The sequence below is a fragment of the Kitasatospora sp. NPDC036755 genome (assembly GCF_040636595.1).
In the GTDB taxonomy this organism is placed as follows: domain Bacteria; phylum Actinomycetota; class Actinomycetes; order Streptomycetales; family Streptomycetaceae; genus Kitasatospora.
In genome coordinates this window covers 1-41190 of the sequence record NZ_JBEZUT010000032.1, presented here as the reverse complement: position 1 = coordinate 41190, position 41190 = coordinate 1, and the positions used below count along the sequence as shown (strand labels likewise).

General features: G+C 72.6%; 38 protein-coding genes and 1 pseudogene. 8 read left to right on the top strand and 31 right to left on the bottom strand.

Annotated features, from left to right (window positions below):
• From AB0E96_RS07705 to arc, 18 genes are all read right to left on the bottom strand, one after another.
• On the bottom strand, positions 1-1046 hold a 1046-nt coding region (locus AB0E96_RS07705; RefSeq protein ID WP_359819866.1), incomplete at its 3' end, for an FAD/NAD(P)-binding oxidoreductase.
• Positions 1027-1344, bottom strand: coding sequence for a (2Fe-2S)-binding protein (locus AB0E96_RS07700; RefSeq protein ID WP_359819864.1), 318 nt, complete (start codon positions 1342-1344; stop codon positions 1027-1029). The genes AB0E96_RS07700 and AB0E96_RS07705, both read right to left, overlap by 20 nt.
• Before the next feature lie 67 nt (positions 1345-1411).
• Positions 1412-2572, bottom strand: coding sequence for an FAD-dependent oxidoreductase (locus tag AB0E96_RS07695; protein WP_359819862.1), 1161 nt, complete (start codon positions 2570-2572; stop codon positions 1412-1414).
• Positions 2573-2731: 159 nt separating this feature from the next.
• On the bottom strand, positions 2732-3628 hold the full coding sequence (gene tatC, locus AB0E96_RS07690) for a twin-arginine translocase subunit TatC (protein WP_359819859.1): 897 nt from the start codon (positions 3626-3628) through the stop codon (positions 2732-2734).
• Between the two features lie 163 nt (positions 3629-3791).
• Positions 3792-4091: a Sec-independent protein translocase subunit TatA gene (tatA, locus tag AB0E96_RS07685; protein ID WP_359819856.1), complete on the bottom strand. Its 300-nt coding sequence runs from the start codon at positions 4089-4091 to the stop codon at positions 3792-3794.
• A 191-nt stretch (positions 4092-4282) separates the two neighbouring features.
• Positions 4283-4510: a hypothetical protein gene (locus tag AB0E96_RS07680; protein WP_359819853.1), complete on the bottom strand. Its 228-nt coding sequence runs from the start codon at positions 4508-4510 to the stop codon at positions 4283-4285.
• A 21-nt stretch (positions 4511-4531) separates the two neighbouring features.
• Positions 4532-4762, bottom strand: coding sequence for a hypothetical protein (locus AB0E96_RS07675; protein WP_030055598.1), 231 nt, complete (start codon positions 4760-4762; stop codon positions 4532-4534).
• Between the two features lie 3 nt (positions 4763-4765).
• Positions 4766-5722 carry a WYL domain-containing protein gene (locus tag AB0E96_RS07670; RefSeq protein ID WP_049652005.1) on the bottom strand — a complete coding sequence of 319 codons (957 nt, stop codon included), beginning with the start codon at positions 5720-5722 and terminating at the stop codon, positions 4766-4768.
• 73 nt (positions 5723-5795) lie between these two features.
• Entirely contained in the window at positions 5796-6770 is a 975-nt protein-coding gene (locus tag AB0E96_RS07665) for a WYL domain-containing protein (protein WP_359819850.1), read from the bottom strand.
• A 199-nt stretch (positions 6771-6969) separates the two neighbouring features.
• Positions 6970-7353, bottom strand: a complete 384-nt coding sequence (locus tag AB0E96_RS07660) for an FKBP-type peptidyl-prolyl cis-trans isomerase (RefSeq protein ID WP_359819848.1) — start codon at positions 7351-7353, stop codon at positions 6970-6972.
• Between the two features lie 159 nt (positions 7354-7512).
• Positions 7513-8826 carry an FKBP-type peptidyl-prolyl cis-trans isomerase gene (locus tag AB0E96_RS07655; protein ID WP_359819846.1) on the bottom strand — a complete coding sequence of 438 codons (1314 nt, stop codon included), beginning with the start codon at positions 8824-8826 and terminating at the stop codon, positions 7513-7515.
• 213 nt (positions 8827-9039) lie between these two features.
• Positions 9040-10029 (bottom strand): FKBP-type peptidyl-prolyl cis-trans isomerase, encoded by a 990-nt coding sequence (locus AB0E96_RS07650; RefSeq protein WP_359819844.1) that lies wholly within the window; start codon positions 10027-10029, stop codon positions 9040-9042.
• 138 nt (positions 10030-10167) lie between these two features.
• Positions 10168-11529 (bottom strand): Pup--protein ligase, encoded by a 1362-nt coding sequence (pafA, locus tag AB0E96_RS07645; protein ID WP_359819842.1) that lies wholly within the window; start codon positions 11527-11529, stop codon positions 10168-10170.
• A 120-nt stretch (positions 11530-11649) separates the two neighbouring features.
• Complete coding sequence (gene prcA / locus AB0E96_RS07640; protein WP_359819840.1) at positions 11650-12405, bottom strand: proteasome subunit alpha; 756 nt, start codon at positions 12403-12405, stop codon at positions 11650-11652.
• A gap of 31 nt (positions 12406-12436) precedes the next feature.
• Positions 12437-13279 (bottom strand): proteasome subunit beta, encoded by an 843-nt coding sequence (gene prcB / locus AB0E96_RS07635; protein ID WP_359819837.1) that lies wholly within the window; start codon positions 13277-13279, stop codon positions 12437-12439.
• A gap of 161 nt (positions 13280-13440) precedes the next feature.
• Positions 13441-13659 (bottom strand): ubiquitin-like protein Pup, encoded by a 219-nt coding sequence (locus AB0E96_RS07630; protein ID WP_188299085.1) that lies wholly within the window; start codon positions 13657-13659, stop codon positions 13441-13443.
• 174 nt (positions 13660-13833) lie between these two features.
• Positions 13834-15345, bottom strand: a complete 1512-nt coding sequence (gene dop, locus AB0E96_RS07625; RefSeq protein ID WP_359819835.1) for a depupylase/deamidase Dop — start codon at positions 15343-15345, stop codon at positions 13834-13836.
• Between the two features lie 228 nt (positions 15346-15573).
• Positions 15574-17340: a proteasome ATPase gene (arc, locus tag AB0E96_RS07620; RefSeq protein WP_359819833.1), complete on the bottom strand. Its 1767-nt coding sequence runs from the start codon at positions 17338-17340 to the stop codon at positions 15574-15576.
• A 286-nt stretch (positions 17341-17626) separates the two neighbouring features.
• On the opposite strand from arc, the gene AB0E96_RS07615 reads away from it, so the two are divergent.
• Positions 17627-17932, top strand: coding sequence for a ferredoxin (locus AB0E96_RS07615; RefSeq protein WP_316520352.1), 306 nt, complete (start codon positions 17627-17629; stop codon positions 17930-17932).
• A gap of 22 nt (positions 17933-17954) precedes the next feature.
• Here AB0E96_RS07615 and AB0E96_RS07610 read toward each other — a convergent pair whose 3' ends face one another.
• The 3 genes from AB0E96_RS07610 to AB0E96_RS07600 form a co-directional block, all read right to left on the bottom strand.
• On the bottom strand, positions 17955-18569 hold the full coding sequence (locus AB0E96_RS07610; RefSeq protein WP_359819831.1) for a hypothetical protein: 615 nt from the start codon (positions 18567-18569) through the stop codon (positions 17955-17957).
• Positions 18570-18698: 129 nt separating this feature from the next.
• Positions 18699-19658, bottom strand: a complete 960-nt coding sequence (locus AB0E96_RS07605) for a tRNA (adenine-N1)-methyltransferase (RefSeq protein ID WP_359819829.1) — start codon at positions 19656-19658, stop codon at positions 18699-18701.
• A 57-nt stretch (positions 19659-19715) separates the two neighbouring features.
• A complete protein-coding gene (locus AB0E96_RS07600; protein WP_359819826.1) occupies positions 19716-20927 on the bottom strand; it encodes a site-2 protease family protein in 1212 nt (403 codons plus the stop codon).
• A gap of 166 nt (positions 20928-21093) precedes the next feature.
• Between AB0E96_RS07600 and AB0E96_RS07595 the strand changes: the two genes are divergently transcribed.
• On the top strand, positions 21094-21999 hold the full coding sequence (locus tag AB0E96_RS07595; protein ID WP_359819823.1) for a RecB family exonuclease: 906 nt from the start codon (positions 21094-21096) through the stop codon (positions 21997-21999).
• On the top strand, positions 22000-22671 hold the full coding sequence (locus AB0E96_RS07590; RefSeq protein ID WP_188299078.1) for a response regulator transcription factor: 672 nt from the start codon (positions 22000-22002) through the stop codon (positions 22669-22671).
• Between the two features lie 97 nt (positions 22672-22768).
• Here the strand turns inward: AB0E96_RS07590 and AB0E96_RS07585 are convergent, their stop codons facing one another.
• The 3 genes from AB0E96_RS07585 to metH form a co-directional block, all read right to left on the bottom strand.
• The gene (locus AB0E96_RS07585; protein WP_359819821.1) at positions 22769-24373 is read right to left on the bottom strand and encodes an ABC transporter substrate-binding protein; all 1605 of its coding nucleotides are present in this window, start codon (positions 24371-24373) and stop codon (positions 22769-22771) included.
• A 221-nt stretch (positions 24374-24594) separates the two neighbouring features.
• Entirely contained in the window at positions 24595-25299 is a 705-nt protein-coding gene (locus AB0E96_RS07580; RefSeq protein WP_359819819.1) for an HAD family phosphatase, read from the bottom strand.
• Positions 25300-25439: 140 nt separating this feature from the next.
• Complete coding sequence (metH, locus tag AB0E96_RS07575) at positions 25440-28952, bottom strand: methionine synthase (protein ID WP_359819816.1); 3513 nt, start codon at positions 28950-28952, stop codon at positions 25440-25442.
• Positions 28953-29095: 143 nt separating this feature from the next.
• On the opposite strand from metH, the gene AB0E96_RS07570 reads away from it, so the two are divergent.
• Positions 29096-30190 carry a hypothetical protein gene (locus AB0E96_RS07570; RefSeq protein WP_359819814.1) on the top strand — a complete coding sequence of 365 codons (1095 nt, stop codon included), beginning with the start codon at positions 29096-29098 and terminating at the stop codon, positions 30188-30190.
• Positions 30191-30542: 352 nt separating this feature from the next.
• Entirely contained in the window at positions 30543-31499 is a 957-nt protein-coding gene (locus AB0E96_RS07565) for a PAC2 family protein (RefSeq protein ID WP_359819812.1), read from the top strand.
• A gap of 101 nt (positions 31500-31600) precedes the next feature.
• Here AB0E96_RS07565 and mshC read toward each other — a convergent pair whose 3' ends face one another.
• The 6 genes from mshC to AB0E96_RS07535 form a co-directional block, all read right to left on the bottom strand.
• A complete protein-coding gene (gene mshC / locus AB0E96_RS07560) occupies positions 31601-32830 on the bottom strand; it encodes a cysteine--1-D-myo-inosityl 2-amino-2-deoxy-alpha-D-glucopyranoside ligase (protein WP_359819809.1) in 1230 nt (409 codons plus the stop codon).
• A gap of 230 nt (positions 32831-33060) precedes the next feature.
• Positions 33061-33897, bottom strand: a complete 837-nt coding sequence (locus AB0E96_RS07555; RefSeq protein ID WP_359819806.1) for a carbohydrate-binding protein — start codon at positions 33895-33897, stop codon at positions 33061-33063.
• A gap of 122 nt (positions 33898-34019) precedes the next feature.
• On the bottom strand, positions 34020-34949 hold the full coding sequence (locus tag AB0E96_RS07550) for an AraC family transcriptional regulator (protein WP_359819803.1): 930 nt from the start codon (positions 34947-34949) through the stop codon (positions 34020-34022).
• 146 nt (positions 34950-35095) lie between these two features.
• On the bottom strand, positions 35096-35893 hold the full coding sequence (locus AB0E96_RS07545) for an SCO1664 family protein (protein ID WP_359819868.1): 798 nt from the start codon (positions 35891-35893) through the stop codon (positions 35096-35098).
• A gap of 44 nt (positions 35894-35937) precedes the next feature.
• Positions 35938-36504 carry a DUF3090 domain-containing protein gene (locus tag AB0E96_RS07540; protein ID WP_359819800.1) on the bottom strand — a complete coding sequence of 189 codons (567 nt, stop codon included), beginning with the start codon at positions 36502-36504 and terminating at the stop codon, positions 35938-35940.
• 197 nt (positions 36505-36701) lie between these two features.
• Positions 36702-37394 carry an MSMEG_4193 family putative phosphomutase gene (locus tag AB0E96_RS07535; protein ID WP_359819797.1) on the bottom strand — a complete coding sequence of 231 codons (693 nt, stop codon included), beginning with the start codon at positions 37392-37394 and terminating at the stop codon, positions 36702-36704.
• 137 nt (positions 37395-37531) lie between these two features.
• Here AB0E96_RS07535 and AB0E96_RS07530 point away from each other — a divergent pair, with 137 nt between their 5' ends.
• A complete protein-coding gene (locus AB0E96_RS07530) occupies positions 37532-38512 on the top strand; it encodes a magnesium and cobalt transport protein CorA (protein WP_359819794.1) in 981 nt (326 codons plus the stop codon).
• Between the two features lie 66 nt (positions 38513-38578).
• Here AB0E96_RS07530 and AB0E96_RS07525 read toward each other — a convergent pair whose 3' ends face one another.
• A complete protein-coding gene (locus AB0E96_RS07525; RefSeq protein ID WP_359819792.1) occupies positions 38579-39625 on the bottom strand; it encodes an LLM class F420-dependent oxidoreductase in 1047 nt (348 codons plus the stop codon).
• Between the two features lie 239 nt (positions 39626-39864).
• On the opposite strand from AB0E96_RS07525, the gene AB0E96_RS07520 reads away from it, so the two are divergent.
• Positions 39865-40845, top strand: a complete 981-nt coding sequence (locus AB0E96_RS07520) for an aldo/keto reductase (protein WP_359819789.1) — start codon at positions 39865-39867, stop codon at positions 40843-40845.
• 58 nt (positions 40846-40903) lie between these two features.
• Positions 40904-41190: pseudogene (locus AB0E96_RS07515) on the top strand (2-oxoglutarate dehydrogenase, E2 component, dihydrolipoamide succinyltransferase); the annotation flags it as partial.

The window sequence follows — 41190 nt, the reverse complement described above, 5'->3', positions numbered from 1 at the left end:
GCCAGCTCGCCCTCGGCGAGCGCGAGGTCGGCGCCACCGACACCGTTGGTCTCCCCCGCCGACCAGAGGCCGGGCACGCTGGTGCGCAGCCGGGCGTCGACCTCCAGCGCGACCGCGCCGTCCGGCCCGGTCGCGGTCCGCGCGCCCAGCTCGGTGGCCAGGTCGATCTGCGGCAGCAGGCCGTGGCCGACGGCGAGCGCGTCGCAGTCGATCCGCCGCCCGGTGCCGGGCACCGGCCGCCAGTCGGCGTCCAGCCGGGCCACCGTGACACCGGTGACCCGGTCCGTCCCGTGCGCCTCGACCACCGCGCTGCGCGGGCGCAGCCGCACGCCGTGCCGCAGCAGCGCGCCGCCGTGTCCGGCGCCCTCGACCAGCTTCCCGGGGACGCCCGCCAGCACGCCGGGGCGCCGCGCGTACCCGAGGTAGGCGGTGGCCTCGACCACGGCGGGCACCTCGGCCCCGGCGGTGACCAGCGAGGAGGCCGCCGCGAGCAGCAGCGGGCCGCTGCCCGCCACCACGATCCGCTTCCCGGGCAGCACCAGCCCGGCCTTGAGCATGGCCTGGGCGCCGCCCGCGGTGACCACCCCGGGCAGGGTCCAGCCGGGGAACGGCAGCTGCCGCTCGTACGCGCCGGTGGCGAGCAGCACCGACCGGGACCGGACGGTGGCCCGGTCGGTGCTCTCCGGCCCGCGGGTGACGTGCACCGCGAAGCCGTCCCCGACGCGCTCCAGCGCCCACACCTGGTGCCCGGCCCGGAAGGCGGCCCGCCCGGCGCGTTCGTGCGCGTCGAGCCGGTCGGCCAGGGCCGTGTAGGCGGACCAGTGGTGGTGCAGCCGGTCCGGCCGGGCCGCACCCAGGCCGGGCGCCGGGTGGCGGTAGTACTGCCCGCCGGTGCTCCGCCCGCCGTCCAGCAGGGCGCAGCTCAGCCCGAGGTCGGCGGCGGTGACGGCGGCGGCCAGCCCGGCCGGGCCGGCGCCGACCACGACGAGGTCGAAGGTCTCGGAAGCCCCGGTGGTCCCGGAGGTCTCAGACGGCGAGGTCGGCACGGCCGTGGCCCTCCTGGGTGGTGACGGTGGTGCCGGGCTCGGCGGGCAGCAGGCAGGTGCGCTGGTTGGGGCGGCCGTCCACGGTGGCGAGGCAGTCGAAGCAGGCGCCGATCCCGCAGAACGCCCCGCGCGGCCTGCCGGCGACCCTGGTGGTGCGCCAGGCGAGCACGCCGTCGGCCCAGAGCGCGGCGGCGATCGACTGGCCGGGCAGCGCGGGGACGGGCCGCCCGTCGAACTCGATGTGGTGGGCGGGGCCGGGCTCGGCCTCGACCAGCCGGGCGGGGGTGCGGCGGCGCATCGTCGGCTTCTCCAATCCAGAACGTGGTCTCAGGGGGTCGCGGGCGGTCGCCCGGGCGGCGGGGCCGTCACTCGGCCGGGAAGCGGTCCGCCCGGAACGGCGCGAGGTCCAGCTCCGGCTGCTTGCCGGTGAGCTGCTCGCTGATCAGCAGCCCGGTCGCCGGGGCCAGCCCGATGCCGGCCCCCTCGTGCCCGCAGGCGTGGTACAGCCCGGGCACCCGGGGGTCCGCGCCGATGGCCGGCAGGTGGTCGGGCAGGTACGGGCGGAAGCCCCGGTAGGTGCGCATCACGGTGACGTCGGCGAGCACCGGGAAGAGTTCGGCGGCCTGGGCGGCGAGCCGGCGCAGCACCTCCTGGGAGAGCGTGCGGTCGAAGCCGACCCGCTCCCGGCTGGCGCCGATCAGCACCGGGCCGCCCGGGGTGCCCTCGATCACGGCGGAGGTCTCCAGCCCGGCCGATCCGCTGGCCACGTTGGCCACGTAGTCGGCGGCGTAGACCTTGTGCCGGACGACCCTCGGCAGCGGCTCGGTGACCAGCACGAAGCCGCGCCGGGGCAGCACGGGCAGGTGCACCCCGGCCAGGGCGGCCAGTTCGCCGCCCCAGGTGCCGGCCGCGTTCACCACGGCGCCGGCGGCCAGGCTCCGGCGGTCGGTCCGCACGCCGCGCACGGCGCCGTCCGGGCCCCGGTCGACGGCGGTGACGCTCTCCCCGGTGATCAGCTCGGCGCCCATCCGGCGGGCCTCGCGCAGCAGGTGGGCGGCGGCGAGGGCGGGCTGGACCTGGGCGTCCTGCGGGTAGTGGAAGCCGCCGGCCAGGCCCTCGGCCAGATGCGGCTCCAGCTCGCGCAGCCGCTCGCCGGGCACTTCCTCGGCCTCGACCCCGACGGTCCGCTGCCCGGCGGCGAAGGCCCGCAGGGCGTCCTGCCCGGCGGCGGTGGAGGCGACCACCACGCCGCCCTTGGGCTCGTACTCGATCGCCGGGCCGAGCCGCTCGGCGAGTTCGCGCCAGAGCCGGGTGCTGAGCAGGGCGAGGTCGAGTTCGGGGCCGGGCTCCTTGTCGGAGACCAGCAGGTTGCCCTCGCCCGCGCCGGTGGTGCCGCCGGCCACCGGCCCGCGGTCCACCACGGTGACGGCGAGGCCGGCGCGGGCGGCGTAGTAGGCGCAGGCGGCGCCGACCACACCGGCGCCGACCACGACGACGTCCAGGGGAGGTCTCTCGTTCTTCAGCACGTCAGTAATATGTCACATGCCATGCGACCTGCCAAGACCGTCCCCCGAAACCCGGCGAGCCCCGACCAGCGGAAAGGGCCGCAACGCCGGGGAGCCCCGGCCCACCGCTCGGCAGAGCGGCGGACCGGGGCTCCCTCGGGACCCACCGGTTCGGCCGGATCAGGTGATGTCGTCCATCTCCTCGCGGCGGGACGCCGGCACCGGTGCGGCACCGGCCGTCGGCGCCGCCGAGGCGCTCACCGACTCCGCGCCCTCGACCCGCTGCACCGAGAGGTCCAGGTGCGAGGCCTCCTCGTCGTCCAGCCCGGCGTCCGGGTTGCGGCGGGCCTTGCGCTTGTCGTTGAAGATCGCGATCCCCACCGCGATGAAGTACAGCGCCCAGATCGGCGCGGCCAGCGCCAGCATGCTCAGCGGGTCGGCACTCGGCGTGGCGAAGGCCGCGAACACCGTGATGCCCATGACCATGCCGCGCCACCAGCCCAGCAGCCGCTTCCCGGTGACCACGCCGACCATGTTCAGCATCACCAGCAGCAGCGGGAACTCGAAGGCCAGGCCGAAGACCAGCACCATCCGGGTGGCGATGTCGAAGTAGTCCTCGGGCGGAAGGATCGGCGTGGTGTCGTTCGGGGTGAACGAGAGCAGCACGTCGACCGTGGTCGGCAGCACCAGGATGGCCACGGCCACACCGGCCAGGAAGAGCGGCGTCCCGCAGATCAGGAAGACGACCGTGTACTTCTTCTCGTGCTTGTGCAGGCCCGGCGCCACGAAGGCCCAGACCTGGTAGAGCCAGATCGGCACCGTCCCGACCACGCCCGCCGTCAGGGCGACCTTGAGCATCCAGGTGAAACCGGCGGTCAGACCGATGTTGGAGACCTGGGCGCACTTGCCGTGGTAGTGCTTGGCCAGCTCCAGGGTTTCGCACCGCGGCAGCGGCTGCAGCAGGAAGTCCTCGATCTGCTTGTGGTAGATCGCCGCCACGATGGTGATCAGCACGATCGCCAGGACCGACTTGACCACGCGGTTGCGCAGTTCCCGCAGGTGGTCGGCGAGGGCCATCCGCCCCTCAGGATCCTTTGACGCCTTCGGCGCCTTGGAGAGCTTGCTCAACCCCGGTCCTCAACTCGTGCGTCGGGGCCCGCCGGTCGGCGGGCCTCCGTGGTCGCGCGCGCCCCGCGCGTCGGGTGCGCGGCGCGCGCCAGGTGCCTCACGTGCGCCGCGCTCAGTGCGGGCGGTCGCCGTCGGGCGCGGAGGCCCCGGCGGCGGGCTCGTTCACCGGACGGGCCGTGGCCGACGCCCCCGGAGCGGACTGGATGGTCCGGCCCGCGGCACCGTCGACCGGGGCCGCGGCGGGCCGGGCCGGCTGCTCGGACTCGCCGTCCGAACGCATCGCCTTGGCCTCGCTCTTGAGGATCCGCATCGACTTTCCCAGCGAGCGCGCCAGGTCCGGGAGCCGCTTGGCTCCGAACAGCACGATGGCGAGAACCACGATCACCACGATCGCGGTCATCGAGATGCGCATGCGCGACCACCTTCAGTCATGGCGGCCCGACGGGCCGTCCGCTGCGGATGGTAACCGCTGCGGATGACGCCACGACGACGGCCGCCCGAACAGGACAGCGGCCCCCGGTACACGGTTCAGGAGCCATCTGAGAGCGTAACCCGACCCCACCCGCGCGCAGCAGCCCCCGTACCGTCCCGGACCCGACCGTGCTAGGCCACCGGGACGGCCCGCTCCCCGGCCGGGGCGTTCGCGTCCGGGGCGTTCGCGGCCGGCATCGCCTCCGCCAGGTCCCCGGCGGCCGCGGCCAGCGCCCGCGAGGCCGCGTCCACGCCCTTGGCCAGCGCCCGCACGTCCAGCCAGAGCCGGATCGCGAGGACCCCGAGGACCAGCAGGCCCGCGGTGGCGAGCAGGACGGCGGCGACGAGCATCCAGGACATGCGCCCCAGCCTATACGCGTACTACCCCTCGGCCGGGACGAGCCGCATGGTGCGCACCCCGGCCCCGGTGAGCGCCTCGACGATCTTCTCCCCGGCCGGCTTGCGCACCGCCGCCCCGCACCGCGGGCAGCCGAAGCTGTAGTGCGCCTGGGCAGGGGTGCGACCGAGGGTCAGGCGGAACTCCTCGGCCGGGAGCTCCACCTTCTCCCGGCACTCGGAGCAGTACACCTTGAATCTGGTCCCGGGTTCCACCGCTCAGACCCGCCCCTCCCCGTAGGCGGCCAGCGCCTCCCGCGCGGCCGAGCGCGCCTGCTCGGCCAGTTCGGGCGGCGAGACGATCCGGCCGTCCCGGCCCAGCCGCAGCGCCAGCGGGCGCAGCTGGGAGGGGTCGGCGCTGCGCAGGGTGATCCGCAGCCCGCCGTCGGGCAGTTCCTCGGCCCGGTCGTGGGTGTAGTACTCGGCCACCCAGCGCCCGCCGGAGGAGACCTCGACGACCACCTCGGGGTCGTCCGCCGCCGGGTTGACCAGCCCGCCGCTGAGGTCGCGCGGCTCGCGCCGGGGCGGGTCGGCCGGGACGTCCAAGACGCGGATCTCGGCGACCCGGTCGAGCCGGAACATCCGGTGGTCCTCGGAGGTGCGGCACCAGGCCTCGAGGTAGGTGTGGCCCTCGGTGAGCAGCCGGATCGGGTCGACCTCGCGCTCGGTCATCCCGCCGCGCCCGTGCGAGTAGTAGCGCAGCCAGAGCCGGCGGCCCTCGCTGAGCGCGCGGTCGATGTCGGCGAAGACGTGGCTCTCCGCCTCGAAGGTCACGCCGACCCGGGCGCTGCCCTCGGCGCTCTCCCCCGCCGCGTTCTCGATCTTGGCGACGGCCCGGGTGAGCGCCTCGCGGTCCCCGGCCCGCAGGCCCGGCAGCCCGGCCACCGCGCGGGCGGCCACCAGCAGCGCGGTCGCCTCGTCGGCGGCCAGCCGCAGCGGCTGGGCCACGTCGTCGACGTTGTGCCACCAGATCCGCTCGCCGTCGGTGTCGATGTCGAGCAGGTCGCCGCCGCGGAAGCTGGTGCCGCACATCGGCAGCACGTTGAGGTCCGCGATCAGCTCGCGCTCGCTGATCCCGAACGCCCGGGCCACCTCGGCGACCTCGGCCCCGGGCCGCTCGCGCAGGTAGGTGACCAGCGACAGCATCCGCCTGGTCTGGTCGATCGCGTTGCTCATGCGTCCACCTCACTGGACTCTGCGGGCGCCGCGCACAGCGCGTGCCCTCCGGTGGTCCGCTCGCCGCGCCCGCTCACGCCTGCTCTCCCTCGGTACCCGCGACCGCCCGCAGCCGGTCGACCACATCAGCCCGCAGCTCCTCCGGCCCGAGCACCAGCACGTCCGGCCCGAACTCGGCCAGGTCCGCGCCCAGCCCGTTGCCGTACGGGATCTCCAGCTCGTCCCAGGCCTCGTCCACCCGGGTGCTGCTCAGCGCCTTGGTGCGCAGCGGGAAGCCGGCGCCCCGGCGGACCCGGACGGTCGCGGTGGCGGTGGCGCCCTCCCCCGCGAACTTCGCCACGGTGGCCCGGACGTCCACGTGCTCGGGCACGGTGCCGAGGAAGGCCCCGGACCTCGCCTTCACCCTGCCGGTGATCCGGCTCAGCCGGAACACCCGGGCGTCGCCCCGGTCGCGGTCGTACCCGGCCAGGTACCAGTGCCCGCGCCAGCACTCCAGCGCCCACGGCTCGACGCTGCGCTGCTCGACGGCGGCGGCGCCGGCCTTGCGGTACTCGAAGGTGACCGGACGGCGGTCCCGGGCGGCGGTGAGCAGTGGCTCGAACGCGGCCTCCCGGGCGGGGATGCGCGGCTCCAGGGCGGTGCGGCCCTCGGCCTCGGCGAACGGCACCCCGGCCGCGCGCAGCTTCTGCAGGGCGCCGCTGGCCGCACCGGACATCTTGGCCTGCTGCCAGACCCGGGCGGCCAGGGTCAGCGCGGCCGCCTCCTCGGCGTCCAGGGCGATCTCGGGCAGCCGGTTGCGGTCGGCCCGGGCCAGGTAGCCGAGCTCTCCGTCCAGGGTGCTCTCGTCGACGTCGATCACCAGCCCGAGCTCGCGCAGGTCGTCCTTGTCCCGCTCGAACATCCGGTTGAAGGCGTCCTCGCTGCTGGCCTGCCAGGCCTCGCGGTACGCCTCGATGGACTCCCGCAGCTCCTTCTTGGAGAGCGGACGTCTGGTGTTCATCAGGCACAGGGCGAGATTCATCAGCCGCTCTGCCTTGGCGATCGCCATCGCTGACCCTTCCGGTGTGCCGCGCCGTGCGCGGGGTGCGCCAACCGGGCGATCACCACCCGGCGGGACCGACCGTACCGGTAGCGGTACGCACGGCAAAAGCGGCCTCCCGCGGGCGGTGCCCCCGGGGTGCCGGTCGGGCCCGGACACGCCCGTGGGCCGGGCCCCCGGAGGGGTCCGGCCCACGGTCACGGCAGGCTCAGACGGCCAGCAGGTCGACCACGAAGATCAGGGTCGAGTGCGGCGGGATCGCCGAGGTCGGCGACTGGGCACCGTAGGCCAGGTGCGACGGGATGGTCAGCTCGCGGCGGCCGCCGACCTTCATGCCCTCGACGCCCTGGTCCCAGCCCTTGATGACGCGGCCGCCGCCCAGCGGGAAGCGGAACTCGTTGGGGCTCCGGTTCCAGCTCGCGTCGAACTCCTCGCCGGTCTCGAAGGTCACGCCGACGTAGCGGACGCTGACGTTCTGGCCACGCTTGGCCTCCGCGCCGTCACCGACGACGATGTCGCGGATCTGCAGCTCCGTCGGGGCGTCGCCGATCGGGAAGTCGATCTCGGGCTTCTCGTTGAGGTTGACGCTCACAGTCCCTCTTCTCACATTCGCTTGCATTCACGACCAAGCGGCGGGCGTCCGCACCCGGTCCGTTCCCGGACCACCGTACGGGCGCCCGCCGCCCGTCCGGGTCCGGCCACGCGGCCGGACCCGAAGGTCACACGTCGACCATTGTCACCCGAAAGTGGATCAGCCCTGACCCGCGTCCAGAATGTCCACCACGAAGACCAGCGTCGCGCCGGGCGGGATGTCGCCCTGGCCCTTGTCGCCGTAGCCCAGCGAGGCGGGGATCACCAGCTCGACCCGGCTGCCGACAGTCTGGCCCTCCAGGCCCTGGTCCCAGCCCTGGATGACCTGGCCGCCGCCGACCGGGAAGCTGAACGCCTGGCCCTTGCTGAGCGAGGAGTCGAACACCTTGCCGCTGGAGAACAGCGCGCCGGTGTACTGGACGACGACCTTCTCGCCCTTCTCGACCTTCGGCCCGGTGCCCTTGATCAGCACGTGCGACTTCAGCTCGGTCGGGTCCTTGGCCCCGGCCACCGGGGTGATCTCGGCCGGCTTCTTGCCGTTGTCCTTGACCTGCGGGAAGTCCGCGGGCGGCGGGGTGACGGTGCCGCTCACCACGGAGTCGGGCGCGTTGGCGTTGCGGATGTCGATCACGAACACCAGGTCGTCCTTGGCGCCGATCGACATGTCGGCCTTGCCCTGCTCGCCGAATGCGGCGGCCGGCGGGGCCACCACCAGCAGCCGGCTGCCGGCCTTCTTGCCGACCACGGCCTGGTCCAGCGCCGGGATCAGCGCGTCGGTGCCGGCCTGGAAGATCTGCGGCTTCCCGTTGTCGTCGTACGAGCTCGGGATGTCCTTGCCGGTGTTCCAGTCCTTGGCGGTGTAGTCCACCGAGGTCCAGGAGTTCTTCTCCACCTTGGCGCCGGTGCCCTCGGTGAGCACCTTGACCACGAAGGAGCCGTCGGAGGCCTCGCCCGGGATCTGGATCTCGGCCTTCTTGCCGAAGTCCCCGGCGACCGTCGGCAGCACCTTGGCGCTGTCCTTGATCGGCGGCACCGGCGCGGCGGTCGGCGTGGGCGGCGCGGACTTGGTCGCGTCCGCCTGGGCCGCGGTGCCGTCCTTGGAGCCGTCCTTGTTCACCATGTAGAGCGTGACACCGCTGCCGACCAGCAGCAGGGCGATCACCGTGCCGAGGATCACTCCCAGCTTGCCGACGCCGGGCGGGTTCTCGTCGTACCCGGCCTCCGAGGTGTCGCTCTTGCGCACGTTGGAGGCGAAGATCTGCGGGGCGTCGTCCGTCTTGGTCCCGCCCGCGGCGCGCTGCGCCTCGCCGGGCTGCGCCCAGCCGGCCTGCTGCGCCAGGATCGCCGGGGGGACGACGATCGACTCGCGGTCCCCGCCGACCGGACCGCCGGGGCGGGAGGCGGCCGGGTCGCCCGCAGAACCGTCGTTCGCCGCGGTGCCGGCCCCGCCCGGGCTCGGCGTCTTCTCAGTCATGACTCCCCATCCATCTCGCCACGAGGTCTTCCAGGTCTGCTCCGGCGTGGGCACGCCGGCCTGCGGTCGCACCGCCCGCCCGGACCTCGGCGCCGGGCGGCGCCTGCCACAGTGCGTGGGCAGTATGACAGCTCAGGATGAGGGCGGACGCTTCGTTGTACGAGCGTCCGCCCAAGCGTACGGAATCCCCCCGGCCAGTTCATAGGGCGTGTCTCAGACCGCTTCGAGAATGTCGATCACGAAGACCAGGGTCGAGTTCGCGGGCACCGAGCCCTGCGCCTTGTCCTGGTAACCGAGCGACGGCGGCACCACGAGCAGGACGCGGCTGCCCACGTTCTGCCCGACCAGGCCCTTGTCCCAGCCCTCGATCACGCTGCCGGTGCCGATCTGCACCGCCTGCGCCCCGCCGTGCGTCCAGGAGGCGTCGAACTGCTGGCCGTTGGCCCACAGCACCCCGGTGTACTGCACCACCAGGGTCTGCCCGCTCTTGACCTGCTTGCCCTCGCCCTTGATCAGCACCGCCTGCTGGAGGTCGGTGGGCGCGGCCTGCCCGGCCGGGAGGGTGATCGTCGCCGGCGCCTTGCCGTTGTCCTTGACCTGCGGCATCGTCGCGGCCGGCTCGGTCATGGTCCCGGTCAGCGTGGAGTCCGGCGGCAGGCTCTCCATGATGTCCAGCACGAACACCACGGTGTCGCCCTTGTTGACGCCCAGCTGGCCGGAGCCCTGCTCGCCGAAGGCGGCGGCCGGCGGGGCCACCACCAGCAGCCGGGTGCCGACCTTCTTGCCGATCACGCTCTGGTCCAGCGCGGGCACCAGCTGCCCGCTGCCGGCCTGGTAGAGCTGCGGCTTGCCGTTGGCGTCGTACGAGCTGGGCAGGTCCTTGCCGGTGGTCCAGTCCTTGGCGGTGTAGTTGACCGTCACCCAGTCGCCCTTGTTGACGGTGGCCCGCTCGCCCTCGCTGACCGTGTTCACCACGAACTGTCCGCTGGGCTGCTGCCCCTCGGGGATGGTGATGGTGGCCTTGCTGCCGAATCCGCCACCCGAAAGAGTGGGCATCGGTGACGCCTCGCCGACCGGCGCGGGCACCGTCGGGGCGGCGCTCGCCGGGGAGGGCGACGCCGGGCCGGCCGCCTTGGGCGAGCTGCTGCAGGCGACGGCCAGCAGCAGCGGCAGGGTGAGAAGCAAACCGGCGGTGCGGCGCACGGTGGTCCTAACTGTCGGTCGAAGTCGGCTCTCCTGACTCGACGGACAGCGTATGCCCGGCACGCGTCCGGCCCCGGTAGGCACCACCGGGGCCGGCTCCAGCGTGTTGATCTTGGCGCGTCGCCCGCGCGCCCCGGGCTACATCCCCGCGATCAGCTTCTCCACCCTCTCGTCGACCGAGCGGAACGGGTCCTTGCACAGCACCGTGCGCTGCGCCTGGTCGTTCAGCTTCAGGTGCACCCAGTCCACCGTGAAGTCCCGGCGCTGCTCCTGCGCCCGGCGGATGAAGTCCCCGCGCAGCCGGGCCCGGGTGGTCTGCGGCGGGATCGACTTGGCCTCGAAGGTCTTGAGGTCGGTGGTCACCCGCTGCGCCTGGCCCTTGCCCTGGAGCAGGTAGAACAGCCCGCGGCGGCGGTGGATGTCGTGGTACGCGAGGTCGATCTGGGCGACCCGCGGGTTGGACATGCTCATCTGGTGCTTCTCGCGGTAGCGCTCGATGAGCTTGTACTTCATGATCCAGTCGATCTCCTGGGCCACCCCGTCCAGCCGCTCGGAGCGGACGGCCTCCAGGGTGCGGCCCCAGAGGTCGAGCACCCGGCCGACGGTGCCGGTGTTGATGCCCTTGCGGTCCGCGAACTCCAGCGCCTTGGTGTAGTACTCCTCCTGGATGTCCAGCGCGCTGGCCTCCCGGCCGTTGGCGAGCCGCACCTGGTGGGTGCCGGTGAGGTCGTGGCTGACCTCGCGGATCGCCCGGATCGGGTTCTCCAGGGTGAGGTCGCGCATCACCACGCCGGCCTCGATCAGCCGCAGCACCAGGTCGGTGGCGCCGACCTTGAGCAGCGTCGTGGTCTCCGACATGTTGGAGTCGCCGACGATCACGTGCAGCCGGCGGTACCGCTCGGCGTCCGCGTGCGGCTCGTCCCGGGTGTTGATGATGGGGCGCGAGCGGGTGGTGGCGGAGCTGACGCCCTCCCAGATGTGCTCGGCCCGCTGGCTGACGCAGTACACCGCGCCGCGCGGGGTCTGGAGCACCTTGCCGGCGCCGCAGATCAGCTGGCGGGTGACCAGGAAGGGGATCAGCACGTCCGCCAGCCGGGAGAACTCGCCGTGCCGGGCCACCAGGTAGTTCTCGTGGCAGCCGTAGGAGTTGCCGGCCGAGTCGGTGTTGTTCTTGAAGAGGTAGACGTCCCCCGCGATGCCCTCCTCGTGCAGCCGCCGCTCGGCGTCCACCAGGAGCCCCTCGAGGATGCGCTCCCCGGCCTTGTCGTGGGTCACCAGCTCGACGACGTCGTCGCACTCGGGGGTGGCGTACTCGGGGTGGGAGCCGACGTCGAGGTACAGGCGGGCGCCGTTGCGCAGGAAGACGTTGCTGCTGCGCCCCCAGGAGACGACCCGGCGGAACAGGTACCGCGCCACCTCGTCCGGCGACAGCCGTCGCTGCCCGCGGAACGTGCAGGTCACGCCGTACTCGTTCTCCAGCCCGAAGATCCGGCGGTCCATGAGCACTCCATTCTTGTCGGAGCTGTCCGAAACCGCCTCCACGACGACTGGGCCGCCGCAGGGGCACGGGAGTCCCGCACGGCGGCGGCAGGGCCGCCGCACGGGACTCCGCAGGAACTGCTACACCGGCGTACCGTCCGCCGGATCGTCCTCGTCGTCCGCCTCGGCGGACTGGTCCCCGTCGAGCAGCCGGCCCAGCTGGTTGCCCAGGATCCGCTTGAACTTGCGCTGCTGGAACCGCTGGCGGTCGAGGACCGCCACCTCCAGCTGTTCCGGTGTGAGGCTGCGCGGGCTGCCGCCGTTGGGGTCGCGGGCGAGCGAGTCCACCGCGACCTTCACCGCCTCGGTGAGGCTCAACCCGGCCCGGTGGCGCTGGCCCAGGTAGTTGCCGATCGAGTCGGCGTTGCCGCCGACCACCACGTAGTTCTTCTCGTCGACGACCGAGCCGTCCGGGGTGAGCCGGTAGATCTGGTCGTTGTCGGGGGTGCGGCCGACCTCGGCCACGATCAGCTCGACCTCGTACGGCTTCTCGCCGACCGAGGAGAAGATCGTGCCCAGGGTCTGGGCGTACACGTTGGCCAGGCCCCGGGCCGTGACGTCGGCCCGGTCGTAGGAGTAGCCGCGCAGGTCGGCGTAGCGGACGCCGCCGATGCGCAGGTTCTCGAACTCGTTGTAGCGGCCGACCGCCGCGAAGGCGATCTTGTCGTAGATCTCGGAGACCTTGTGGAGCGCCCTGGAGGTGTTCTCCGCGACGAAGACGATGCCGTCGGCGTAGGTGAGCACGACCACGCTGCGGCCGCGCGCGATGCCCTTGCGGGCGTACTCCGCGCGGTCCGCCATGGCCTGCTGGGGGGAGACGTAGAACGGTGTCGACACCGGCGGTCGTCCCTTTCCTGTGAGGTGGAAGCTAGATCAGCGGGGCCTGCGGGCCGTTGGGCCGGGCCAGGCGCTCGTCGGTGATGGCGACGGCGACTTCCGTGACCTCCGCCTCGGTGAGCCGGCGGAAGCCGTCCTCGGTGATCAGCGAGACGATCGGGAAGATCTTGCGGGCGAGGTCCGGGCCGCCGGTGGCGGAGTCGTCGTCCGCCGCGTCGTACAGCGCCTGGACGACCATGGTGACGGCCTGGTCGGCCGTCAGGTCCTCGCGGAAGAGCTTCTTCATCGAGCCGCGGGCGAAGACCGAGCCCGAGCCGGTGGCGGTGAAGCCCCGCTCCTCGGAGCGCCCGCCGGTGACGTCGTAGTTGAAGATCCGGCCGCGGCCGAGGTCCAGGTCGTAGCCGGCGAACAGCGGCACCACCGCGAGGCCCTGCATCGCCATGCCGAGGTTGCCCCGGATCATGGTGGTGAGCCGGTTGGCCTTGCCCTCCAGGGAGAGGGTGGTGCCCTCGATCTTCTCGTAGTGCTCCAGCTCCAGTTGGAACAGCCGGACCATCTCGATCGCGAGGCCCGCGGTGCCGGCGATGCCGACCGCGCTGAACTCGTCGGCCGGGAAGACCTTCTCCATGTCGCGCTGGGCGATCACGTTGCCCATCGTCGCCCGCCGGTCACCCGCGATCACCACGCCGCCGTCGAAGATCGCGGCCACGATCGTGGTCCCGTGCGGGGCCTCGACCATGACGCCCTCGGGGAGCCCGCGGCGGCCCGGGAGCAGCTCCGGCTGGTGGTCGGCGAGGAAGTCGATGAACGACGACGACCCCGGGGTCAGGAAGGCAGCCGGTAGACGCCCGGTGCCACGAGTGTTGGCTTCCACACGATTCCTTCCAGGTAGCTTGAAGCGCGCGCTGCCCGCACCCTACCCGCCCGACGATCACTGTCCACGGGTGGAGGGGCCGGTGCCGGACGGCCGGGCGGTGCTCGCCGCCCGGCCGCCCCGAACGGTCGCGACCGTGAATTCGGAATACCGGTGCCGGGCTATTGCCCGCCCTTCTGGACGAATCCCCGCACGAAATCCTCGGCATTCGACTCGAGGACCTCGTCGATTTCGTCCAGCACCGCGTCGACGTCGTCGCTCAGCTTTTCCTGGCGCTCCTTGAGGTCGTCGGAATTCTGGCTTTCCGCGGCCTGCTCCTCGACCTCCTCGGAGGAACGGTTCGCCCGCTGCTGGCCGCCGCCGGTGTCCTTGCTCGCCATTTCCCTCACCCCGCTCGATTCGTCTGGCACGGTTCGGTCGCTGCTTGCTGCACCGACCCTATACACAAGGTGCGACTGCCGCTCCCGGTTTGCCGGTGGCGCTTCCTGTCCAACACCCGCTGCCACCCCGGATGATTCCCATTCGGCGGACGTTCACCCATGGTGATCGAAAAGTTACCCGCCGGACAGCACGCGCAGCAGGTCCTCGGCCGTGCGGCAGCGGTCCAGCAGCTCCTTGACGTGGTTGCGGGTGCCCCGCAGCGGCTCCAGGGTGGGAACGCGCTGCAACGAGTCCCGGCCCGGCAGGTCGAAGATCACCGAGTCCCAGGAGGCCGCCGCGACGTGCTCCGCGTACTGCTCCAGGCAGCGCCCGCGGAAGTACGCCCTGGTGTCCTCCGGCGGCTTGGTGACGGCCCGCTCGACCTCGTCCTCGGTGAGCAGCCGCTCGAACCTCCCGCGGGCCACCAGGCGGTTGTAGAGGCCCTTCTCGGGGCGCACGTCGCTGTACTGGAGGTCGACCAGGTGCAGCCGCGGGTTGTCCCACTCCAGGGCGTCCCGGCTGCGGTAGCCCTCCAGGATCTCCCGCTTGGCGATCCAGTCCAGCTGCCTGGAGAGCGACATCGGGTCGCGCTCCAGGCGGCCCAGGACGTCCTCCCAGCGCGCGAGCACGTCCACCGTCTGCTCGTCCGCGTCGGTGCCGAAGCGGTCCTCGACGTACTTGCGGGCCAGCTCGAAGTACTCCAGCTGGAGCTGGACGGCGGTGAGCCGGCGCCCGTTGCGCAGGGTGATCAGGTGCTTGAGCGTCGGGTCGTGGGAGACCCGGTGCAGGGTGCGCACCGGCTGGTCCACGGCGAGGTCGGCGGCGATGAACGAGTCCTCGATCATCGACAGGACCAGCGAGGTGGTGCCCAGCTTGAGGTAGGTGGAGATCTCGGAGAGGTTGGCGTCCCCGATGATCACGTGCAGCCGGCGGTACTTCTCGGCATCGGCGTGCGGTTCGTCCCGGGTGTTGATGATCGGGCGCTTGAGCGTCGTCTCCAGGCCCACCTCGACCTCGAAGTAGTCGGCCCGCTGGCTGATCTGGAAGCCGTGCGCCGAGCCGTCCTGGCCGATGCCGACCCGGCCGGCGCCGGTGACCACCTGGCGGGAGACGAAGAACGGGGTGAGGTGGCGGACGATGTCGGCGAACGGCGTCGCCCGCTTCATCAGGTAGTTCTCGTGGGTGCCGTAGGAGGCGCCCTTGTTGTCGGTGTTGTTCTTGTACAGGTGGATGTTCTGCCCGTTGGGCAGTTCCAGCGCGCGTTGCGCCGCGGCCGCCATGATCCGCTCGCCGGCCTTGTCCCAGAGCACGGCGTCGCGCGGGTTGGTCACCTCGGGCGAGCTGTACTCGGGGTGCGCGTGGTCCACGTAGAACCGGGCCCCGTTGGTGAGGATGACGTTGGCGAGGCCGATGTCCTCGTCGGTGAGCTGGCTGGCGTCCGCGACCTCGCGGGCCAGGTCGAACCCCCGTGCGTCGCGCAGCGGATTCTCCTCCTCGAAGTCCCAGCGGGCCCGCCGTGCCCGGTGCATCGCCGCCGCGTACGCGTTGACGATCTGGGACGAGGTGAGCATGGCGTTGGCGTTGGGGTGCCCGGGCACGGAGATCCCGTACTCGGTCTCGATGCCCATCACGCGCCGTACGGTCATGCGGCCCTCCTTGCCCGGTGCGCCGCCCCCGACGGGCGGAGCACTCTGACGTACCGCCGAACAACACCGACGCCGGGCCTCTGCCCGCGCACGGTGGGTCGAGCCTAGAACCCGGCCCCGAGCGGCGGGCCCGGAGACGCGCCGTCCGGCTGCGGGGCCGCGAGGCGCCACAGCCGGACGGGGTGCGTACAGCTCCGGGGACCGCTGCCGGCCCGGACAACCGCGTGCTTACAGGTACTGCCCCGTGTTGGCGACAGTGTCGATCGAGCGGCCGGACTCGGCGCCCTGCTTGCCGGTGACCAGCGTGCGGATGAAGACGATCCGCTCGCCCTTCTTGCCGGAGATGCGGGCCCAGTCGTCCGGGTTGGTGGTGTTCGGGAGGTCCTCGTTCTCCTTGAACTCGTCCACGCAGGCGGCGAGCAGGTGGGAGACGCGCAGGCCCCGCTGACCGTGGTCGAGGAAGTCCTTGATGGCCATCTTCTTCGCGCGGTCGACGATGTTCTGGATCATCGCGCCGGAGTTGAAGTCCTTGAAGTACAGGACCTCCTTGTCACCGTTGGCGTAGGTGACCTCCAGGAAGCGGTTCTCCTCCGTCTCGGAGTACATCCGCTCCACCACCGACTGGATCATCGCGGCCACCGTGGTCTCCACGGAGCCGTCGTGCTCCTTGAGGTCGTCCGGGTGGAACGGCAGCGAGTCCTTGAGGTACTTGGAGAAGATGTCCTTCGCGGCCTCGGCGTCCGGGCGCTCGATCTTGATCTTGACGTCCAGGCGGCCGGGCCGCAGGATCGCCGGGTCGATCATGTCCTCGCGGTTCGAGGCGCCGATGACGATGACGTTCTCCAGGCCCTCCACGCCGTCGATCTCGGCGAGCAGCTGCGGGACGATGGTGTTCTCCACGTCCGAGCTGACGCCGGAGCCGCGGGTGCGGAACAGCGACTCCATCTCGTCGAAGAAGACGATGACGGGCGTGCCCTCGCCCGCCTTCTCCCGGGCCCGCTGGAAGACCAGGCGGATCTGGCGCTCGGTCTCGCCCACGTACTTGTTGAGCAGCTCCGGGCCCTTGATGTTGAGGAAGTAGCTCTTCCCCTGGGGGCGGCCGGTGACCTCGGCGACCTTCTTGGCCAGCGAGTTGGCGACCGCCTTGGCGATCAGCGTCTTGCCGCAGCCGGGCGGGCCGTAGAGCAGCACGCCCTTGGGCGGGCGCAGCTCGTACTCCTTGAAGAGGTCGGCGTGCAGGTAGGGCAGCTCGACCGCGTCGCGGATCAGCTCGATCTGGTTGCTCAGGCCGCCGATCTGGCGGTAGTCGATGTCCGGGACCTCCTCGAGGACCAGCTCCTCGACCTCGGCCTTCGGCACGACCTCGAAGACGTAGCCGGAGCGGGGCTCCAGCAGCAGCGCGTCCCCGGCCCGGATGGTCAGCCCGCGCAGCGGCTCGGCGAGGCGGACCACGCGCTCCTCGTCGGTGTGCCCCAGGACCAGGGCGCGCTCGCCGTCCTCCAGGAGCTCCTTGAGGGTGACGATCTCACCGATGTTCTCGAAGGCCATCGCGTCCACGATGTTGAGGGCCTCGTTGAGCATCACTTCCTGGCCGCGCCGCACCTCGTCGAGGGCGACGTTGGGGCTGACGTTCACGCGGAGCTTGCGCCCCCCGGTGAAGATGTCCGCGGTGCCGTCCTCGTTCGCGTCGAGGAAGGTGCCGAAGCCGGCCGGGGGCTGTGCGAGCCGGTCCACTTCCTCCTTGAGGGCCACGATCTGGTCGCGGGCCTCGCGCAGGGTGGAGGCGAGCCGTTCGTTCTGGGCGGTCACGCCCGCCAGGTTGGTCTGGAGCTCGACGATCCGCTCTTCGAGGATCCTCGAATTGCGCGGCGAGTCGGCGAGCTTGCGGCGCAACACGGCGATTTCCTGCTCAAGGTACGAGACCTGAGCGGCCTCGTCGGAACCACGAGCGGGCCTGCCGGTGCTGCGGTTGTAGTCGTCATCGTGGGCTGCCACGGTCCTCACCTCCTCCGGGGAGCTGGACGCTTCCAGACCCTACCTGGGACCAGGGGTCCGTAAACCCCTAGATCAAGAAAGATGGAACGGGCGTGTCCGATCTTCGCCCCAGCGCGCTTCCCCTCTGCTAAGGGGGATACCCACCGCGCACCACCCAAAGCGGGCCAGATGTATCGTCGACCGAAGTGATATCCGATCGCGACCACAAGTCGAGGTCCGATCGTTGTACGAATGGCGGGATTGCTCCAGGAATAGGGGCGACCCGGGACAGAAACGGCAGGGGACCATGTCGGTGACCGAGCAGACGGCGGCAGCGGCCGAGGCGCTGGAGGTGTGGATCGACCAGGATCTGTGCACCGGCGACGGCATCTGCGCGCAGTACGCACCCGAGGTCTTCGAGCTCGACATCGACGGGCTGGCCTACGTGAAGGGACCGGACGACGAGCTGCGCCAGCAGCCCGGGGAGACGGCCCCGGTGCCGCTGACGATCCTTCAGGACGTGGTGGACTCGGCGAAGGAGTGCCCCGGCGACTGCATCCACGTGCGCCGGGTCGCCGACCGGGTCGAGGTCTACGGGCCGGACGCCGAGTAGGCGACGCGGGGCGGTCGGTCCGTCACACGGCGGAGACCGGGGCGGCGGTCTGGGAGCGTTCCCAGCCGCCGCCCCTGTGCGTCCAGGTGAGGTCGATCGAGATGTCGGGGCGGAAGCGCGGCACGTCCTCGCTCGAATACCCCTGCGCGTGGCCGGTGATGGCGCCGTCCGAGCGCACCGCGATCCGGCTCACGGTGAGGTTCTCGCGCTCGGGGAGCAGGGTGGCCACCACCTCGGGCCGCCCGCCCGTACCGAAGCCGAGCAGGTAGACGGCGTCCGGCGGGGTGCCGGTCTCGGTGGCGCAGTGCGCGGCGACCACCGTGGCGGCCCGCCCGTCGCCGAGCAGCGCGGAGGCGCTGAGCGCCGTCCTGACCGGGAACGGGCCGCAGTCGAGCGGGAGTTGGACCTGCGCCGGGTCGGGGCCCGCGCTCGCCGCGAGGGAGGTGACCGCGGGGTGGACGGACACCGGGGTGCCGGTCGCCGGGGAGGCGGCGAGCGCCGCCCCCACCACCGCGCCGCAGCCGGCCAGGGCGACGGCCCAGTGCCAGGGGGCGGTGCGCGCGTGCCCGGGCCCGGTGCGGCCCCGCGGTGTCTGCTGTCCGGCCTGCGCCGTCGTCGTCCCGACCGCGGTCTCCACCAGGCGTCCCCTCCAGGGCTCCGGCCACCAAAGCGTGAGCGAGCATCGTCCCACACCGGGATCGGCGCAATGCCGAAGGGGTGGCCGCGAGCGACGTGCTCGCGGCCACCCCTTCTCGGTGGTTCCGGCTCAGCCCAGGTCGGGCTGGTCCGTCTCCTGGGCGCGGGCGGCCTTGCGGGCGGCGGCACGGTCCTGGAGGGAGGGCTCGGGCGCCCCGTTGTCGTAGTCCTCGCCGTACGCGCCCTTGGCCGGGCGGCGGCGGCGCAGCGGCGGCTCCACGCCGTCCGCCAGGCGGCGGGCGGTGAGCAGGAAGCCGGTGTGCCCGATCATCCGGTGGTCCGGGCGGACGGCCAGGCCCTCCAGGTGCCAGGTGCGGACCATGGTCTCCCAGGCCTGCGGCTCGGTGAAGGTGCCGTGCTCGCGCAGCGCCTCGACGGTCTTGGACATCTGCGTGGTGGTGGCCACGTAGCAGCAGATGAGGCCGCCGGGGACGAGCGCCTTGGAGGCGACGTCCAGGCACTCCCAGGGGGCCAGCATGTCGAGGATGACGCGGTCGACGTCGGTCTCGACCAGGTTGTCCTGGAGGTCGCCGACGGTGAGCTTCCACGCCGGGTGCGGGCCGCCGAAGTAGCGCTCGACGTTCCCCTGGGCGATGTCGGCGAAGTCCTGCCGGCGCTCGTAGGAGGCGAGCAGGCCCTGCTCCCCCACGGCGCGCAGCAGGTACGTGCTGAGCGCGCCCGAGCCGACACCGGCCTCGACCACGCGGGCACCCGCGAAGATGTCGGCCATCGCCAGGATCTGACCCGCGTCCTTGGGGTAGATCACGGCGGCGCCGCGCGGCATGGACAGGACGTAGTCGGGGAGCAGGGGGCGCAGCGCGAGGTACGGGACGTTCCCCGTGGTGCGCACGACCGTGCCCTCGGGAGCGCCGATCAGCTCGTCGTGCGGGAACGCACCCTTGTGGGTGTGGAACTGGTTCCCGGCCTGGAGCGTGAACGTGTAGTGGCGACCCTTGGGGTCGGTCAGCTGGACCTGGTCCCCGACCTGGAAGGGCCCGCGTCTGCGGGCGGCACCGGTCGGTTCGGACATGCCGACAATCCTAAGGGAAGCGGACCGGCTCGCAGGACACGGGTGATCGGCGGGCGGTCAGCGGCCGGTCAGGGCCGCGGTCAGCCGCTGCTCGATGTCGCTGAGCGCGGCGACGCCGAACACCCGGCCGTCCGACTCGACGACCAGGTACTCCCCCGCCGGGGTGGCCTGGACGGCCCGCAGCAGGTCCTCGCCGCCGAGGTCGGCGTCCAGCCGCAGCCCGGGTTCGAGGTCCCGGGCGAGCGGGCCGACGGCCACCCAGGGGCGGCGGTGCTCGGGCACCGAGCGGACGGCGGACTCGCGCACCAGGGCGATCGGCTCGCCCCGGCCGTCCACCACGATCACCGCGCCGGCCTGGGCCTCGCGGGCGCGGCGCAGCGCCTCGCCGAGCGGGGTGTCGGCGGTGACCTCGACGGCCCGCCGGGCCACCTCGCGCAGCCGCAGGCCGGGCAGCACCTCCTTGAGCCGGGCGTTGCGCAGGCTGCCGGTGGCGCCGTTCCAGATGATCGCGGCGAGCACCGCGGCCAGCACGGCGTCCACCAGGGTGTCGGTGGTGGTGCGCTCGATCCCGCGGGCGGCGCTCAGCAGCGGCAGGCCGATGAGCACGGCGACGGCGAGCCCCCGGCCGACCCAGGCGGCGGCCACGGTGCCGGCCATCGGCTTGCCGGTGATCGCCCAGACGACCGCGCGCAGCATCCGGCCGCCGTCCAGCGGCAGCCCGGGCAGCAGGTTGAAGGCGGCGACCACCAGGTTGGAGACCATCAGGCCGGTGAGCAGCACCCCGGGCACGGTGGACAGCTCCACCGCCCGCACCGCGAGGTAGAACACGCCGCCCAGCAGCAGCGAGAGCAGCGGGCCGACGAAGGCCAGCCAGAACTCCCGCCAGGGGCTCTCCGCCTCGTTCTCGATCTCGGAGACCCCGCCGAAGAACTGGAGCTGGATCCGCCGTACCCCGAGCTTGTAGCGCAGCGCGACCAGGGTGTGGGCGAGCTCGTGCACCAGGACGGAGGCGTAGAAGGCGACCGCGAAGGAGAACGCGACCAGGTAGCGGGCGCCGCCCAGGTCGGGCAGCACGTCGCCCAGCTGCCCGCCGAACACCCAGGTGATCAGTGCGGCGATGACGAACCAGGAGGGGGTCACGTAGATGGGCACGCCGAAGGGCCGGCCCATCAGGATGCCGCCGCGGCGCTCGGGCGGCGGCGGCGCCGGACGCCCGCCGCCCGCCCGCGGTGGCTGGTCGGAGGGCTGCTGCCCCCTGCTGTCGCTCACCGTGATCCCTTCGGTCGTCTCCCCCGTCGTGCCCGGTGCGCCCACGCTACGTGATCGTGGCCCTCCCGCGCCGCGCGGCCCTCCTGCTGCCTTCATACCCACTCGTCGGCCGCTCCGGCAGCACCGTGGCAGCGGGATGACGGCGAAGGGCAATAGGGTCGTGGTCATGCAGCACACCGAGACCACCAGTGCCGCCGGGCGTCCGGCGGCACCCCCGACCGGGCTCTCCCCGTCCCGAGCGGGGGACTTCCTCACCTGTCCCCTGCTGTACCGGCTGCGGGTGATCGACCGGCTGCCCGAGCCGCCGAGCTCGGCGGCGACCCGGGGCACCCTGGTGCACGCGGTGCTGGAGCGGCTGTTCGACAGCCCGGCGGCCGAGCGGACGCCGGAGCGGGCGCTGGGCCTGCTGCGCCCGCAGTGGGAGCGGCTGCTGGGCGAGCGCCCGGAGCTGGGCTCGCTCTTCCCGGACGACCCGGACGGCGCGGCGCTGACCCGCTGGCTGGCGGACGCCGAGAAGCTGGTCGGCCAGTGGTTCCGGCTGGAGGACCCGACCCGGCTGCACCCGGTGGAGCGGGAGCTCTACGTGGAGACGGCCCTGGACTCGGGGCTGCTGCTGCGCGGCTACATCGACCGGGTGGACGTCGCCCCGACCGGCGAGGTCCGGCTGGTCGACTACAAGACCGGCCGCGCGCCCTCGCGGGACTTCGAGGGCAAGGCGATGTTCCAGATGAAGTTCTACGCCCTGGTGGTGTGGCGCTGGAAGGGCGTGATCCCCAAGCGCCTCCAGCTGGTCTACCTCGGCGGCGGCGGGGACGTGGTCAGCTACGACCCGGACCAGGCGGACCTGCTCGCCGTGGAGCGCAAGCTCCAGGCACTGTGGGAGCGGATCGGCCAGGCGGTGGCCACCGGGGACTTCCCGGCCACCCGCAACCGCCTCTGCGACTGGTGCGACCATCAGGCCAGCTGCCCGGAGTTCGGCGGCACCCCGCCGCCGTACCCGCTGCCGGTCCCGCCGGCCCGTACGTCGGATGCAAGCGATCCCACGGGGGATCCGATGAGCAAGGAGTCCTAGGTGACGATCCGAGTGCTGCTGGTCGACGACCAGCCGCTGCTGCGCACCGGTTTCCGGATGATCCTGGAGGCCGAGTCCGACCTCGTGGTGGTCGGCGAGGCCGGCGACGGCCAGCAGGCGCTGGACCAGGTGCGGGCGTTGCAGCCCGACGTGGTGCTGATGGACATCCGGATGCCCAGGATGGACGGCGTCGAGGCGACCCGCCGGATCGCCGGCCCGGGGCGGGACGGCCCGGCCAAGGTGCTGGTGCTGACCACCTTCGACCTGGACGAGTACGTGGTGGAGGCGCTGCGCGCGGGCGCCAGCGGCTTCCTGCTGAAGGACGTCCCGGCCGAGGAGCTGGTGCAGGCGATCCGGGTGGTCGCGGACGGCGCGGCGATGCTGGCGCCGAGCATCACCCGCCGGCTGCTGGACATGTACGCCACCAAGCTGCCCTCGGGCGACGAGGCGCCGCCGCAGGCGCTGAGCGCGCTGACCGAGCGCGAGCTGGAGGTGCTGAAGCTGGTGGCGCGCGGGCTGTCGAACGCGGAGATCGCGGCCGAGCTGTTCGTCAGCGAGACCACCGTGAAGACCCACGTGGGCCACGTGCTGACCAAGCTCCAGCTGCGCGACCGGGTGCAGGCGGCCGTGTACGCCTACGAGAGCGGCCTGGTGCGCCCGGGAGCCCTGTAGGGGCCCGGGTGGCCCTCCAGGGGACGCAGAAACGTCACGGCGGCCCGTCCGCTCCCCGTCTCGGCGGGGATGCGGGCGGGCCGCCGTCCTGCGAGCGCTACTTGTTGGTCCGGCTGATCTCCCAGAAGCGGAAGTAGCCGGTGGTGTCGACGGTGGACTCGACGCCGGTGACGTACGAGCGGGCCGCGAAGAAGGACTTGTTCTGGTAGAGCGGGATCAGCGGCACGTTCTCGGCCTCGATCGACTGGATCTGCGCGTAGGTGGCGGCCGCGGCGCTGCGGTCGGTCTGCTTGAGGCCCTCCGGCACCAGCCGCCCGCTGATCCGCGGGTCGTCCCAACCGTGGTGGTAGGCGCCGCCGTTGATCAGCAGCGGGGCGAGGTAGTTGTCCGGGTCCGGGTAGTCGGCGAACCAGCCGATGACGTACGCCTGGTACTTGCCCTCGGACCAGCCCTTCCGGTACGAGTCCCAGTCCGCTTCCTGGGCGAGCGTCACCTGGAAGACGCCGCCGGTCTCCAGCTGCTTCTTCAGCGTCTCGGCCTCGTTGCTGCCGGCCCGCGAACGGGACCAGGTCAGGGTGAACTTGACCGGGGTCTGGATCTTGGCGTCGGCCAGGATCTTCTTCGCCTTGTTCACGTCCTGGTCGCCGTAGCGGTCGAAGAAGGCCGTGGTGTGGCCGGGCAGGCCGGCCGGGACCATCGAGTAGAGCGCCTGGACGGTGCGCGCGAAGACGTCGCGGGCCAGTGCCTTGCGGTCCATCATCTGGGCCACGGCCTGGCGCACGGCGACGTTGCTCATCAGCGGGTCCTTGGTGTTGAGGACCAGCGAACGGGTGTCGTTGCTGTCGCCCTCGGTCACCTGGAGGTCGGTCTTGCCGCCCTGCTGGTCGGAGCGGACCTGGGCGGCGGTGTTCGGCTCCAGGCTGTTGTCGGTGAGGTCGACCTCGCTGCGGTCCAGCGCGCCCTTCAGGTCCTCCGACTTGTCGAAGTACCGCACGGTGAACTTGCTGTTCCGGAGCTTCGCCTCGCCGCCGTACTTGTCGTTGGCCGACATGACGACCTTGCCCAGCTGCTTGCCGCCGCTCAGGTTCTCGACCGAGTCGAAGCGGTACGGGCCGGAGCCGATCAGCTTGTCGTTCGGGAGGACCTTGTCGGCGGGGTAGACCTGGTGGTCCACGATGGCGCCGACCGGGCTGGCCAGCTTGGCCGGCAGGGTGGCGTCCGGCGCGGAGAGGTGGAAGAGCACCTCGTTGTCGCCCTTGGCCTCGACGGACTTGATCGAGTCGAGCAGTTCGACCGGGCCGCTCGGGTCGTTGATCTTCTTGGTGCGCTCGATCGAGAACACCACGTCCTGGGCCGTCAGCGGGTGGCCGTTGGAGAACTTCTGGCCGGGCTTCAGGGTGCAGTGGTACTCGATGGCCTCACTGCCGGTGAACTCGCAGGACTGCGCGGCGTCCGGGGACGGCGAGCTGGAGGCGGCCTGGAAGGTGAGCAGCGACTGGAAGGTGTTGCGCAGCAGCAGCCAGGAGCCGGCGTCGTACGCCGCCGCCGGGTCCAGGACACCGGTCAACTGGGTGGTGCCCATGGTTATGGACTTGCCGCCGTCCCCCTTGACCACGTCGGTCACCGATCCACAGCCCGCGACCGACACGGCGACCAGACCGGCGCAACCGAGTACTGCCAGGCGTTCAGCTGAAGTCTTCACGAGGCGCGTCCTTCTGGGTGGCACGAACTGGAGTAGCGTGCCACATCGAACACGTACGACCGGTACCCGCGCAGATGACGTTTGGGACACGGTGGTTGAGGGCATCACGACGCGCCCGACGAGTTGTCAGCCAATGCCCGTTTTCTCCTGCGACGACTCCGGCGCGGAGACCCTCGGGGCCGCTTACCGGCCGGTAGGGCCGGGTCGCAATGAGACGACAATCACACGCGTGAGGCGACCAGGGAGTGCAACAGGTCGAGGTCGACCTGCTCCAGCGAGGACAGCACCAGCCGCCCCGGAGCCGGCTCGATCGCCGCCACCGAGGGCACCGCGACCACCGGGCAGCCGGCCGCCTCGCCCGCCCGCACCCCGGTCGGCGTGTCCTCGATCACCACGCAGCGGGACGGCTCCGCACCCAGCCGCCGGGCCGCCTCCAGGTACGGGTCGGGGAACGGCTTGGTGCGCGGCACCTCGTCCCCGCCGATGGTGAAGGCGAAGTGGTGGGCGCCCAGCGAGCGCAGCACGATGTCGATCACGTGCCGCTGCGAGGCGGACACCAGGGCGGCCGGAATCCCGTGCGCGGCAAGGGTGTTGAGCAGCCGCTCGGCGCCCGGCATGAGCGGCACGCCGCCGGCCAGCAGGTCCACGAAGCGCTGGTTGACCAGCACCCCGAGGTCGGCCGGCGCGATGTCCGCCCCCGTCCGGGCGACCAGGTACTCCATCACCCTGGCCATCGGGCCGCCGACCACCTGGGCGCGGTCCGCCTCGTCCAGCTCGTGGCCCAGCTCGGCGAAGAGCGAGGCCTCGGCCTGCCACCAGAAGTCCTCGGTGTCCACCAGCGTCCCGTCCATGTCCAGCAGCACCGCCTGGAGCCCGCGGCCGTCCCCGTGGTCGAGGACGCGCGTGGCGGTGGGGCTGGTCGTCATGGCAGGGGTCCTTCCGGCAGGCCCGGGACGCTCCCGGGGAAGGCTCGGGCCGGCCCGCAGGTGAGCGGACCGGCCCGTTCAGGATCATCCAGGATACGCCCGCTTCGTCCGGAAAGAGCGAACGCGGTGGAAACCGGGGGTTACCGGGCGTTGAAGTACTTCGCCTCCGGGTGGTGGATCACGATCGCGTCGGTGGACTGCTCCGGGTGCAGCTGGAACTCCTCGGAGAGCACCACGCCGATCCGCTCCGGCTTCAGCAGCTCGGCGATCTTGGCCCGGTCCTCCAGCTCGGGGCAGGCCCCGTAGCCGAGCGAGAAGCGGGCGCCGCGGTACTTGAGCGCGAACATGTCCTTGACGTCCTGCGGGTCCTCGCCGGAGAAGCCCAGCTCGTAGCGGACCCGCGCGTGCCAGAACTCGGCCAGCGCCTCGGCCAGCTGCACCGAGAGGCCGTGCAGCTCCAGGTAGTCCCGGTAGGAGTTGTCGGCGAACAGCTCGTTGGCCGCCTCCGAGATCCGGTTGCCCATGGTGACCACCTGGAGGCCCACCACGTCCCGCACCCCGGACTCCTCCGGGCGGAAGAAGTCGGCCAGGCAGAGCCGGCGCCCGCGCCGCTGGCGCGGGAAGGTGAACCGGGTGCGCTCGGTGCCGTCATCGTGGAAGACGATCAGGTCGTCGCCCTTGGAGTTGGCCGGGTAGTAGCCGTAGACCACGGCGGCCTCCAGCCAGCCCTCCGTCTGCAGCCGGTCCAGCCAGGCCCGCAGCCGCGGCCGGCCCTCGGTCTCCACCAGCTCCTCGTACGAGGGGCCCTCGCCGGTGCGCGCGGCCTTCAGGCCCCACTGCCCCTTGAACAGCGCGTCCTCGTCCAGCCAGGAGGCGTAGTCCGCGAACGGGATGCCCTTGACGATCCGGTCGCCCCAGAACGGCGGGGCGGGCACGGTGTTGTCGACGGCGACGTCGGAGCGGATCTGGCCGAGGTTGACCTCGGGCTCCGGCTCCTCCACCACGACCCGGGCGTGCCGGCGCTGCTTGAGCTCCGGCAGGGCCGCGCCCGGCACGCCGCGCTTGACCGCGATCAGCGCGTCCATCAGCCGCAGGCCCTCGAAGGCGTCCCGGGCGTAGCGGACCTCGCCCTCGTAGATCTCGTGCAGGTCCTGCTCGACGTAGGCCCGGGTGAGCGCGGCGCCGCCGAGGATCACCGGGAAGCTCGCGGCCAGCTTGCGCTGGTTCAGCTCCTCCAGGTTCTCCTTCATGATCACGGTGGACTTCACCAGCAGGCCGGACATCCCGATCACGTCCGCGTTGTGCTCCTGCGCGGCGTCCAGGATCGCCGAGACCGGCTGCTTGATGCCCAGGTTGACCACGTTGTAGCCGTTGTTGGACAGGATGATGTCGACCAGGTTCTTGCCGATGTCGTGGACGTCGCCCTTGACGGTGGCCAGCACGATGGTGCCCTTGCCCTCGCTGTCGGACTTCTCCATGTACGGCTCCAGGTGGGCCACCGCGGTCTTCATCACCTCGGCGGACTGGAGCACGAACGGCAGCTGCATCTGGCCGGAGCCGAAGAGCTCGCCGACCACCTTCATGCCGGCCAGCAGGGTGTCGTTGATGATCTCCAGCGCCGGGCGGACGGTCAGCGCCTCGTCCAGGTCGGCTTCCAGGCCGTTCCGCTCGCCGTCGATGATCCGGCGCTGCAGCCGCTCGTCCAGCGGCAGCGCGGCCAGCTCCTCGGCCTTGGAGGCCTTCACCGAGGCGGCGGAGACGCCCTCGAACAGCTCCAGCAGGCGCTGCAGCGGGTCGTAGCCGTCCCGGCGGCGGTCGTAGACCAGGTCGAGCGCGGCCTCGCGCTGGTCCTCGGGGATCCGGGAGATCGGCAGGATCTTGGAGGCGTGCACGATCGCCGAGTCCAGGCCGGCCTCCACGCACTCGTGCAGGAAGACCGAGTTGAGCACCACCCGGGCGGCCGGGTTGAGGCCGAAGGAGATGTTGGACAGGCCCAGGGTCGTCTGCACGGCGGGGTGGCGGCGCTTGAGCTCGCGGATCGCCTCGATGGTCTCGATGCCGTCCCGGCGGGACTCCTCCTGACCGGTGGCCAGGGTGAAGGTGAGGCAGTCGACCAGGATGGAGCCCTCGTCGATGCCGTAGTCGGCGGTGAGTTCGGCGATCAGCCGCTCGGCGATCGCGACCTTCGTGTCGGCGGTACGGGCCTGGCCGCTCTCGTCGATGGTCAGCGCGATCAGGCCGGCGCCGTGCTCGCGGGCCAGCGAGGCGATCCGGCCGAACCGCGAGTCGGGGGCGTTGCCGTCCTCGTAGTTGACCGAGTTGAGCACCGCGCGGCCGCCGAGCGCCTCCAGGCCGGCCCGCAGCACGGGCGGCTCGGTGGAGTCCAGCACGATCGGCAGGGTGGAGGCGGTGGCCAGCCGGCCCGCGATCTCCTTCATGTCGGCGACGCCGTCGCGGCCGACGTAGTCCACGCAGAGGTCCAGCAGGTGGGAGCCGTCCCGGATCTGGTCGCGGGCGATCTCCACGCAGGCCTGCCAGTCGCCGGCCAGCATCGACTCGCGGAACTTCTTCGAGCCGTTGGCGTTGGTGCGCTCGCCGATCGCCAGGTACGAGGTGTCCTGGCGGAACGGCACCGCCTGGTACAGCGAGGCCGCCGAGGGCTCCGGCCTCGGCTCACGGACCGCGATCGGACGGCCCTGGACCCGCTCGACCACCTGGCGCAGGTGCTCGGGGGTGGTGCCGCAGCAGCCGCCGACCAGCGAGAGGCCGTACTCGCGGGTGAACACGTCGTGGGCGTCGGCCAGTTCGGCCGGGGAGAGCGGGTAGTGGGCGCCGTCCTTGCCGAGCACCGGCAGGCCCGCGTTCGGCATGCAGGACAGGCCGATCCGGGCGTTCTTGGCGAGGTAGCGCAGGTGCTCGCTCATCTCGGCCGGGCCGGTGGCGCAGTTGAGGCCGATGTAGTCCACGCCCAGCGGCTCCAGCGCGGTGAGCGCGGCGCCGATCTCCGAGCCGAGCAGCATGGTGCCGGTGGTCTCCACCGTCACCTGCACCAGCACCGGCAGGTCCAGCCCGGCCTCGGCCAGGGCACGCTTGGAGCCCAGGATGGCGGCCTTGGTCTGCAGCAGGTCCTGGCTGGTCTCGACCAGCAGCGCGTCGGCGCCGCCGGCGATCAGGCCGGCCGCGTTCTCCTGGAACCCGTCGCGCAGGGTCTCGTACGGGGCGTGGCCGAGGGTCGGCAGCTTGGTGCCGGGGCCGATCGAGCCGAGCACCCAGCGGGTGCGGCCGTCGGCGGCGGCGTGGGCGTCGGCCACCTCGCGGGCGATCCGGGCGCCGGCCGCGGACAGCTCGAAGATCCGCTCCGCGATCTCGTACTCGCCGAGCGCGCTGAAGTTCGCGCCGAAGGTGTTGGTCTCCACGCAGTCCACGCCGACACCGAAGTAGGCCTCGTGGACGGAGCGGACGATGTCCGGGCGGGTGACGTTGAGGACCTCGTTGCAGCCTTCGAGGTTCTGGAAGTCCTCCAGCGTCGGGTCCTGCGCCTGGAGCATGGTGCCCATGGCACCGTCGGCGACCACCACCCGGGTGGCGAGTGCTTCACGAAGCGCGTTCGCGCGACTCTGCTGAGTGATGGACGGGGTGGCTGCTGTGGCCATGGGGCTTCTCCCTGGTGCGACGGCTGTCGGCTTTGCGAACCCGCTTGGTCGGGCACGCACGTGGCCAGGGTATCCGCCCCACGGCTCGGCCCGCCGGTCCGTTCCGTATCCTGAGCGCTCGACCGCAAGGGGGGAGCAAGCGCGTGGCCGGATTCCGGACCTGCGCGCAGCGGGCGGGCCGGGCCCTGACGGCCCCGTTCCGCGCGCTGCGCGACCGCTGGCGGGCATGGTCCCGGTGGCGCCGTGCCCTGCTGGTGCTGGTGCTCGTGGCGGCCGTGCCGGTCGCCGCGCTGGGCTCGGCGTTCGCCGTGTTCCGGCTGCACTACACCGGCGAGCCCGCCGCCGACGCCCGCACCCGGGGCCGGGACGCGCTCTGGCTCGGCCACGCCTGGGTCGACGGCCGCAAGACCGAGGCCGACGTGGCCGAGCTGGGCCGGCAGCTGGCCGGAACCGGCATCCGGGACCTCTATGTGCACACCGGCCCGCTGGAGCACGACGGCTCGCTGCCGCCCGCCGTCCACCCCCGGGGCCGTTGGTTCACCGACACCGTGCACCGGGAGCTGCCCGGCGTACGACTGCAGAGCTGGCTGGGCGACGAGGTCAAGCCGGAGAAGGACGCCCTGGACCTGGAGGACGGCCCCACTCGGGACCGGATCACCGCCTCCGCCCGCCAGGTGCTGGACCTCGGCTTCGACGGCGTGCACTTCGACATGGAGCCGATCCGCCCCGGCTCGGCCGGCTGGCTCGCGCTGCTCGACCGGGTCCGCCCCGTCACCACGGAGCGCGGCGCGAAGCTGTCGGTGGCCGCCCCGCAGATCGACCCCGTCCCCGGCCTGCACACGGCCGGCATCCTGCTCACCGGCCACGGAAAGTGGTGGGACGCGGCGTACTTCACCGAGACCGCCCGCCGGGTCGACCAGATCGCGGTGATGAGCTACGACACCTCGATGCCCACCGAGCCGCTGTACGGCGGCTACGTCGCCCGGCAGACCGAACTGGCCCTGCGGGCGACCCCCGCCGACGTGGACCTGCTGATGGGGCTCCCCTTCTTCTGGGACGACAAGTGGGGCCACTGGGGAGACGCCGAGACCGTCCGGGCCGCCGTCCGGGGCGTGCGGCTGGGCCTGGGCCGGGAGGACCGGCGGCGGGCCGGCTTCGGGGTCGCGCTGTACGTGGACTTCGCCTCGCGGCCCGAGCACTGGGCGGCGTACCGCGACGGGTGGGCGGACGCGGGGTAGCGGCCGCCCCGGCCCGCCGCGGCTCCTCGTGCCGCGGCCCGTCACGCCCCGCCGAGGCCTGTCCCGTCACGCCGCGTCGCAGGTCGAACACTCCTCGCCCCCGGTGAACGCCTGACGGACCGTCAGCCCGGGGCCGCCGATATCCGGTGGCTCGCGACCGCCCGCTCCCGCAGACTGTCCCGGTGCCCGGCCGCCATGCGCATCAAAGCCCGTAGGCTGGGCAGGTAGGGACCATGGAGCGAGGCGTTCCATGGGAGACGAGAGGTTCGACAGTCGGCAGCCGGCCCGTCGGCGCCCCGGCAGGCCAGCCGGGGCGGCGCAGGTCCGACCGCCGACCGGAGGGAGACGCTGGGTGATCGAGCTGGAAGATGTTCCCGAGTTGATCGACCCGGTGATGGTCTGCGCCTTCGAGGGCTGGAACGACGCCGGCGACGCCGCCTCCGCGGCACTGGCGCATCTGGACGAGACCTGGAACGGCAAGGTGTTCGCCGCCCTGGACGCGGAGGACTACTACGACTTCCAGGTCAACCGGCCCACGGTCTGGCTGGACGGCGGCATCCGCCGGATCACCTGGCCGACCACCCGGCTCTCGGTGATCCGGGTGACCGAACCGACGACCAGGGACATCGTTCTCATCCGCGGCATCGAGCCGAGCATGCGCTGGCGCTCGTTCTGCAACGAGCTGCTGGGCTTCGCGCACGAGCTGGGCGTCGAGCTGGTGGTGATCCTGGGCGCGCTGCTCGGGGACACCCCGCACAGCCGCCCGGTGCCGGTCAGCGGGGTCACCTCCGACCCGGAGCTGGCCCGCCGGCTGGACCTGGAGGAGAGCCGCTACGAGGGCCCCACCGGCATCGTCGGGGTGCTCCAGGAGGCCTGCACCCACGCCGGGGTGCCGGCCGTGACGCTCTGGGCCGCGGTCCCGCACTACGTCTCGCAGCCGCCGAACCCCAAGGCCACGCTGGCCCTGCTCAACAAGCTGGAGGACCTGCTGGACCTGCGCATCCCGCCGGGCGAGCTCGCCGAGGACGCCCGGGCCTGGCAGCTCGGCGTGGACCAGCTGGCCGCCGAGGACAGCGAGGTGGCCGAGTACGTCCAGCAGCTGGAGGAGGCGCAGGACACCGCGGAGCTGCCGGAGGCCTCCGGCGACGCCATCGCCCGCGAGTTCGAGCGCTACCTGCGCCGCCGGGAGAACGTCGGGCCGACGGGCGAGAAGCCGGTGGCCGGGCACGCCACCGCCGAGCGGCCGGCCGACCCGGAGGCGCCGGGCGGCCCCGCCCGGGAGAGCCAGGACGGCGCCGAGGACGAGTAGGGCCCGCCCGGGCCCGTCTGTGCCCGCCCGGCCCGTCTGTGCCGAAGGGGCGTCAGGACCAGGTGTCCTGACGCCCCTTCGGCGTTCCGTGCGGGTGCGGGTTACAGCGCGACGCCGAGCAGGGCGTCCACGGTGCGGGTCACCAGGCCGGGCGCGCCGGTGTCGGTGCCGCCCTCGGTGTCCTGGAGGGCCGCCCAGCGGTCGACCGCGGCCAGCGCGGCGGGCGCGTCCAGATCGTTCGCGAGCGCCTCGCGGACCTCGGCGAGCAGCTGCCCGGCCGACGGGCCGTCCGGGCGGGAGACCGCGGCGCGCCAGCGGGCGAGGCGCTCGACGGCGTCGTCCAGGGTGCTCTTGGTCCACTCCCAGTCCGCCCGGTAGTGGTGCGAGAGCAGCGCCAGGCGGATCGCCGCCGGGTCGACGCCCTCGCGGCGCAGCGCCGAGACGAACACCAGGTTGCCGCGGGACTTGGACATCTTGTGGCCGTCCAGGGCCACCATGCCGGCGTGCACGTACGCCTTGGCGTACGGGTGGGTGCCGGTGGCGACCTGGGCGTGCGCGGCGCCCATCTCGTGGTGCGGGAAGGAGAGGTCGCTGCCGCCGCCCTGGATGTCGAAGGACATGCCGAGGTACTGGAGGGCGATGGCGACGCACTCGATGTGCCAGCCGGGGCGGCCGTGGCCGAGCTCGGTGTCCCAGGCGGGCTCGCCCGGGCGGGCGGCCAGCCAGAGCAGGGCGTCCAGCGGGTTGCGCTTGCCGGGGCGGTCCGGGTCGCCGCCGCGCTCGGCGAAGACCGGGCGCATCGCCTCGCGGGTGAGGCCGGAGACCTCGCCGAAGCGCGGGTCGGCGTCGACCGAGAAGTAGATGTCGCCGTCCACCTCGTAGGCGGCACCGGAGGCCAGCAGCTTCTGGACGATCGGGACGATCCACGGGATCGACTCGACGGCGCCGATGTAGTGGGCCGGCGGGAGCATGCGCAGCGCGGTCATGTCCTCGCGGAACAGGGCCGTCTCGCGCTCGGCCAGAGCGGTCCAGTCCTGGCCGGTCTCGACCGCGCGGGCGAGCAGCGGGTCGTCGACGTCGGTGACGTTCTGGATGTACAGGACGTCGTGACCGGCGTCCCGCCAGACGCGCTGCACCAGGTCGAACGCGTTGTAGGTGGCGGCGTGGCCCATGTGGGTCGCGTCGTAGGGAGTGATGCCGCAGACGTAGATCCGGGCGGTGCCGTCCAGCGGCACGACCTCGCGGACCGTGCCCGCTGCGGTGTCGTGGATACGGAGGGGGAGCCCCTGACCAGGCAGGGCGGGAACCTCGGAGGCGGGCCAGGCATGCATGGAAACAACTTTAACCTTGCGAACATTTGAAAGCCTAACCAGTACGAAAGATCGACTGGATTCGCTTCCTGCCATTGCCTGGCGGATTCCCGACTGGTACTGCACGGAACTGGCGTGTCGCGGAACCGGCCGTGTCCGGAATCCGCCCCCGGCTCCGGACGCGGTTGAGCGCCCGGTCGGCCCTGCCGCCGACCGGGCGCCCGGCGCCCCGGGGGACGCGGTCGGAGCCGCTACGACCGCTGCCAGAGGGCCGGCACGTTCGGCGGCTCCCAGCCCGCCATGGCGGTGTGCGCCTGGAGGCAGGTGTAGGAGACGCCGGAGTAGGTGACGCGGTCGCCCGCCTTGTACGCCGTGCCCGCGGCCCAGGTGCCGCCCGGCGGCGGCGTGCTGGGGCCGCCGGTCGGGGTGACCGTGGGCGACGGGCTCGGCGTGCCGGGCGTCTGCGCGACGTTCAGCACGAAGTCGAAGCTGGCCTCGCGGGTCGACCCGTTCTGCCGGACGTTCATCAGCAGCCGGGGGTCGTAGATGCTGTCCGTGTTGTTGCGCGGCTCGTTCGGGAAGTACAGCTGGGTGGTGATGATCGGGCGGCCGGGCGCCTGGAGCTTGACGTGCAGGTGCCGGGTGCGGCCCGGGTAGAGGCCGGGCACGATGGTGTCCAGCTTGTACGCGCCGTTGGCGTCGGTGAACTGGTGGCCGCGGAAGGTGTAGGTGACGTTGTCGTAGTTGCCGCCGTCGTCGGCCTGCCAGAAGTCCAGCAGCACTCCGGAGATGGGCCGGCAGGCGCGGCCGAAGACGTAGCCGCTGACGACCAGGTGGGTGCCGGGGCCGTCGTTGACCATCGAGCTGCGCAGCGGGGAGTTGGGTTTGAAGTACGGCCCTTCGATCTGCTCGATGGTGGGGGCGTCCCCATCGTGGCACTCGGGGGTGGGAGCGAGCGGCTCGCCGCTGCTGATCTGGTCCCGGGCCAGGGCGACGCCGCCGCCGACGAGCAGCGGGGCAGCCCCGAGCGCGGCGGCGGCCTTCAGTACGGTCTTGCGGCTGATCATGCCGTCGGGCGGTGTGGGCATGCGCCGTCTCCTTCTCATGAGGCGGGGTGGGGGCGGCCCTTGCCATGGTGGGGGCATGACAAGGGCCGGACCGGCAGCCCGTTCGCGCGCGCCGGACCGGCCACCGGTGGCCAGCAGCAAAGTTACGGGCCGTCGGGTGCGACCGCGATGGACATGATCCGGGGATCGTGGTGATTTCCGTCGACCCTGGACCGGAACTCCCCCGGGGTCATCCCGGTCTCCCGGCGGAAGAACCGACAGAAGTACGCCGGGTCGACGAAGCCCGCCTCCTTGGCGACCTGACGGATCGTCAAATCCGTGCAGGCGAGCAGCCGTTTGGCCTCCAGGGTCTGCTGGCGGCGGATCAGCCCGCCGGGGGTGCGGCCGGTGGCCTGCTTCACCAGGGTCTGCAGGTGCCCCGGGGAGACGCCGAGCTCCTGCGCGGTGGAGGCCACCGAGTGCCGCACCCCGCCGGGCCGGGCGATCAACCGGGTGAAGGCGGCGGCCACTTCGGCCGGCCGGCTGGGCACCGCCGGGCGGTCGACCGGGGCACAGGCGCGCAGCGCCCGGACGATCAGGATGTGCAGGCTGGCGCGCAGCACACCCTGGTAGCCGGGCGCCCTGGTCCGGTACTCGTGCTCCATGTCGCCGAGCAGCGCGGCGACCGCGTCGGCCTGCTCGCCGAGCGCGAGGGCCGGGCGGGTGGCCAGGGCCCGCAGGGCGGCGAGGTCCTGGGGGTGGCCGAGCAGGAAGTCCTCGTTGAACAGGACGACCCGGCCGGTCAGTTCCTCGGTGTCCGCCCAGTAGTGCACCTGGCCGGGGGTGATCACGCACAACTGCGGTGGCGCCAGCGGCCGGTGGACGAGGTCCAGGACGTGGGCGCCGTGGCCGCCGGTGACGTGGACGATCTCGTAGAACGAGTGCCGGTGGGGGAAGCCGGCCCGCGAGAGCGGGCCGATCGCGTCGAAGCTGCCGATGGCGAAGGGGAGCAGGTGGGGCAGCGGGACCTGTAACCGGTGCAACGGCAGGTCCGGCGTGGTTCGGGGGGTGGGGGTGGTCCGTCGCACATCCATCGGAGCAGTGTGCGACCTGTTCCGGGGAAAGGTCCAGACCATCTGCCCGCCGTTTTCGAAGACTGGCCCGGCCCACCGGCCGCGCGGGCCGCCGGGGCCCGCCCCTGGACTTTTCGCGGGCCCGGGGAACGGGCCCGCGAGGTGTTCTACACCGGCGGCCAGGGGATCGCGGGCCAGTCCTCGGGCGGCAGCGGGTGCCGGCCGGAGTCGCGCAGCCCGGCCACCCGGGCCCGGGTGGCGTCCAGTTCGGCCGCCGTCAGGTGCGGGGCGAGCCGCTCGGCGAGCTCTCCGTCCAACTGCTCGGCCAGCCGGGCCAGCACCTCCAGCGCCTCCTCCGGCAGCGGGTCGCCGGCCCAGCCCCAGAGCAGGGTGCGCAGCTTGTCCTCGGTGTTGAAGGTGACGCCGTGGTCGATGCCGTACACCCGGCCGTCGGCCGCCGGGATCAGGTGGCCGCCCTTGCGGTCGGCGTTGTTGAGCACCGCGTCCAGGACAGCGAGCCGGCGCAGCCGCCGGTCGTCGTGGTGCACCAGCAGGGCGGTCCGCCCGCCCTCGACCTCGGCCCGGACGATCGGCAGCCAGCCCGCCTCCGGGCCGCGCGGGTCCTGGAGCGCCAGCAGCGGCTCGGCCCCCGGGTCCGGCTCGACCCACAGCTGCACCATGCCCGGCCCGTGCGGGCCCTCGCGCAGCACGGTGGGCGGGACCAGCGCCCAGCCGGTCGCGGCGGACAGCTCGTACGCGGCGACCTCCCGGCCCGCCAGGGTGCCGTCCGGGAAGTCCCACAGCGGGCGCTCGCCGGCCACCGGCTTGTAGACGGCCTGGGCGCTCAACGAGCCGTGCGCCACCGTGCAGTACAGCGCGGCGTTGGAGGCCTCGGTGAGCCGGCCGTGCACGGTCAGCTCGCCCTGGCGCAGCAGCGCGAGGGCCGTGGGCACGTCGGCGGCCAGCGCGGCGGCGGCCGACGGGTCGGCCTGCGGCGGGGTGTCGGTGTTCAGCGCCGGTAGCCGTTCGCGCGCGGGCACAGGTGGCCCTCCGGGTCGAGCGGCAGGTTGCAGAACGGGCAGGGCTTGCGGCCGGCCGCGACCAGGTCCAGCGCGCGCTTGGCGAAGACCCGGGCCATCGCGCCCGACAGCCGCACCCGCAGCATGTCCGGGCCGTTCTCGTCGTCGGTGAAGACCGCCTCGGCGGCCTCCTCCTCCTCGTCCTCGACCAGCGCCTGCGCCTCGACCACCAGGCAGGCCTCCACGCTGTCCCAGGCCAGGGCCATGGTGCCGACCCGGAACTCCTGCTCCAGCGGGAGGTCCAGCGGGGCGGTATCGAGCAGGTCCTTCGGGGCGGCGGCCGGGATGGCGGCGTCCCCGCCGCTGCGCCGCAGCGCCTCGTCCAAGACCTCCTCGATCCGCTCGGCGAGCGCCGCGACCTGGGTCTTCTCCAGCAGCACGCTGGTGATCCGGCCCCGGGCGCTGGCCTGAAGGTAGAACGCCCGGGCACCGGGCTGGCCGAGGGTGCCGGCCACGAACCGTTCGGGCTGGTCGTAGAAGAAGACCTGACGGGGCACGCTCTCGCTCCGGATCGTGTCGGTCGGCACGGTTCCGCCGGGGACGGATCGCGGCCGGATGGACTCATCAGTCACCCTACGACCTTCGGGCTCCGGCCGGGGAGCCGAGCCGACGGCGGCGGGGCGGTTGGCACCCGGGGAAGCGGACGGTGCCGCCCCGAACGGCGCCTCCCCGGGCGGCCCGTCGGCGGCGAGGCTCAGACGGTGCCGCCGACCACGGCGTCGCCGGACGGGGTGGCCGCGGCCGGGCCGGGCCGGGGGGCGAGCGAGGCGAGATCGCCGGTGTCACCCATCCTCAGCACGAAGGGCCGCTGCGGGGTGTAGCGGATCGCGGTGACCGAACACGGCTCGACGCTGATCCGCTGGAAGTGGTCCAGGTGCAGCCCGAGCGCGTCGGCGACCACGGCCTTGATCACGTCCCCGTGCGAGCAGGCGATCCACACCGCGTCCTCGCCGTGCTCGACGGCGATCCTCCGGTTCCACTCGCGCACCGCGTCCACCGTGCGGTGGCTCAGCTCGCGCAGCGACTCCCCGCCGGGGAAGGCGGCCCCGGCGGCGTGGTCCTGCACGGTGCGCCAGAGCGGCTCCTCGGCCAGCTCGGCCAGCGGGCGGCCGGTCCACTCGCCGTAGTGGCACTCCCCCAGCCGCTCGTCCTCGGCCGGCGCACCCAGCTCGGGCCGGACCGCCAGCAGCGGCTCCAGCGTCTGCCGGCAGCGCTCCAGCGGACTACTGACCGCCCGCACCAGCGGCACGCCGGCCAGCCGGCCGGCCAGCGCCGCGGCCTGGGCGCGCCCGGTGTCGTCGAGGTCCACTCCGGGCGTCCAACCGGCCAGGATTCCGGCGGTGTTCGCGGTGGAGCGGCCGTGGCGGACGAGCAGCAGGGTGGGCATGGGGTCAGCCTACGGCCTCCGGGCCCGGCCGTGGACCCGGGTTCTCCGCCCGCCCGCCCCGGGCCGGTGGCGGCCGGTGGGCCCGGGTCTCCCCCGGGTCCGTGCCGTACGGGCCGAATCGGGTGACAATGGCCCGCATGATCGTCCACTGCGCCGCCTATCACGACGGCCGCCGGATCGAGGCCCCCGAGGACCTGGCCGGCGCGCTCGCCGCCGCCCGCGCGGCCGGTCCGGACGGCTTCGTCTGGATAGGCCTGTTCGAGCCCACCGCCGAGGAACTCGACCACGTCGGCGAGGAGTTCGCGCTCCACCCGCTGGCCGTCGAGGACGCCGTCAGCGCCCACCAGCGCCCCAAGGTGGAGGCCTACCAGGGCTCGCTGTTCGTCGCCCTGAAGACCCTCGGGTACCACCCCGGCGGCCACGTCGTCACCGTCGGCGAGGTGATGGTCTTCCTCGGCCCGGACTTCGTGATGACGGTCCGGCACGGCGCGGACAGCCCGCTCAGCGGCCTGCGGGCCGCCCTGGAGGCGGACCCCGAGCAGCTGCGCTTCGGACCCAGTTCGGTGCTGCACTCGGTCTGCGACACCGTCGTGGACGGCTACATGGACGTGGCCACCGGGCTCCAGACCGACCTGGACGAGCTGGAGGCCGACATCTTCTCCCCCAGCCGGGTCGGCCGGGACACCGCCGGACGGATCTACGGCTACAAGCGCCAGGTGATGTCCGTCCGCAGGGCCACCGGCCCGCTGCTGGAGCCGATGACGGCCCTGCAGCGCGGCGCCCGCTTCGTCCGCCCCGAGACCGCGCCCTACCTGCGGGACGTCGCCGACCACGTGGCCCGGGTGAACGACCAGGTGGACGGCATGGACCGGCTGCTGTCCGACATCCTGAGCGCCAACCTGGCGCAGGTCAGCGTCCAGCAGAACAACGACATGCGGAAGATCTCGGCCTGGGCGGCGCTGGCCGCCGTGCCGACGATGATCGCGGGCGTCTACGGGATGAACTTCGAGCACATGCCCGAGCTGCACCAGATCTGGGGGTACCCGGCGGTGCTGGTGCTGATGACCGTGGTGTGCCTGGTGCTGCACCGGGTCTTCAAGCGGCACGACTGGCTGTAGTTCCGCTCTCCCGCCGGCCTCCCGGCGCGTCCGGCGCGTCCTCGCCCGGCGCGCCGGCCCGCCCGGTCAGGCCAGACCGGCGCGCTCCAGCGCCTCGACGCCGGTGCGCAGCGCCAGGATCCGCTCGTCCAGGGTGAACCCGGACGGGGCCAGGGTCAGGGTGCTGACACCGGCCTCGGCGTAGGCCTGCATCCGGTCGGCGATCCGGGCGGTGTCGCCGATCAGCGAGGTGGCGTCGATCAGGTCGTGCGGGACGGCCGCCGCGGCGCCCGCGTAGTCCTTGGCGAGGTACTTCTCCTGGATCTCGTCGGCGGCCTGCTCGTAGCCCATCCGCCGGGTGAGCTGGTTGTAGAAGTTCTTCTCCTTGCTGCCCATGCCGCCGATGTAGAGCGCGGCGTAGGAGCGCAGGCCGTCGACGGCGGCCTTGACGTCCTCGCCGACCGCGATGTTCACCGTCGGGCAGAGGTCGAAGCCCTCCAGGGTCTTCCCCGCCTTGGCGCGGCCGGCCGTCAGCGCGTCCAGGGAGAGCGCGGAGTGCTCGGGCGAGAAGAAGATGCCCAGCCAGCCGTCGGCGATCTCGCCGGTCAGCTCCAGGTTCTTCGGGCCGATCGCGGCGATGTACAGCGGGATGCGCTCGCGCACCGGGTGCACGGTCAGCTTGATCGGCTTGCCCGGGCCGCCGGGCAGCGGCAGCGTCCAGTGCGCGCCCTCGTGCACCAGGCGCTCGCGGGACATCGCCTTGCGGATGATCTCCACGTACTCGCGGGTGCGGGCGAGCGGCTTGTCGAACTTCACGCCGTACCAGCCCTCGGAGACCTGCGGGCCGGAGACGCCGAGGCCGAGCCGGAAGCGGCCGCCGGACAGGGTGTCCAGGGTCGCCGCGGTCATCGCGGTCATCGCCGGGGTGCGGGCCGGGATCTGGAAGATGGCCGAACCGACGTCGATCCGCTCGGTCCTCGCGGCGACGAAGCTGAGCACCGTCGCGGCGTCCGAGCCGTACGCCTCGGCCGCCCAGCAGACCGAGTAGCCGAGCCGGTCCGCCTCCTGGGCCACGGCGATGTTGTCGGCGTCCATGCCGAGCCCCCAGTAGCCGAGGTTGATACCGAGTCGCATCTGCCGCACCTTCCAGTGGGTCGGGGTTGTGGCGAGGGTAACCATGCCCGGACCGAACGCGCTACTGACGGGTAGGGGTGGGTTGGGTCACACCGGAGCCGATGATCGTTCTGCGGGTCGGCACCTCTGTCCGCGCACCGGCCGCTACGCTCGGCCGAGGTGGGGAGAGCTCGCCCCACCTGCGCGTTCACAGGGCCGCCGGGGCTCCCGGGGCCACCGGCCAGTGGAGGGCCCGTCCGATGGAAAAGCGTCACCTCGGCCGTACCGGCCTGCAGGTCTCCCGGGTCGGCCTCGGCACCATGACCTGGGGCCGCGACACCGACGAGCAGGAGGCCGCCGAACAGCTCAAGGAGTTCGTCGACGCCGGCGGCAACCTGGTCGACACCGCCGACGTGTACGCGGACGGCGGCGCCGAGTACCTGATCTCCCGGATCACCGACAGCCTGATCCCCCGCTCCGAACTCGTCATCGCCACCAAGGCCGGCAGCGTCCCGGAGTCCGCCCGCCGCTTCGACGGCTCGCGCGGCCACCTGCTCGCCGCCCTGGACGCCTCGCTGCGCCGGCTCGGCACCGACCACGTCGACCTGTGGCAGGTGCACTCCTTCGATCCGGCGACCCCGGTCGAGGAGACGCTCAGCGCCCTCGACATCGCCGTCACCTCCGGGCGCGCCCGCTACGTCGGGGTCTGCGACTTCAGCGGCTGGCAGCTCGCCAAGGCCGCCGGCCGGCAGCACGCCCACCACGGCCGGGTGCCGCTGGCCGGGGCGCAGCTGGAGTACTCGCTGCTCCAGCGCGGCATCGAGCGGGAGGCGCTGCCCGCCGCGCTGGACGCCGGGGTCGGCGTGCTGGCCGGCTCGCCGCTCGGGCGCGGAGTGCTCACCGGCAAGTACCGGCACGGCATCCCGCAGGACTCGCGCGGCGCCTCGCCCTACCTGTCCGGGTTCGTCCAGCCGTACCTCGGGGAGCGCTCGCGACGCATCGTGGACGCCCTCGCGACCGCCGCCGACGGGCTCGCCAGCACCCCGCTGGCCGTCGCGCTGGCCTGGGTCCGGGACCGGCCCGGGGTGGCGAGCGCCCTGGTCGGGGCCCGGACGGTGGCCCAGCTGCAGGCGGCGCTGTCGGTGGAGGCGCTTACGCTTCCGGATGAGATCCGTGGTGCGCTGGACGACATCTCGTCGCCGGTGCACCGCTACCCGGACCAGGGGTGGACGGAGCTGTGACCCCCGGGCCCGGTTGTCGAGCAGAACCTGCAGTGGAGTGACCTTGGAGCGGACGACGATGACGGACACGGGGAACGGCGCTCCGGAGGTGACCGCCGGGGCCCGGCTGACCGCGGAGGAGAAGGCCGCCAAGTTCGCGGAGCTGGCCCAGCGGATCCGCGGCATGCAGCCGGAGGACGCCGCGGAGAGCGCCGCACGGGCGGGCGCCGCCCGCGCGGAGGCCTCGATGGTGGAACGCCCGGCGGAAGCCCCGGCCGGGGAGGAGCCGGCCGGGGAGACCCCGGCGGCGGCTCCGACGTCCGTGGCCCCGGAGCCCGGGGAGCCCGAGCCGGCCGCCCCGGCCCC

What these genes read in the sequence shown, in the direction of transcription:
- AB0E96_RS07700 (WP_359819864.1), bottom strand. Translation starts at nt 1,344, where the DNA reads ATGCGCCGCCGCACCCCCGCCCGGCTGGTCGAGGCCGAGCCCGGCCCC.
- tatC (WP_359819859.1), bottom strand. Translation starts at nt 3,628, where the DNA reads ATGGCCCTCGCCGACCACCTGCGGGAACTGCGCAACCGCGTGGTCAAG.
- tatA (WP_359819856.1), bottom strand. Translation starts at nt 4,091, where the DNA reads ATGCGCATCTCGATGACCGCGATCGTGGTGATCGTGGTTCTCGCCATC.
- AB0E96_RS07680 (WP_359819853.1), bottom strand. Translation starts at nt 4,510, where the DNA reads ATGTCCTGGATGCTCGTCGCCGCCGTCCTGCTCGCCACCGCGGGCCTG.
- AB0E96_RS07670 (WP_049652005.1), bottom strand. Translation starts at nt 5,722, where the DNA reads ATGAGCAACGCGATCGACCAGACCAGGCGGATGCTGTCGCTGGTCACC.
- AB0E96_RS07665 (WP_359819850.1), bottom strand. Translation starts at nt 6,770, where the DNA reads ATGGCGATCGCCAAGGCAGAGCGGCTGATGAATCTCGCCCTGTGCCTG.
- AB0E96_RS07655 (WP_359819846.1), bottom strand. Translation starts at nt 8,826, where the DNA reads ATGACTGAGAAGACGCCGAGCCCGGGCGGGGCCGGCACCGCGGCGAAC.
- pafA (WP_359819842.1), bottom strand. Translation starts at nt 11,529, where the DNA reads ATGGACCGCCGGATCTTCGGGCTGGAGAACGAGTACGGCGTGACCTGC.
- AB0E96_RS07630 (WP_188299085.1), bottom strand. Translation starts at nt 13,659, where the DNA reads ATGGCGAGCAAGGACACCGGCGGCGGCCAGCAGCGGGCGAACCGTTCC.
- dop (WP_359819835.1), bottom strand. Translation starts at nt 15,345, where the DNA reads ATGACCGTACGGCGCGTGATGGGCATCGAGACCGAGTACGGGATCTCC.
- AB0E96_RS07615 (WP_316520352.1), top strand. Translation starts at nt 17,627, where the DNA reads ATGTCGGTGACCGAGCAGACGGCGGCAGCGGCCGAGGCGCTGGAGGTG.
- AB0E96_RS07605 (WP_359819829.1), bottom strand. Translation starts at nt 19,658, where the DNA reads ATGTCCGAACCGACCGGTGCCGCCCGCAGACGCGGGCCCTTCCAGGTC.
- AB0E96_RS07595 (WP_359819823.1), top strand. Translation starts at nt 21,094, where the DNA reads ATGCAGCACACCGAGACCACCAGTGCCGCCGGGCGTCCGGCGGCACCC.
- AB0E96_RS07580 (WP_359819819.1), bottom strand. Translation starts at nt 25,299, where the DNA reads ATGACGACCAGCCCCACCGCCACGCGCGTCCTCGACCACGGGGACGGC.
- metH (WP_359819816.1), bottom strand. Translation starts at nt 28,952, where the DNA reads ATGGCCACAGCAGCCACCCCGTCCATCACTCAGCAGAGTCGCGCGAAC.
- mshC (WP_359819809.1), bottom strand. Translation starts at nt 32,830, where the DNA reads ATGCATGCCTGGCCCGCCTCCGAGGTTCCCGCCCTGCCTGGTCAGGGG.
- AB0E96_RS07555 (WP_359819806.1), bottom strand. Translation starts at nt 33,897, where the DNA reads ATGCCCACACCGCCCGACGGCATGATCAGCCGCAAGACCGTACTGAAG.
- AB0E96_RS07550 (WP_359819803.1), bottom strand. Translation starts at nt 34,949, where the DNA reads ATGGATGTGCGACGGACCACCCCCACCCCCCGAACCACGCCGGACCTG.
- AB0E96_RS07535 (WP_359819797.1), bottom strand. Translation starts at nt 37,394, where the DNA reads ATGCCCACCCTGCTGCTCGTCCGCCACGGCCGCTCCACCGCGAACACC.
- AB0E96_RS07530 (WP_359819794.1), top strand. Translation starts at nt 37,532, where the DNA reads ATGATCGTCCACTGCGCCGCCTATCACGACGGCCGCCGGATCGAGGCC.
- AB0E96_RS07525 (WP_359819792.1), bottom strand. Translation starts at nt 39,625, where the DNA reads ATGCGACTCGGTATCAACCTCGGCTACTGGGGGCTCGGCATGGACGCC.
- AB0E96_RS07520 (WP_359819789.1), top strand. Translation starts at nt 39,865, where the DNA reads ATGGAAAAGCGTCACCTCGGCCGTACCGGCCTGCAGGTCTCCCGGGTC.